60 protein-coding genes and 2 tRNA genes (2 of these 62 cut by a window edge) are annotated in these 53,684 nt (G+C 70.2%); 28 read left to right on the top strand and 34 right to left on the bottom strand.

Annotated features, from left to right (window positions below):
* The 5 genes from N0B31_RS18330 to N0B31_RS18350 form a co-directional block, all read left to right on the top strand.
* Positions 1-679 carry the 3' portion of a DUF8054 domain-containing protein gene (locus tag N0B31_RS18330; protein ID WP_260593057.1) on the top strand. It extends 188 nt beyond the left edge of the window, so 679 of the gene's 867 nt are visible here — the last part of the coding sequence; its start codon lies off the left edge, out of view; its stop codon occupies positions 677-679.
* A gap of 266 nt (positions 680-945) precedes the next feature.
* Positions 946-1,308: a DUF5783 family protein gene (locus N0B31_RS18335; RefSeq protein WP_260593058.1), complete on the top strand. Its 363-nt coding sequence runs from the start codon at positions 946-948 to the stop codon at positions 1,306-1,308.
* 24 nt (positions 1,309-1,332) lie between these two features.
* Positions 1,333-1,701, top strand: coding sequence for a NifU family protein (locus N0B31_RS18340; protein ID WP_260593059.1), 369 nt, complete (start codon positions 1,333-1,335; stop codon positions 1,699-1,701).
* Between the two features lie 166 nt (positions 1,702-1,867).
* Positions 1,868-3,343 (top strand): sulfatase, encoded by a 1,476-nt coding sequence (locus N0B31_RS18345; RefSeq protein ID WP_260593060.1) that lies wholly within the window; start codon positions 1,868-1,870, stop codon positions 3,341-3,343.
* Between the two features lie 3 nt (positions 3,344-3,346).
* The gene (locus N0B31_RS18350; protein WP_260593061.1) at positions 3,347-4,369 is read left to right on the top strand and encodes a lysylphosphatidylglycerol synthase transmembrane domain-containing protein; all 1,023 of its coding nucleotides are present in this window, start codon (positions 3,347-3,349) and stop codon (positions 4,367-4,369) included.
* Positions 4,370-4,383: 14 nt separating this feature from the next.
* Here N0B31_RS18350 and N0B31_RS18355 read toward each other — a convergent pair whose 3' ends face one another.
* The 3 genes from N0B31_RS18355 to sufU form a co-directional block, all read right to left on the bottom strand.
* A complete protein-coding gene (locus N0B31_RS18355) occupies positions 4,384-5,274 on the bottom strand; it encodes a ketopantoate reductase family protein (protein ID WP_260593062.1) in 891 nt (296 codons plus the stop codon).
* Positions 5,275-5,319: 45 nt separating this feature from the next.
* Complete coding sequence (locus tag N0B31_RS18360; RefSeq protein WP_260593063.1) at positions 5,320-5,625, bottom strand: DUF7130 family rubredoxin-like protein; 306 nt, start codon at positions 5,623-5,625, stop codon at positions 5,320-5,322.
* Positions 5,626-5,839: 214 nt separating this feature from the next.
* Positions 5,840-6,253 (bottom strand): Fe-S cluster assembly sulfur transfer protein SufU, encoded by a 414-nt coding sequence (gene sufU, locus N0B31_RS18365; protein ID WP_260593064.1) that lies wholly within the window; start codon positions 6,251-6,253, stop codon positions 5,840-5,842.
* A 111-nt stretch (positions 6,254-6,364) separates the two neighbouring features.
* Here sufU and N0B31_RS18370 point away from each other — a divergent pair, with 111 nt between their 5' ends.
* Entirely contained in the window at positions 6,365-6,787 is a 423-nt protein-coding gene (locus tag N0B31_RS18370) for a hypothetical protein (protein WP_260593065.1), read from the top strand.
* A 5-nt stretch (positions 6,788-6,792) separates the two neighbouring features.
* On the opposite strand, the gene N0B31_RS18375 is transcribed toward N0B31_RS18370, so the two are convergent.
* The 4 genes from N0B31_RS18375 to N0B31_RS18390 all read right to left on the bottom strand — a co-directional run bounded on the left by N0B31_RS18375 (position 6,793) and on the right by N0B31_RS18390 (position 9,455).
* Entirely contained in the window at positions 6,793-7,182 is a 390-nt protein-coding gene (locus N0B31_RS18375; protein WP_260593066.1) for a zinc ribbon domain-containing protein, read from the bottom strand.
* 43 nt (positions 7,183-7,225) lie between these two features.
* Positions 7,226-7,654 (bottom strand): hypothetical protein, encoded by a 429-nt coding sequence (locus N0B31_RS18380; protein ID WP_260593067.1) that lies wholly within the window; start codon positions 7,652-7,654, stop codon positions 7,226-7,228.
* A 246-nt stretch (positions 7,655-7,900) separates the two neighbouring features.
* Positions 7,901-9,142, bottom strand: coding sequence for an aminotransferase class V-fold PLP-dependent enzyme (locus tag N0B31_RS18385; protein ID WP_260593068.1), 1,242 nt, complete (start codon positions 9,140-9,142; stop codon positions 7,901-7,903).
* An 82-nt stretch (positions 9,143-9,224) separates the two neighbouring features.
* A complete protein-coding gene (locus N0B31_RS18390) occupies positions 9,225-9,455 on the bottom strand; it encodes a DUF8001 family protein (protein WP_260593069.1) in 231 nt (76 codons plus the stop codon).
* 138 nt (positions 9,456-9,593) lie between these two features.
* On the opposite strand from N0B31_RS18390, the gene N0B31_RS18395 reads away from it, so the two are divergent.
* On the top strand, positions 9,594-9,782 hold the full coding sequence (locus N0B31_RS18395) for a DUF7331 family protein (RefSeq protein ID WP_260593070.1): 189 nt from the start codon (positions 9,594-9,596) through the stop codon (positions 9,780-9,782).
* A gap of 28 nt (positions 9,783-9,810) precedes the next feature.
* On the opposite strand, the gene N0B31_RS18400 is transcribed toward N0B31_RS18395, so the two are convergent.
* Complete coding sequence (locus N0B31_RS18400; protein ID WP_260593071.1) at positions 9,811-10,170, bottom strand: winged helix-turn-helix transcriptional regulator; 360 nt, start codon at positions 10,168-10,170, stop codon at positions 9,811-9,813.
* Between the two features lie 102 nt (positions 10,171-10,272).
* The gene (locus tag N0B31_RS18405; RefSeq protein WP_260593072.1) at positions 10,273-10,656 is read right to left on the bottom strand and encodes a helix-turn-helix domain-containing protein; all 384 of its coding nucleotides are present in this window, start codon (positions 10,654-10,656) and stop codon (positions 10,273-10,275) included.
* 141 nt (positions 10,657-10,797) lie between these two features.
* On the opposite strand from N0B31_RS18405, the gene N0B31_RS18410 reads away from it, so the two are divergent.
* Together N0B31_RS18410 and N0B31_RS18415 are read left to right on the top strand one after the other, a co-directional pair.
* Positions 10,798-11,796 carry an NADP-dependent oxidoreductase gene (locus N0B31_RS18410; RefSeq protein WP_260593073.1) on the top strand — a complete coding sequence of 333 codons (999 nt, stop codon included), beginning with the start codon at positions 10,798-10,800 and terminating at the stop codon, positions 11,794-11,796.
* A gap of 45 nt (positions 11,797-11,841) precedes the next feature.
* On the top strand, positions 11,842-13,683 hold the full coding sequence (locus N0B31_RS18415) for an endonuclease/exonuclease/phosphatase family protein (RefSeq protein ID WP_260593074.1): 1,842 nt from the start codon (positions 11,842-11,844) through the stop codon (positions 13,681-13,683).
* Positions 13,684-13,687: 4 nt separating this feature from the next.
* Here the strand turns inward: N0B31_RS18415 and N0B31_RS18420 are convergent, their stop codons facing one another.
* The 11 genes from N0B31_RS18420 to N0B31_RS18470 form a co-directional block, all read right to left on the bottom strand.
* Positions 13,688-14,206 carry a hypothetical protein gene (locus N0B31_RS18420; protein ID WP_260593075.1) on the bottom strand — a complete coding sequence of 173 codons (519 nt, stop codon included), beginning with the start codon at positions 14,204-14,206 and terminating at the stop codon, positions 13,688-13,690.
* A 41-nt stretch (positions 14,207-14,247) separates the two neighbouring features.
* A complete protein-coding gene (argF, locus tag N0B31_RS18425) occupies positions 14,248-15,195 on the bottom strand; it encodes an ornithine carbamoyltransferase (protein WP_260593076.1) in 948 nt (315 codons plus the stop codon).
* Entirely contained in the window at positions 15,192-16,256 is a 1,065-nt protein-coding gene (locus tag N0B31_RS18430) for a [LysW]-lysine hydrolase (protein ID WP_260593077.1), read from the bottom strand. Before N0B31_RS18430 ends, argF begins: the two co-directional genes overlap by 4 nt.
* Complete coding sequence (locus N0B31_RS18435) at positions 16,253-17,389, bottom strand: aspartate aminotransferase family protein (protein ID WP_260593078.1); 1,137 nt, start codon at positions 17,387-17,389, stop codon at positions 16,253-16,255. The genes N0B31_RS18430 and N0B31_RS18435 overlap by 4 nt, the downstream gene beginning before the upstream one ends.
* Positions 17,382-18,209: an acetylglutamate/acetylaminoadipate kinase gene (locus tag N0B31_RS18440; RefSeq protein WP_260593079.1), complete on the bottom strand. Its 828-nt coding sequence runs from the start codon at positions 18,207-18,209 to the stop codon at positions 17,382-17,384. The genes N0B31_RS18435 and N0B31_RS18440 overlap by 8 nt, the downstream gene beginning before the upstream one ends.
* Before the next feature lie 80 nt (positions 18,210-18,289).
* Positions 18,290-19,327, bottom strand: a complete 1,038-nt coding sequence (gene argC, locus N0B31_RS18445; protein ID WP_260593080.1) for an N-acetyl-gamma-glutamyl-phosphate reductase — start codon at positions 19,325-19,327, stop codon at positions 18,290-18,292.
* Entirely contained in the window at positions 19,324-20,202 is an 879-nt protein-coding gene (gene lysX, locus N0B31_RS18450; protein ID WP_260593081.1) for a lysine biosynthesis protein LysX, read from the bottom strand. The genes argC and lysX overlap by 4 nt, the downstream gene beginning before the upstream one ends.
* A gap of 35 nt (positions 20,203-20,237) precedes the next feature.
* Positions 20,238-20,402: a lysine biosynthesis protein LysW gene (gene lysW / locus N0B31_RS18455; protein ID WP_260593082.1), complete on the bottom strand. Its 165-nt coding sequence runs from the start codon at positions 20,400-20,402 to the stop codon at positions 20,238-20,240.
* Between the two features lie 209 nt (positions 20,403-20,611).
* A complete protein-coding gene (gene argH, locus N0B31_RS18460) occupies positions 20,612-22,066 on the bottom strand; it encodes an argininosuccinate lyase (RefSeq protein WP_260593083.1) in 1,455 nt (484 codons plus the stop codon).
* A 4-nt stretch (positions 22,067-22,070) separates the two neighbouring features.
* Complete coding sequence (locus tag N0B31_RS18465; RefSeq protein ID WP_260593084.1) at positions 22,071-23,324, bottom strand: argininosuccinate synthase; 1,254 nt, start codon at positions 23,322-23,324, stop codon at positions 22,071-22,073.
* Positions 23,325-23,611: 287 nt separating this feature from the next.
* On the bottom strand, positions 23,612-24,304 hold the full coding sequence (locus N0B31_RS18470; protein ID WP_260593085.1) for a DUF7345 domain-containing protein: 693 nt from the start codon (positions 24,302-24,304) through the stop codon (positions 23,612-23,614).
* Positions 24,305-24,400: 96 nt separating this feature from the next.
* Here N0B31_RS18470 and N0B31_RS18475 point away from each other — a divergent pair, with 96 nt between their 5' ends.
* From N0B31_RS18475 to N0B31_RS18485, 3 genes are read left to right on the top strand one after another with little or no spacing between them, the layout of a single operon-like run.
* On the top strand, positions 24,401-24,595 hold the full coding sequence (locus tag N0B31_RS18475) for a DUF7554 family protein (protein WP_260593086.1): 195 nt from the start codon (positions 24,401-24,403) through the stop codon (positions 24,593-24,595).
* A 55-nt stretch (positions 24,596-24,650) separates the two neighbouring features.
* Entirely contained in the window at positions 24,651-25,136 is a 486-nt protein-coding gene (locus tag N0B31_RS18480) for a 2'-5' RNA ligase family protein (RefSeq protein WP_368389200.1), read from the top strand.
* Between the two features lie 42 nt (positions 25,137-25,178).
* On the top strand, positions 25,179-26,567 hold the full coding sequence (locus N0B31_RS18485; protein ID WP_260593087.1) for a phosphohexomutase domain-containing protein: 1,389 nt from the start codon (positions 25,179-25,181) through the stop codon (positions 26,565-26,567).
* A 1-nt stretch (position 26,568) separates the two neighbouring features.
* Here N0B31_RS18485 and N0B31_RS18490 read toward each other — a convergent pair whose 3' ends face one another.
* Genes N0B31_RS18490 through N0B31_RS18505 form a run of 4 tightly spaced genes read right to left on the bottom strand, consistent with a single transcriptional unit; the run spans position 26,569 to position 28,848 of the window.
* Positions 26,569-26,919 carry a GNAT family N-acetyltransferase gene (locus tag N0B31_RS18490; RefSeq protein WP_260593088.1) on the bottom strand — a complete coding sequence of 117 codons (351 nt, stop codon included), beginning with the start codon at positions 26,917-26,919 and terminating at the stop codon, positions 26,569-26,571.
* Positions 26,920-26,962: 43 nt separating this feature from the next.
* Entirely contained in the window at positions 26,963-27,433 is a 471-nt protein-coding gene (locus N0B31_RS18495; RefSeq protein WP_260593089.1) for an SRPBCC family protein, read from the bottom strand.
* Between the two features lie 57 nt (positions 27,434-27,490).
* On the bottom strand, positions 27,491-27,691 hold the full coding sequence (gene samp2, locus N0B31_RS18500; protein ID WP_260593090.1) for a ubiquitin-like small modifier protein SAMP2: 201 nt from the start codon (positions 27,689-27,691) through the stop codon (positions 27,491-27,493).
* Between the two features lie 53 nt (positions 27,692-27,744).
* A complete protein-coding gene (locus N0B31_RS18505; RefSeq protein WP_260593091.1) occupies positions 27,745-28,848 on the bottom strand; it encodes a bactofilin family protein in 1,104 nt (367 codons plus the stop codon).
* Between the two features lie 155 nt (positions 28,849-29,003).
* Here N0B31_RS18505 and N0B31_RS18510 point away from each other — a divergent pair, with 155 nt between their 5' ends.
* From N0B31_RS18510 to N0B31_RS18520, 3 genes are all read left to right on the top strand, one after another.
* Positions 29,004-29,984, top strand: coding sequence for a replication factor C small subunit (locus N0B31_RS18510; protein WP_260593092.1), 981 nt, complete (start codon positions 29,004-29,006; stop codon positions 29,982-29,984).
* A 666-nt stretch (positions 29,985-30,650) separates the two neighbouring features.
* The gene (alaS, locus tag N0B31_RS18515) at positions 30,651-33,440 is read left to right on the top strand and encodes an alanine--tRNA ligase (RefSeq protein ID WP_260593093.1); all 2,790 of its coding nucleotides are present in this window, start codon (positions 30,651-30,653) and stop codon (positions 33,438-33,440) included.
* Between the two features lie 122 nt (positions 33,441-33,562).
* The gene (locus tag N0B31_RS18520; RefSeq protein ID WP_260593094.1) at positions 33,563-34,225 is read left to right on the top strand and encodes a helix-turn-helix domain-containing protein; all 663 of its coding nucleotides are present in this window, start codon (positions 33,563-33,565) and stop codon (positions 34,223-34,225) included.
* Positions 34,226-34,474: 249 nt separating this feature from the next.
* On the opposite strand, the gene N0B31_RS18525 is transcribed toward N0B31_RS18520, so the two are convergent.
* Positions 34,475-35,581, bottom strand: coding sequence for an aminotransferase class V-fold PLP-dependent enzyme (locus N0B31_RS18525; RefSeq protein ID WP_260593095.1), 1,107 nt, complete (start codon positions 35,579-35,581; stop codon positions 34,475-34,477).
* A gap of 80 nt (positions 35,582-35,661) precedes the next feature.
* Between N0B31_RS18525 and N0B31_RS18530 the strand changes: the two genes are divergently transcribed.
* The 4 genes from N0B31_RS18530 to N0B31_RS18545 all read left to right on the top strand — a co-directional run bounded on the left by N0B31_RS18530 (position 35,662) and on the right by N0B31_RS18545 (position 40,394).
* Entirely contained in the window at positions 35,662-36,414 is a 753-nt protein-coding gene (locus N0B31_RS18530; RefSeq protein WP_260593096.1) for an alpha/beta fold hydrolase, read from the top strand.
* Positions 36,415-36,492: 78 nt separating this feature from the next.
* Positions 36,493-37,800, top strand: coding sequence for an O-acetylhomoserine aminocarboxypropyltransferase/cysteine synthase family protein (locus N0B31_RS18535; RefSeq protein ID WP_260593097.1), 1,308 nt, complete (start codon positions 36,493-36,495; stop codon positions 37,798-37,800).
* Between the two features lie 2 nt (positions 37,801-37,802).
* Positions 37,803-39,014: a homoserine O-acetyltransferase MetX gene (metX, locus tag N0B31_RS18540; protein WP_260593098.1), complete on the top strand. Its 1,212-nt coding sequence runs from the start codon at positions 37,803-37,805 to the stop codon at positions 39,012-39,014.
* Between the two features lie 72 nt (positions 39,015-39,086).
* Complete coding sequence (locus tag N0B31_RS18545; RefSeq protein WP_260593099.1) at positions 39,087-40,394, top strand: O-acetylhomoserine aminocarboxypropyltransferase/cysteine synthase family protein; 1,308 nt, start codon at positions 39,087-39,089, stop codon at positions 40,392-40,394.
* A 13-nt stretch (positions 40,395-40,407) separates the two neighbouring features.
* On the opposite strand, the gene N0B31_RS18550 is transcribed toward N0B31_RS18545, so the two are convergent.
* The 3 genes from N0B31_RS18550 to N0B31_RS18560 all read right to left on the bottom strand — a co-directional run bounded on the left by N0B31_RS18550 (position 40,408) and on the right by N0B31_RS18560 (position 44,603).
* Positions 40,408-40,656: a hypothetical protein gene (locus tag N0B31_RS18550; RefSeq protein ID WP_260593100.1), complete on the bottom strand. Its 249-nt coding sequence runs from the start codon at positions 40,654-40,656 to the stop codon at positions 40,408-40,410.
* 81 nt (positions 40,657-40,737) lie between these two features.
* The gene (serB, locus tag N0B31_RS18555) at positions 40,738-41,370 is read right to left on the bottom strand and encodes a phosphoserine phosphatase SerB (protein ID WP_260593101.1); all 633 of its coding nucleotides are present in this window, start codon (positions 41,368-41,370) and stop codon (positions 40,738-40,740) included.
* Between the two features lie 524 nt (positions 41,371-41,894).
* Positions 41,895-44,603: an efflux RND transporter permease subunit gene (locus N0B31_RS18560; protein ID WP_260593102.1), complete on the bottom strand. Its 2,709-nt coding sequence runs from the start codon at positions 44,601-44,603 to the stop codon at positions 41,895-41,897.
* Between the two features lie 131 nt (positions 44,604-44,734).
* Between N0B31_RS18560 and N0B31_RS18565 the strand changes: the two genes are divergently transcribed.
* The 3 genes from N0B31_RS18565 to N0B31_RS18575 all read left to right on the top strand — a co-directional run bounded on the left by N0B31_RS18565 (position 44,735) and on the right by N0B31_RS18575 (position 45,431).
* Positions 44,735-45,115 carry a Rid family detoxifying hydrolase gene (locus tag N0B31_RS18565; protein ID WP_260593103.1) on the top strand — a complete coding sequence of 127 codons (381 nt, stop codon included), beginning with the start codon at positions 44,735-44,737 and terminating at the stop codon, positions 45,113-45,115.
* 1 nt (position 45,116) lies between these two features.
* Positions 45,117-45,323, top strand: coding sequence for a DUF7981 family protein (locus N0B31_RS18570; RefSeq protein WP_260593104.1), 207 nt, complete (start codon positions 45,117-45,119; stop codon positions 45,321-45,323).
* Positions 45,324-45,350: 27 nt separating this feature from the next.
* Positions 45,351-45,431: transfer RNA gene (locus N0B31_RS18575), tRNA-Ser, on the top strand.
* Between the two features lie 172 nt (positions 45,432-45,603).
* Here the strand turns inward: N0B31_RS18575 and N0B31_RS18580 are convergent.
* Positions 45,604-46,188 (bottom strand): DUF2391 family protein, encoded by a 585-nt coding sequence (locus N0B31_RS18580; protein ID WP_260593105.1) that lies wholly within the window; start codon positions 46,186-46,188, stop codon positions 45,604-45,606.
* A gap of 142 nt (positions 46,189-46,330) precedes the next feature.
* On the opposite strand from N0B31_RS18580, the gene N0B31_RS18585 reads away from it, so the two are divergent.
* Both N0B31_RS18585 and thsB read left to right on the top strand, forming a co-directional pair.
* Entirely contained in the window at positions 46,331-46,846 is a 516-nt protein-coding gene (locus N0B31_RS18585) for a hypothetical protein (protein WP_260593106.1), read from the top strand.
* 190 nt (positions 46,847-47,036) lie between these two features.
* The gene (thsB, locus tag N0B31_RS18590) at positions 47,037-48,719 is read left to right on the top strand and encodes a thermosome subunit beta (protein WP_368389201.1); all 1,683 of its coding nucleotides are present in this window, start codon (positions 47,037-47,039) and stop codon (positions 48,717-48,719) included.
* 244 nt (positions 48,720-48,963) lie between these two features.
* On the opposite strand, the gene N0B31_RS18595 is transcribed toward thsB, so the two are convergent.
* Entirely contained in the window at positions 48,964-49,854 is an 891-nt protein-coding gene (locus tag N0B31_RS18595; protein WP_260593107.1) for a hypothetical protein, read from the bottom strand.
* A 72-nt stretch (positions 49,855-49,926) separates the two neighbouring features.
* Entirely contained in the window at positions 49,927-50,817 is an 891-nt protein-coding gene (locus N0B31_RS18600) for a hypothetical protein (RefSeq protein ID WP_260593108.1), read from the bottom strand.
* Between the two features lie 143 nt (positions 50,818-50,960).
* Between N0B31_RS18600 and N0B31_RS18605 the strand changes: the two genes are divergently transcribed.
* A complete protein-coding gene (locus N0B31_RS18605; protein ID WP_260593109.1) occupies positions 50,961-51,965 on the top strand; it encodes an ornithine cyclodeaminase family protein in 1,005 nt (334 codons plus the stop codon).
* Positions 51,966-51,980: 15 nt separating this feature from the next.
* Here N0B31_RS18605 and N0B31_RS18610 read toward each other — a convergent pair whose 3' ends face one another.
* Positions 51,981-52,238 (bottom strand): DUF7535 family protein, encoded by a 258-nt coding sequence (locus tag N0B31_RS18610; RefSeq protein WP_260593110.1) that lies wholly within the window; start codon positions 52,236-52,238, stop codon positions 51,981-51,983.
* Positions 52,239-52,323: 85 nt separating this feature from the next.
* Between N0B31_RS18610 and N0B31_RS18615 the strand changes: the two genes are divergently transcribed.
* The 3 genes from N0B31_RS18615 (at position 52,324) to N0B31_RS18625 (ending at position 53,265) form a co-directional block, all read left to right on the top strand.
* Positions 52,324-52,701 carry a YccF domain-containing protein gene (locus tag N0B31_RS18615; protein ID WP_260593111.1) on the top strand — a complete coding sequence of 126 codons (378 nt, stop codon included), beginning with the start codon at positions 52,324-52,326 and terminating at the stop codon, positions 52,699-52,701.
* A gap of 41 nt (positions 52,702-52,742) precedes the next feature.
* Positions 52,743-52,817: transfer RNA gene (locus tag N0B31_RS18620), tRNA-Arg, on the top strand.
* A 181-nt stretch (positions 52,818-52,998) separates the two neighbouring features.
* The gene (locus N0B31_RS18625) at positions 52,999-53,265 is read left to right on the top strand and encodes a hypothetical protein (RefSeq protein WP_260593112.1); all 267 of its coding nucleotides are present in this window, start codon (positions 52,999-53,001) and stop codon (positions 53,263-53,265) included.
* 2 nt (positions 53,266-53,267) lie between these two features.
* Here the strand turns inward: N0B31_RS18625 and N0B31_RS18630 are convergent, their stop codons facing one another.
* Complete coding sequence (locus tag N0B31_RS18630; RefSeq protein WP_260593113.1) at positions 53,268-53,408, bottom strand: hypothetical protein; 141 nt, start codon at positions 53,406-53,408, stop codon at positions 53,268-53,270.
* On the bottom strand, positions 53,405-53,684 hold the 3' portion of the coding sequence (locus tag N0B31_RS18635; RefSeq protein WP_260593114.1) for a site-specific integrase. 314 nt of this gene lie beyond the right edge of the window; 280 of the gene's 594 nt are visible here — the last part of the coding sequence; its start codon lies off the right edge, out of view; the stop codon is at positions 53,405-53,407. The genes N0B31_RS18630 and N0B31_RS18635 overlap by 4 nt, the downstream gene beginning before the upstream one ends.

The raw sequence follows: 53,684 nt of genomic DNA on the forward strand, positions 1-53,684 counted from the left end.
GGCGCTCGCCATCTGGCTCCGTGGCTACCTCGTCCCCGGCACGCCCGAACTGACGAAACGCTACTTCCCCGACTGGCTGCTGGCGCGGTTCGACAAGGCGCCCGAGCCGGGGGCGAGCGGTCTCGTCGACGACGACACCGGGGCCTACGACGGCCCGGTCGACCCCGAGACGCTCCTGGTCGACGGGGGTGTGGTCGAACCCTGCGCGGACGTCGACGACCTCTGTCTCGCCGAGGGGTTCCGCGAGGCGTGGCGCGGCCGGATGTCGGCGCTCCGGGAGGGCGAGGCCGAGCGCGAGGAACTCGCCGGGCAACTGGACGTCGCCCCCGAGAGCGTGACCTTCGAGGAGCACGCCGGGGGCGCGTTCTCGGCGTTCGTCGACGGGACCCGCGTCGGCCAGTGGGAGTCGCGTGCGGCGCTCCTCGCCGACCTGGCAGCCGGTCGGGAACTCCCCGTGTGGCTCGACGACTGGACACGGTTCCCCACGCAGACCCGCTCGCAACTGCTCGGCGGCCTGCGCATCTTCCTCGACACCTGTCCGGACTGTGGCGGGCCGGTGGTCGCCGGACAGGAGACGGTCGCGTCCTGTTGTCGGTCCTACGAGGTGGTCGCGGCCTCGTGTGACGAGTGCGGGTCGCGGCTGCTGGAGGTCCCCTACAACGAGGGGATGGCGGCCTAGACGATTCGAGTCGACCGGCGGTCGTGCGTCGGTCGCTGCCCGAGGGAGCAGGGTGACTCGCGCGGTACGGAGTGGACCGCACAGCCGTCGTGCCCGTGCGCCCACGAGGGCGCACACGCCGTGCCTCCCCTCCCCCGACTCGGGCACGCGGCGTTGCTCGCGCCGCGGCCCTCGCCGGCCGTGTCCCTCGTCCGGTGGTGCGACCCACGCGGCCTGTCCGGGTAGACCCACCGCACTTTTGCCCGTCAGTCACCCACCACCGTCCAATGAGCGAGTTCGACCCGGAGCGGTTCGAGGAGGAGAAGTACCGCGACCACCTCACCCAGCTCCAGCAGGCGTACAAGGCTGCGTTCGGTCGGATGCGCGAGGACCTCGGCTACGACTCCACGCTCGTCCACGCCGTCGACCAGTTCGTGCTCAACGAGTCGGAGCCATTCTGGGACGACGAACGCGAGACGTTCCGCGTGGACGTCCCGGCGGAGCCGACGCCGGCCCAGCGCGTGGAGAGCGCCGGCGTGGTCGTCGACGAGTCGAAACTGGACGCGATGCTGGCGGACTACCGTGAGACGCTGGCCGAGGAACTGGAGGTCCAGTTCGGCCTGCGCGAGCCCCCCGAGGAGAACGCATAAGCCGTTCCATCCCCAAGCGCCACCATGAGCACCCAAGCGGAGAGCGAGGAGGACCTGCGCGAGCGCGTCAGCAACTTCCTGCGCCGGAACTTCCCGCAGATCCAGATGCACGGCGGCAGCGCCGCCATCCGCGACCTCGACATGGAGACGGGCGAGGTCACCGTCATGCTCGGCGGTGCCTGCTCGGGCTGTGGTATCTCCCCGATGACCATCCAGGCCATCAAGTCCCGGATGGTGCAGGAGATCCCGGAGATCAACACGGTCCACGCCGACACCGGCATGGGCGGCGGCGGTGGCGGCTCCGGCGACGGGATGGGCGGCGGCCCGATGTCCCCGTCGTTCCCCGGCGAGTCCAGCAGCGACGACGACGAAGGCCCGCAGGCGCCGTTCTAGAGCCGCGCCATCCTCCCTCGATTCTCCCCCCGAGAGTCGTGCGTCCGCCCTCGTCCGCCGCTGTCGTCCCGCTCGACACCGTCACCACCGTGACCTATCACGGAATCGCTACCCCACTGCCGACGGTATCACGGGATTTATTCTCCGGCACCGCGACCCACCGCACATGACCGACCCCGGCCGGAACGTCCTGTTCGTCGTCATGGACACGGTCCGGAAGGACCACCTGACGCCGTACGGCTACGACCGGCCGACGACGCCGGGCCTCGACGAGTTCGCCGCGGAGGCTCGCGTCTACGACAACGCGGTCGCACAGGCGCCCTGGACCCTCCCCTCGCACGCCTCGATGTTCACCGGGCTCTACCCGAGCGACCACAAGGCGACGCAGGAGGACCCGTACCTCCCCGAGGAGATCGGGACGCTCGCCCAGTCCGTCTCGGACGCGGGCTACGCCACGGCGTGTTACTCCTCGAACGCGTGGATCACGCCCTACACCCGCCTCACGGCCGGGTTCGACTCGCAGGACAACTTCTTCGAGGTGATGCCCGGCGACTTCCTCTCGGGGACGCTGGCGGACCTCTGGCAGAAGGTCAACGACTCGCCACGGTTGCGGAAGGTGGCGAACCGCCTCGTCGAACTCGGCAACGACGTCCACGAGTACCTCGCCGACGGCGAGGGGGCCGACTCGAAGACGCCGAAGGTCGTCGACCAGACCATCGAGTTCATGGACGCCAACGAGGAGTTCTTCGCGTTCGTCAACCTCATGGACGCGCACCTCCCGGTCTTCCCGCCCGAGGAGTACCGCGAGGAGTTCGCGCCTGGGGTGGACCCAACCGAGGTGTGCCAGAACTCGAAGGAGTACAACTCCGGCGCGCGCGACATCAGCGACGAGGAGTTCGAGGACATCCGCGGGCTCTACGACGCCGAGATACGGCACATCGACGCCCAACTGACGCGCCTGTTCGAGTGGATGCAGGAGAACGGCAAGTGGGAGGACACCACCGTCGTCGTCTGTGCGGACCACGGCGAACTCCACGGGGAACACGGCCTCTACGGCCACGAGTTCTGCATCTACGACCCGCTCGTGAACGTCCCGCTCATCGTGAAGGACCCAGACCTCGAATCGGGCCGCGAGGAGCGGACCGTCGAACTGCTGGACCTGTACCACACCGTCCTCGACGCGACGGACGCGCAGGCGCTCGGCGAGCCGTTCGACGAGACGCGCTCGCTCCTCTCGGCCGACTACCGGGAGTTCGCCGACGGCGAGTACGGCTTCGTGGAGTACCACCGGCCCGTGGTCGAGTTGAAGCAACTGGAGACGAAGGCGCGGGAGGCCGGGATCACGCTCGCGGAGGACTCGCGGTACTACTCCCGGATGCGCGCGGCCCGCCGCACGGACGGGAAGTACATCCGCAACGAGCGCATCGCCGACGAGGCCTACCGGGTCGACTCGGACCCCGGCGAGACCGACCCCGTCTCGCCCGACGAGGACGAGGTCGTCGCCGAGGTGGAGGCGACGCTCGCGGCGTTCGAGGACCGCTACGGCGGGGACTGGGACTCGATGGACGTCGACGGGGACGGGTTGGACGCGATGAGCGACGACGCGAAGGCGCGTCTGCAGGACCTCGGGTACGTGGAGTAGTCGATGGCCGGGGACGGGTTCGGGGGATTCGCCACGCGCGAGACGCTCGCGAAGACCGGTGTCGGGTTCCTCGTCGCGGCGGTGTTGCTCTACCTCGTGGCGACGGGGCTGGGTATCGACCAGCTGGCCGAGACGCTCGCGGACGCGAAACTCCGCTGGGTGGCCGTCGCCTGCGTCTCCACGCTCGTCTGTCTCGGGTGCTGGGCGAAGGCGTGGCAGGTCGTGCTCCGCGAGGTGGACATCGAGGTGCCGTTCGGCCAGCTCGTCGTCACCTACTTCGCCGCCACGTTCGCCAACTACGTCACCCCGCTCGGGCAGGCCGGCGGCGAGCCGTTCATCGCCTACGTGCTCTCCCGCGACACGGGCGCGTCCTACGAGGACTCGCTGGCGAGCGTCGTGACGGCGGACCTGCTGAACCTCCTGCCGTTCTTCACGTTCGCGGCCGGTGGGCTCTCGTTCCTCCTGCTGCGAGCGGAGCTGCCGGAGGCGACCCGGCCGCTCGCGTTCGGCCTGCTCGCGCTCGCCGTCGGCGTCCCCGCCATCGCCGTCTCAGGGTGGTGGTTCCGCGAGAAGGTCCGGGGTGGGGTCGTGCGGCTGGTCGCACCCGTCGCGCGCCGCACCTCGCGCCTCAGCGTCGAGGGGGTCCGCGAGCGCATCGACGACCTCTACACCGCGTTCGGCCGCATCGCGCAGGACCCCGCCGCGCTCGTCGAGGCGGTGTTCTTCGCCTACGTCGGCTGGGTGTTCTTCGCGCTGCCGCTGTACTTCGCCGGCCTCGCGCTCGAACTCCCGGTCGACCCGCTGTTGATGCTGTTCATCGTCCCGGCCTCGACGCTCGCGGGCCTGACGCCCTCGCCCGGTGGCCTCGTGGGCGTGGAGGTGGCGCTCGTCGGCCTGCTCGTCGCGCTGACGCCCGTCGGCGCGGCGGCGGCGTTCGCCATCGCGCTCGTCTACCGGGTCGCATCCTACTGGTTCGCGCTGGCCGTCGGCGGCGGCGCGGCCCTGCTGGTGGTCGGGCGCTCCTGACCGTCGGCGCAGGTTCAGCGCAGGCCGCGCTCCCGTTCCCACGCCCGCAGCAACGACGCGAGCGTCGCGTTCACGGGCGTCTCGACGCCCCGCTCGGGCGCCAGGTCGGCGACGTAGCCCGTGATGGCGTCCACCTCCGTCCGCCGCTCGGCCGCCACGTCCTGCAGCATCGAGGAGTGGTTCGCGGCCGTCGCCTCGGCCACCCGTACGACGGCGTCGACGGCCGCCTCGTCGGGGAGGTCGACCCCCTCGGCACGGGCGAGTGCAGCCACCTCGCGACCGGCGGCGCGGGCCACCTCGTTGCCCGGCCCCTCGACGAGTGCCCCGTTCTCGACCCGGGCGAGCGCCGTCGGCGCGTTGATGCCCGCGTTCACCGCCAGTTTCTCCCAGAGCCGCCGGGGCATGTCGTCGGCGACCGTGGTCACCATCGCGTCCGCGAACGCCCGCCCCACCCGGTCTGCGGCCTCGCTCTCGCCCCCGTCGCGCGGGCCGAGGACCACCTCGCCGACGCCGGTGCAGTGGACGACGCCCGGTTCCGGGCGCAGGGCGCCGTAGGTGCAGGTGCCGGCGAGGACGGTGTCGAGGTGCTCGGCCAGCGTGGCCTCGTTGCCCATCCCGTTGCCGAGCGAGAGGGTCACGTCTGGCACCCCCTCGAGGGCGCGGGCGGCCGTCTCGGTGTCGAACGCCTTCACCGTCACCACCGCGATGTCGGCGTGTTCGGGGGCCGTCGTCCGGGCGGTGGGGTGGACGGTGAAGTCGAACTCGCCACCCACGTGGAGGCCCGCCCCCCGGATCGCCGCGACGTGTGGGTCGCGCCCGACGAGCGTCACGTCGTGGCCGGCGCGGGCGAGTAACCCACCGACGAGGCTCCCGAGGCTCCCGGCGCCGAAGACGAGGACGTCCATACCTGCGGGTGGCCGCCCGCCACGAAAACAGTCACGTCTCTCGACTCAGTCCTGTTGCCAGTAGTAGAGTTCCTCCTTCGCCGCCCCGCAGGACGGGCAGGTCTCTGGGAGGTCGGTCCCCTCCAGTTTGCCGAGTTCGCCACACTCCCAGCAGCGCCAGTGGAGCTCTTTCACCCCCGCCTTGCTGCTGGCCTCGTGTTCCATCGACATGGCCAGGACGCCGTCCGAGGTGCTCACGTAGAAGCCGTGTTCGTCGAGTCCACGGACGCTGCCGAGTTCGTTCCCCTCGTCGTCGTACACCGCTTCGCCGAAGGTGACGCGTCGCTCCGCCTCTTCGTGACTCTGGCTCATCGCACCGTGCGGTACGGTACCGAGTGGCTTAAAATGGTCGCTCAGTCGAAACGTTACTCACGGGAACCGGACGGTCGAGGGGTCGTCGACCCGCCGGGTGACCCCGGTCGGCTCACTCGATCGTCGTCTCGTCCAGCTCCTGCTGCCCCCACCTTTTTCTCGCGGCTCGTTCCTCGCCGCTCGCAAAAGCTGGAGCAAAAGTCCGCGACAGCACTCACTCGGTCGTCGTCTCGTCCAGCTCCTTCTCGCCGCGGTGGATGGCGGCGCCGTCCTGTGCCACCTTCTCGGCGAGGACGGCACACTTCAGGCGCATCGGCGTCACCTCCACCCCGAGGAGGTCGACCACGTCGTCACGGTCGAGTTCGTCCAGTTCGTCCAGCGTCATCCCGTGGAGCGACTCGGTCAGGAGGCTCGCGGAGGCCTGCGAGATGGCACAGCCGTCGCCGACGAACGACACCTGCTCGATACGCTCGTCGTCGTCCAGCCGCACGAACATCTTGATCGTGTCGCCACACATCGGGTTCTCGCCGACGTGTTCGAACGTGGCGTCCTCGAGTTCCCCGTAGTTGCGCGGGTTCTTGTAGTGGTCGAGGATCTGCTGCCGGTACATGTCGGAGCCCGTTCCCATCGTTACGCGAAGTTGGGGCGTCCCCCGGAAAAGCGTAGCGCCCCGTCCCTCGCCGGATCCCCACGGAGACACGTCACAAGGGCAATAACCTCCCCGGCGGTAGGCTCGCTGATGGCAGAGGAGCCGGCCGGCGAGGAGACGGACGTGAGCGTGGCGGCCGTCGGCGGCACTCGGCTCTCGGCACCGGGGACGTTCACGCTCGTCTGGGGGCTCTCGGCGCTGGCGCTGGCGGCCATCGACGCCGCCGACGGAGTCGGTACCGTGGCGGCCTTCGCTACCGTCGCGGGCCTCGTCGCCGTGCTCGCCGTGCTCGCCGACTTCGCGTTCGACCGGCGACCCGGGACCACCGTGTTCCTGTTCGTGGGTGTCCCGGCCCTGCTCGGAGCCGGGCTCGCGGGGTTCGAGGGGAGACTCCTGAGCGCCGTGGGGCTCGCCGTCGTCGGTGTCGCGATGCTCGGCCGGGTGTACGGGCTCCCGGGTGAGGACGACCCGACCGTGGAGACGGGCGACGCGGCCGAGGAGCGCGAGGACTGACCGGTTCAGGCCGCCGCAGGTGGCGACAGTTCGTCGTCGCGGCGCTGGGCCGTCTTGGCCGCGTCGTAGGCCGCGTAGATCCAGATGGCCGGCACGAGCAGGAAGCCGACGAACACGAACAGCGAGAGCAGCGAGAGCACGAACGAGACGGCGAAGAACAGCCCCATCTCCACCTCGCGGGCGTAGACGTGGCCCAGTCCGGGGAAGAGCGCCGAGAGCAACACCGCGACGAGGGGGTTCCGGCCGTCCAGCAGGCTCTCGACGGCCTGCGAGTTCGGCGGCGCGCGCTGTCGGACCCCGCACTCGGGGCATATCTCGGCCGCTCTCAGTATCTCCGCGCCGCACTCGCGGCAGTAGACGGTGTCGGACTCGCGTTCGGTCACACTGGAGGACATGGCGTCTCGAAGGCCGGAGGGGGAGATAAGGTTCGCGTGGGCGTCAGGCGACTCGAACGTTGACGGTGAACGACTCACGCACCCGGTCCGCCTCGTTCGCCACGGACACGTCGTAGCCGAACTCGCCGTCGGGGGCGTCGCTGGCTACCTCCACGACCAGTTCGCCGGTCACGTCGCGTGGCCGGTCCCAGTACCAGATAGGCGGGAAACTGTCGGCCTGTGTCGAGGGCGTGGGCGAGACGTCCGTCTCCACGAGCGAGACGGACTCGTGGTACGCTTCGGGGACCTGCGGGAGAAACCGGAACTCCGTCGCGTCCGTCGCCTCGGCCGTCAGCGTCACCCGCTGGCCGGGTCCGACGGTCGGTTCGTCACCGGAGACGGTGGGCGGGCCGCTCGCGCTGGACCGGCCCAGACACCCGGCTGTCGCGGTGAGGACGCCGATGGCCGCCGAGAGGTAGGTCCGTCGGTGCATACCCACGGCTCTATCTCCCACCGTACAAGACGTTACGGAGGCTCAAACGACGGCCTGACCGAAACCGAGCGGTGCGGTGGCGGTGCTGCCGCGGTGCGGTCGAGCCCACCCACCCGCCGCGAGCGGCGCCTTTTTCATGAACGTTCGGGAGAGCGGAGCTCTCCCGCAGCCCATCAGAAATCGGAGATTTCTGAGGACGTTTTTGCGAGAGAGGGTCGCCGCAGGCGACCCCGAGCGGAAAAAGGTTCAGGCGAAGATACTGCGCGCCTCGTCCACGGCATCCACCAGCGCGTCGACCTCCTCCCTCGTGTTGTAGAGGTAGAACGACGCTCGTGCGGAGGCACCCACGCCGAGCACGTCGTGGAGCGGCTGGGTGCAGTGGTCGCCGGCGCGGATGGCCACCCCGTAGTCGTTGACGATGGACGCGAGGTCGTGGGCGTGGACGCCGTCGAGGTTGAACGCGACGAGGCCGCTCCGGTCGTCGCCCGGCGGGCCGTAGACCTCGACGTCGCCGAGTTCGGTCAGGCGGTCGTAGGCGTACTCGGCGAGCTGCTCCTCGTGGCGCTGGATGCGCTCCATGCCGATGTCGTCGAGGTACTCGCAGGCCTCGGCGAGCGCGATGCCCTCGGAGATGGAGGGGGTGCCGGCCTCGAACTTCCACGGGAGTTCGTTCCACTGGCTGTCCTCGAACGTGACCTTCACGATCATGTCGCCGCCGTAGAGGTAGGGTTCCATCGCCTCGAGGACGTGTTCCTTGCCGTAGAGCGCACCCGACCCGGTCGGGCCGCACATCTTGTGCCCCGAGAAGGCGAGGAAGTCCACGTCGAGGGCCTTCACGTCGACCGGCCGGTTCGGCACGGACTGGGCCGCGTCGGCGAATATCAGGGCGTCGTGGTCGTGGGCGATGTCGGCCAGTTCGCGGACGGGATTGACCGTCCCGAGGGTGTTCGAGGCGTGGACGACGCTCACCATCTCCGTGTCGTCGGTGATCAGCTCCGCGGCGGCGTCCATATCGAGGTAGCCGTCCTCGGTGATGGGGACGTACTTGCACTCGGCGCCGGTCCGCTTGCATATCTGCTGCCACGTCACCAGCGAGGCGTGGTGTTCCATCTCGGTGGTGACCACCTCGTCGCCCGGACCGAGTTCGTTCAGGCCCCACGCGTAGGCGACGAGGTTCATCGCCTCGGTGGTGTTCTTCGTGAAGACGACCTCCTCGCGGCCGTCCGCGCCGATGAACTCCGCGACGGTGTCGTGGGCCTCCTCGTAGGCGATGGAGGCCTCCTGACTCAACTGGTGGATGCCGCGGTGGACGTTCGCGTTGTACCGGTAGTAGTAGTCGCTGATGGACTCGACCACCCGCGTCGGGGTCTGCGAGGTGGCGGCGTTGTCGAGGTAGACGAGCGGGCCGCCGTTGACCTCCCGGTCGAGGATCGGAAAGTCCTCCCGGATGCGGTCGACGTCCAGCGGCTCGACCTGCTGGGTTCCCATTGACTGGATATGAGGCCCGCAGGTAGGTCACTCCTTCGGTCGGCCTAAAACGGGTCTGGTGGGCTGGGTCGTGCGCGGCCGTTCAGGTGGCGCAGTAGCCGTGTTTCCGGATGCACTCGCGCATCCCGTCCTCCGTGTCGTGCTTGTGGAGCGTGGTCGGCGTGTCGCAGTAGAACGTCTCGCCGTCGAAGCGGAGCGTCACCTCGTGGTCGCTACCGAGGAACTGCGTCCGGATGGTGACCCGTTCGCCCTCGCGCAGCTGTTCGAGCAGTTCATCCGTCGCGCAGTCGCCCGCCTCGATGACCGGACTCATCCCCGTATCGGAGGGCGGCTCGCCTCTTGATGGTTCCCCCGTGTCCCGGCGGTTTCGCACCACCGCCGCACGGCCCCCGGCGGTACTTAGGTTACGGAACGTTACGTCGTATCGTGGCGACGCCGCCACCGCAACACCATGCCGACCGACGACCCTCCGACCGAACACGCCGACGACCCTCCGACCGAACACGCCGACGACCCGCCCGCCCCGCCCACGTTCGCGTCCCTCGAGCTCGCGGACGGTGACCTCGTGGTCTACGACGCCGAGAACCACCGGGCGTGGCTCCAGTCGAGCCGCGCCGTCTCGCTCGCCGCCCACGTCTAGCGACCCGGACCCGCACCCCCAGCACGCCTCAGGCGTCCCGCGGCTCCGCGAGGTGCTCCTTGCCCCACGCCTGCATCGCCGAGATGACCGGATCCAGTGACTCCCCTCGCTCGGTCAGCGAGTACTGCACCCGGAACGGCTTCTCGCTCACTACCTCCCGGTTCACGAGACCGTGCTCCTCGAGGTCCTCGAGGCTGTCCGACAGCACCTTCGAGGAGACCCCGTCGACCGCCTCTTTCAGCGCGTTGAACCCCAGTGCACCGTCCCGGAGGAGCCGGTGGACGATGACGGGGTGCCACTTCCGGCCGAGGATGGTCGCCGTCGACGTGAGCGCACACCACTCCTCGCCGGCACACCACACCTCCAGCCGTTCAGGCTGCTGGCTCATGTGTGCCAGGTCGACTCCCCCGAGTATAAGGTTACCTCACGAAACCTCGTGTCTCACAGAAAGGCGAACGCTCCGGCGCCGGGGACTGGAACGACGGGCAGCTCAGGTCTCGCGGCCGAACTCGTCGATGCGGTCGTGGACGTACGCGGCCCACTCGTCGAGGGTCTGGTGCATCAGTTCGCGGGCCTCCTCGACGGGCGTGGCGGTGTACTGGTAGACGTGCCCACCGGAGTCGAGCAGGCGGCGTTCGCGCTCGGCGAGGTGCTTCTCGCGGAGGGTGCTCAGCGAGCGGTTCACGTTCGACCGGTCGCGGTCGACCACGTCGGCGAGTTCGGCGACCGTGCTGCCGGGGTGGTCGACCAGCGCGAGGTAGGTCCGGACCTCGTGGCCCTGGACGTCGAACACGCACGCCATCACCTCCTCGAGCGCGGGTTCGTCGTCGAGCATCAGGTCGCGGAACCGCGCGGGGCTCGGGTCCGTTCGCATGTCCCCCCGTTGGGGGGTTCGGGCGATAAAGCCCGACGTTACCGGGAGGTAAGCCGGTCGTGCGTCCGTGCGACCGACGCGCCCCGGCGCGCGGACCGCCGGCGGGCGAACCCCTTTACCCCCACCGGCCGACCGGCGGGTATGCCGACCCAGACCCGCCGCTGGCACCTGGCCGCTCGCCCCGAGGGCGAACCGACGCGCGACGACTTCGACCTCCGCGAGACGACCGTCGAGGACCCCGGTCCCGGCGAGGTGCTCGTGAAGACGCTGTACCTCTCGGTCGACCCGTACATGCGGGGCCGGATGCGTGACGCCGAGTCCTACGCGGAACCGTGGGACGTGGGCGACCCGATGCGCGCCGGCGTCGTCGCCGAGGTGGTCGAGTCGAACTACGACGGCCTCGAGGCCGGCGACGTGGTCAACGGCGAACTCTACTGGTCGGAGTACGCCGTCGTCCCCGGCCACACGCTCCGACAGGTCGACGCCGACCTCGCGCCCGTCTCCACCGCGCTCGGCGTCCTCGGGATGCCCGGCGCGACGGCCTACTTCGGCCTGACCGACGTAGGCGAACCCACGCCCGGTGACACCGTGGTCGTGAGCGGTGCGGCGGGGGCCGTCGGCAGCGTCGTCGGCCAGATCGCCCGCATCGGCGGGTGCGAGGTCGTCGGCATCGCCGGCAGCGACGAGAAGACTGCGTGGCTCACCGAGGACCTCGGGTTCGACCACGCGATCAACTACCAGACGGAGAACGTCGGCAAGCGCCTGCGCGAGGCCGTCGACGGGGTAGACGTCTACTTCGACAACGTCGGCGGCCCCATCACGGACGCCGTGTTCCGGCAGTTGAACGTCCGCGCCCGCGTCGTCGTCTGCGGGCAGATATCGCAGTACAACGCGACCGAGGTCCCGATGGGGCCACGGAAGCTCGCGGGCCTCATCACCACCCGTGCCCGCGTCGAGGGCGTCCTCGTCCGTGACTACCCGGACTGGACCGAGGCGTTCGAGCGCATCGGCGGCTGGATCGCGGCCGACGAACTCCACTACCGGGAGTCGGTCGTCGAGGGGTTCGAGAACGCGCCCGACGCCTTCCTCGGCCTGTTCGAGGGGGAGAACATCGGCAAGCAGGTCGTGAAGGTCGACTGAAGCCGCGGCGCGAGCCCTTTTGTCTCCGTGGCGTGAGCGTGTGGTATGAGTGGCAACGACACGCACAGGTTCGCCCGCGCCACGCTGGCCGTCGCCCTCCTCCTCGTCACGCTCGAGTACGCCGTCATCCGCGTCTTCGTCCTGAACTTCTCGACGGCGGGGCCGAACGCGACGGCGCTGCTCGCGCTCCTCCTGCTGACCGGGTGGACGCTCCCGGTCGCCGCGCGGCCGGCCGAGGGCGAACCCGGTGGTGGCCTGCTCGTCGGCCTGACCGCCGGCGGTGTCGCGCTCTCGTTGCTCGGTGGGGCGGTCCTCTCCCTGCTCGGGGCGGCTCTGGCGGGGCTAGCGCTGACACCCCTGCTCGCGCTCGACGCGGCCCGGCTCCGCGGTCGGACGGGGGTGGCGTTCGCGCTCGGTCTGCTGGCCGTCCTCGCCCTGCGGGGGGTCGCCGGCGCGACGCCCGCCTACGCGACGACGGTGGGCCGGTTCGGACTGCTCGCACTCCTGCTCGCTCTCGCAGCCGTCACCACCGCGCTCGGGCGCGAGGCGGACCCCGAACCGGTCGAGTCGCGCACCCACCTCGGACCGCTCGTCGGGGCGGTGTTCCTCGCCGTCCTCTGGCTCGGCGCCCCCGTCACGCCGGCCCGCTGGGCCGGTAGACCGTACCTCCCGGCGGTCGCGTTCGCAGCGCTCGGCCTCCTCGCGGGCGCTGCGTGGCTCGAGACTCGCGGCCTCCTCACGCCACGGGCCGCGGGGACGTGGGGACTCGCCCTCCTCGTCTCGCTAGCCACCCTGCTGACCGGGAGCGTCCCCGCCGTGGTCGCGCTCGCCCCCGCGCTGGCGGCGCTCGTCGTCCTCGCCGGCACCGCGGGTCGCGGCACGACGACCCCCGCCCGCGCCGGCCTCGGCGTCCTCGCCGTCCAGTTCGCCGGCCTCCTCGCCGTCGTCGGGTTCGCCTTCGCCGTCAACTTCGCGTTCGTCCCCGGTGGCGCAGCCCTCCGGGGTGGCGAACCCGCGTTCGTCCTCGGTCTCGGGGTGGTCGTCGTCGTCGCGGCCGTCCTCGCGGCGCGTGATTCGGTCCCCGCGGTCGAGCGTGGACCGCCCGACGCCGACCGACGGACGCTCCTCGCCGGGCTCGCCGCCGGCGTCCTCGGGGTGGCCGGCGCGGTCCTCCGTACCCCCCGAGCGACCGCCGACCCGACCGGCCTCCGGGTGGCGGCGTACAACCTCCACCAGTGGGTCGACGCCGATGGACAGTACAACCTCCGTGCGGTCACCCGCCTCCTCCGCGGTCAGGACGCCGGCGTCGTCGGCCTGCAGGAGACTGAGGGGGCCCGCGTCACCGCCGGGCACGTCCACGGGGTCCGGTGGCTGGCCGAGGCGCTGGGCTACCACTGGCACCCCGGCCCGGACACCGCGACGGGCGGCTACGGCGTGGCCCTGCTCTCGGCGTGGCCGCTCTCGGACGTCGACGTGGTCGAGCTCCCCCGGACCGACAGCGCGGTCCGGGTGGCGATGCGAGCGACGGTCGAGCACCCGGACGGGGCGTTCCCGGTCGTCAGCGCCCATCTGGAGACGGCGGGCGATGTCCGTCTCGCGCAGGCCGAGCGTGTGGCAGAACTGGTCGCCGACGAGACTCGAGCGGTCGTCCTCGGCGACTTCAACGCTACGCCCGACGAGGCTCCCGTCGCCACCATGACCGACACGCTCACCGACGCGTGGGCCGCCGCCGGCGACGGGCCGGGGGACACCTACAGCGCGAACGACCCGTACCAGCGCATCGACTACGTCTTCGTGCGGGGGTTCGCGGTCACCGGCGCGAGCGTGTTCGGTGGGCCGGACGCGTCCGACCACCGGGGCGTGCGCGCGACGCTGGAGCGCACCTGACCGGTCACTCCGCCATCGACACCCGCTCCCGGAGGGTCGTGTCCGAATCCACCCGGTAGCGGTAGGTCTGGGTGAACCAGTCGGCGTGCGGGACGGGTGTCGGCGTGTCGGTTCCGTTCCCGGTGTACGACTCGTCCGGCCCGGAGTAGCCCGAACACGTCACGAGCGCCTCGTAGCCGTAGGCCGTCTCGTTCACCGCGTCCACCTCGCACTCGAGGGTGACCTGACTGCGCTCGTTCACCCAGAGTGCGTTGTACGCGTAGCGGTACTCGAAGGCGCGGACGTACTCCCGCACCGACGACTCGTTCAGGGTCGGCGGACGTTCGGGACGTTCCTTCGGGCCGTCGGGGAAGGTGACCGGCTCGCCCGTGAGGTCGGTGACCGGCGTCGCGGTCTGAGTCGGTGACGGGGAGGGCGAGTCGGTCGGTGTCGGCGACCCGCCGCCGAGTGGGCCGCCGAGACACCCGGCGCTCACGGCCACGAGCAGCAGTACCAGCGGGAGGGTGCGGCGGAGGGCGGGCACACGCCGACGGTGCGTGGTGCCGGGTAAGTGTCTTGTGTCGCTCAGACGCCGCGCAGGTACGCGAGCAGCCCCTTCTGGGCGTGCAGGCGGTTCTCGGCCTGGTCCCAGACGATGGAGCCCTCGCTCTCGAGGACGGCGTCGGTGATCTCCTCGCCGCGGTGGGCCGGGAGACAGTGCATCACGTACTGGTCGTCCAGCAGGGCCGTGCTCACCTGGAAGCCGTCGAAGTCCTCCAACTTGGTCGCACGGCGTCCCTCCTGTCCCATCGAGACCCAGACGTCCGTGTAGACCACGTCGGCGCCATCGACGGCCGCCTCGGGGTCGTGGGTCGTCTCCGGTGCGGTGCCGAGTTCGGCGGCCCGTGCCATGTGCTCCTCGCTCACCTCGTACCCCTCGGGGGTGGCCACCGTGAGGTCGATGTCCGTCATCGCCGCGCCGAGGACGAACGACTGGCAGACGTTGTTGCCGTCGCCGACCCACGCCACGTCCACGTCGAAGCCGTCGAAGCGCTCGTGGATGGTCAGCAGGTCCGCGAGCGTCTGGCACGGGTGGGCGTCGTCGGTCAGCCCGTTGACCACGGGCACGTCGGCGTACTCCGCGAGCTCGACGACGTCCGAGTGGTCGAACGTGCGGGCCATGATGGCGTCCACGTACCGCGAGAGGGCGCGGGCGGTGTCCTTCACGGGTTCGCCGTGACCGAGGTGGATGTCGTCCGGGCCGAGGAAGACGGCGTGGCCGCCGAGTTGCGTCATCCCCGTCTCGAAGGAGACGCGGGTGCGCGTCGACGGCTTCTCGAAGATCATCCCGAGCGTCTCGTCCTCCAGCAGGGCGTGGCGCTTGCCCCGGCGCTGGCGCTCCTTCAGGTCAGTGGCCCGCGTCAGCACCTCGTGGAGCTGCTGGCGGGTCAGGTCGTCCACGTCGAGGAAGGCGTCGGGACGTTCGGCGGCGGTGCTGTCGTCGGTGTCGTCGGTGGTGTCGGTGTCGCTCATTGCATCCTCCCGACGGCCGCCTCGAGGACGGCCGTCGCACGGTCGAGTTCGGGCAGCGGCAGGCGTTCGTCCGGCGCGTGGTCGAGGTCCGAGTCACCGGGGCCGTAGGTGACCATCGGGCAGTCCCACGCGCCGGCGTAGATGTTCACGTCGGCGGTGCCGGTCTTGCGCAGCAGGCGCGGTTCGAGGTCGACGCTCCGGACCGCGACCCGGAACGCCCGCGCGAGGTCGGTGCGCGGTGAGGCCATCGTCGGACGCACGCTGTCGTGCCAGTTGACGTGGCCCGTCTGCAGGTAGCCGTCGGCGACCTCCCGGACCTCCTCGCAGGTCATCGACGGCGGTACGCGCAGTTGCACGTCCATCGTCGCCTCCACGGAGAGGCCGTCGTCGCTGGTGCCCCCCTCGATGGAGACGGGTTTGGCGGTCACCTGCTCGAAGACGGGTTCGTACGGGTCGTTCTCGAACTCCGCCTCCACCTTCGACCACCACGCGATGGCGTCCTGGATGGCGTTGTTCTCCGGGCGCGAGGTGTGGCCCGACTGGCTCGTGGCCACGTACGTCCCCGAAAGGATGCCACGGTAGCCCAGCGTGATGCCGTCCACGCCGGAGGGTTCGCCGTTGACGACGGCGTCGGGTGCCTCGCGGTCCTCGACGAGGAAGCGGGCGCCCCGGCTGTCGACCTCCTCGCCGACCACGCCGACGAACGAGACGCCGGTGCGGACGGCCGCGACGGCCATCGCCGCGAGCGGGCCCTTCGCGTCGACGGAGCCGCGGCCCCACAGGGTCGGGACCCCCTCTTCGCTCTCCTCGATGCGCACCGGGATGTCGCCCGGGACGGTGTCGACGTGCGAGGTGAGTAGGACGCTGTCGTCGGCCGGCGCGCGGACGTTCCCGATGTCGTCGAGGAACACCTCGCGGTCGTGGGCCTCGAGGAACTCGACGAGCACCTGGGCGGCGGCGGCCTCCTCGCCCGACGGCGAGGGCGTGGCCACCAGCCGTTCCAGCAGGTCACGCGCCTCGGTGTCGGGTTCGTCGACGGGGGCCGCCGCCGCGTCGCTCACGAGGTGACCACCTCGGTGATGGCGTCGACGGCCTCGTCCGCGTCGCTCTCGGTCAGGGTGAGCGGCGGGAGCAGGCGCACGACCGTGCGGCCCGCGGGGAGCGCCAGGATCTGGTGGTTCAGCGCGAGGTCGCGGAGCATCCGGTTGGCCCCCCGTTTCACCTCGACGCCGACCATCAGCCCGTTGCCGCGCACGTCGCGCACCTCGTCGCCGACGCTGGCCTCGAGTTCGCTGCGGAGGTACTCGCCCACTGCCGCGGCGTTCTCGGCCAGCCCCTCGTCGTGGATGACGTCGAGTGTGGCGTTCGCGGCGGCGCAGATGGCCGGTCCGCCGGAGAACGTCGACCCGTGGGGGCCGGCGTCCTCGGCGACCCACTCCCGGCAGAGCGTGGCGCCGACGGGGAGGCCGTTGGCCAGCCCCTTCGCGGTCGTCAGGATGTCGGGGACCACGTCGTGCGCGTCGCTCGCCCAGAACGACCCGGTGCGGCCGAGGCCGGTCTGGATCTCGTCCATCACCATCGCCGCGCCGTGCTCGGCGGTGGCCTCGCGGACCGCCTGCAGGTACCCGGTGGAGGCAGGGTTGATGCCGCCCTCGCCCTGCAGGGGTTCGAGGATGACCGCCGCCGTCTCGTCGTCGACGGCCTCCCGCATCGCGTCGGCGTCACCGTACGGGACGAACTCCACGCCGTCGATCAGCGGCTCGAACGGCTGCTTGTACTTGTCCTTCCAGGTGCAGGCGAGCGCGCCCATCGTCCGGCCGTGGAAGCCACGCGTGGTGGAGAGTATCTTCGAGCGGCCGGTCGCACTCCGGGCGAACTTCAGGGCCGCCTCGTTCGCCTCCGTGCCGGAGTTACAGAGCCACGTGTAGTCCACGTCGCCCGGCGCGGTGTGCGCGAGCTTCTCGTAGAGCTCGTCGCGCTGGTCGTGCGGGTAGGACGCCTGCACGTAGAACAGCTGTTCGAGCTGTTCCGTCGTGCGCGAGAGCACCTCCGGGTGGCAGTGGCCCGCCGGCGTGCAGGCGTACGACGCGCCGAGGTCGAGGTACTCGGTGCCGTCCTCGGCGTAGAGGCGGACCCCCTCGCCGTGGTCGATGCGGATCGGTTTCTCGGAGAAGACGAAACTGTGGTCACTCATCGGATATCGCCTCGGGGAGGACGTGGGTGCCGCTGCCGTCCAACGCGGCGCTGACGGGCTTCTCGGCGTTCGCGTCGGCGACTATCACCTCGCTCGCACCGCCTTCGAGCGCCTCCGTCGCGGCCATCACCTTGCGGGTCATGAACCCCTCGGCGGCCGCCTCGAGTTCGGCGTAGTCGTCGGTCGTCTCGACACGCTCGATGAGCGTGCTCGCGTCGTCGGGGTCGCGGTAGACGCCCTGCACGTCGGTCAGGGAGACGAGCGTGGCGCCGAGGGCGGCGGCGACGGCCGCGCTCGCCCGGTCCGCGTCGGTGTTGACGGCCACCCCGTCGTCCGCCAGCATCGGCGGGGAGGCGACGGGCGTGTAGCCGTCCGCGAGGAGCGACTCCAGCAGGTCGGCGTTGACCGACTGGATGCGCCCGGAGTGGTCGCCGCGGCGGATCTTCTTCTTGCCGTCTTCGACCACCCGAACGGCGGACTTGCGGGTGCCGGTGAGCAACCCGCCGTCGACGCCCGAGAGGCCGACCGCGTCGGCCCCGGCGTTCCGGAGGCCGGTCACGAGGTCCGTGTTCACGAGGCCCGCCATCGCCATCTTGAACACGTCCATCGTCTCCTCGTCGGTGAACCGACCGACGACACCCGAGGGGGTCTCGACGTACTCCGGTTCCATCCCCATCCGTTCGAGGGTGTCGTCGACCGCGGTGGAGCCACCGTGCACGACGACGACGTCGGTGCCAGCCTCGGCTACCGCGGCGATGTCGGCCAGTGCGCCCTCCGGGTCCACCGCGCGGGCGCCGCCGATCTTGACGACGACCGTCATCTGCGGTGCCTCCGCTTCGAGTGCGCTGTCGTTCGTGTGAAAACTGCGTTCGCTGTCATGGTACTGAAAATCTGCATCTCCTACGGCGCACCGACCGGGTGGAATCCGGTGAACTCGAGGCCGGCCGTCTCCTCCAGCCCGAGCGCGAGGTTCGCGGCGTGGACGGCCTGACCCGCGCTGCCCTTCATCATGTTGTCGATGGCCGAGAACACGACGATGCGGCCGTTGCGCGGGTCGAGTTCGAAGCCGACCTCCGCGAAGTTCGACCCGGCCACCGACTTCGGCTCGGGGTAGCGGTACACGTCGCCGCCCCCGCTGGCCATCCGGACGAACGGTTCGTCGTCGTACTGCTCGCGGTAGGCGCCCCAGAGGTCACCCTTCGTGACGCGCTCGCCGGGGAAGGCGTGGATGGTCGCGCTCGCGCCGCGGATCATGTCCACCGCGTGGACGGTGAACGAGACGCTCGCGCCGAGGTAGGCCTCGATCTCCGCCTCGTGGCGGTGGCCCGTCGGCGCGTAGGGGCGGACGATACCGGAGCGCTCGGCGTGGTGCGAGGCCTTCGAGCCGGTCGCCCCACCCTCCGAGGAGCCGACCTTCACGTCGACGACGAGGCGCTCGTCGCCGGAGAGGACGCCGTGCTCGTAGAGCGGGAGCAGGCCACAGATTGTCGCGGTGGCGTTACAGCCACCCGCGGCGATGAGGTCCGCACCCGCGAGGTTCTCGCGGTTGAGTTCGGGGAGCGCGTACTCCGCCTCCGCGAGCAGTTCGGGGCGCTCGTGGCCGTCGTACCAGTCGTCGTAGTAGTCCTCGCTCGGCAGGCGGAAGTCCGCCGAGAGGTCGACGACGGTGTCGGCCGCGTCGCGGAACTCGTCTATCTGCCCCATCGAGACGCCGTGTGGCGTCGCGGTGAACAGCACGTCCACCGACTCGAGGTCCTCGGGGTCCGAGAACCGCAGGTCGAGGTGCCGGAGGTTCGGGTGGACGTTGCCCACCGTCTTGTTCGTGTACGACCGGGAGGTGGCCTGCACCGGCTCGAACTCGGGGTGGCCGTCGAGCAGGCGGAGCAGTTCGCCGCCCGTGAAGCCCGACCCGCCGACGACGCCCGCGGTGCGCGTCACGCGCTGGCCTCCGGGGTCTCGCCTTCGTACTCGGCGGCCTTCGCCTCCAGCCAGTCGACGACGGCGCCGGGGACGTCCACGTCGGCCACCTCGTTCAGCGCCTTGAACTCGACGGTGTGGTTGACCTCGTGGACGGTGTAGGAGTCACCCGTCTCCATCAGGTCGACGCCGAGCAGGCCGTCGCCGACGGCGGCGCTGGCCTTCCGAACCAGGTCGCGCATCTCGTCGTCCACCTCGATGACCTCCGTCGTGGCGCCCTTCGCGGCGTTGGTGAGCCAGTGGTCCGAGGAGCGGGCCATCGCGGCCACGGGTTCGCCGTCCGTCGCCAGCACGCGGATGTCGCGGCCCGGCTTCTCGACGAACTCCTGGATGTAGAACACCTTGTGCTCGTAGTGGCCGAGCGTCTCCTTGTGTTCGAGGATGGCCTCGGCGGCGTCGCGGGAGTCGATCTTCGCCATCAGGCGGCCCCACGAGCCGACGACCGGCTTGAGCACGCAGGGGTAGCCGAACTCCTCGATGGTCTCGAGGGCGGCCTCCTTGGTGAACGCCACCTCCGTGTTCGGGGTCGGCACCCCGGCGTCCGCGAGGACGAGGCTGTTGCGGGCCTTGTCCGCGCAGATGGCCGCGGTGTCCGGTTCGTTCACCACCGGCAGGTCGTACGCGTCGACGAACCGGGTGATGTAGCGCGAGCGCGAGGTGGCGAGACAGCGGTCGAGCACGAGGTCGACGCCCTCGAAGGAGTCGGGAGCCTCGTGGAGGCCGAACCGTTCCTTGCGGACGTCGATCTTCGTGACCTCGTGGTCCCGGTCGCGCAGCTCGCGCAGCAACAACTTCTCGTCGCGCCGGATGCGCGAGTAGAGCATTCCTACGTTCATCGTGTCCCTCCGATCCCCGCGCCGGCCGTCCTCATCTACTCGCCCCAGTCCTCTTCCAGCTCGGGCGCGGTGTCGAGTTCGAGGGGGTCGGTCCCCAGAACCTCGAGCTCCGCGCCACACGTACCGCAGTCGACTATCTCGCCCGTTTCCACGTCGTCGTGCAGGGTCAGTTCGGCCCCGCACTCGATACACTCTGCCATCGTACCACCCACTCGCACCTTCGGGGACTTAAACGCTTCGAACTTGTCGGATAAATTTAGTTACGCAGACTGCCGTCTCGGGGTCGTTGTCGCAATCTCTGCCGCGAATCCGAAGTCAGTATCGGATTTCTGGTAGTTCGTCCCCGGAGGGGGACGGGAGCCCCGGTGGCCCCCGGGTGTCGGGGGCCAGTTCGGGGGACGGTCGCCGCTCAGACACCGGCGCTCACCTCCGCGAGTCGGTCGGCCGCACCGTCGAGCGAGTCGCGGCGCTCGGCGTGGGCCCCCTCGTCGTCGTCGAGGCCGGTCAGGACCCGCTCCAGTGCGGCCGCCACCGCGTCGGGCGCGGGGCCGCCGAGCGAGTCGCGCGACGCGACGCTCTCGGCGGGGTCGAGGGCAGCCTCGACGGCCTCGCGCTCGACGTACTCGGCGAGCGGTGCGTCGAGCACGTCCTCGGCCGCCGCGTCCAGTGTCTCGTAGTCCGCGCCCTCCTCGGCAGCCACCGCGACTAGCTCGTGCGCCGTGCGGAACGGCACGCCGTGCATCGCCAGCAGGTCCGCGACGCCCGTCGCCGTCGAGAACCCCTGGCCGGCCGCGTCCGCGAGGGTCGCTTCCTGCCACTCCGCGGTGGCCACCGCGCCGGCGGCGACCTCGGTCGCCTCGGTCACGGCGTCGACGGCGGCGAAGGCGTGGTCGTGCGCCCGCTGCAGGTCGCGGTTGTACGCACGCGGCAGGCCCTTGAGCGTCGTGAGCAGGCCGTTCAGCCCGGCGCTCGCGTCGCCCGCACACGCTCGGACCAGTTCCATCGTGTCCGGATTCACCTTCTGGGGCATGATGGACGACGTCGAGGAGTAGTCGTCCGAGAGCTGGACGTACCCCTTGTTCGAGAAGACGACGAGGTCCTCCGCCAGTCCGGAGAGGTGCGTCGCCAGCGAGGCCAGCGCGCTCGTCGCTTCGACGAGGAAATCGCGGGCCGACGAGGCGTCCATCGAGTTCTCGACGACGCCGTCGAACCCGAGCAACTCGGCCACGCGCTCGCGGTCGACGTCGAACGGCGTGCCGGCGAACGCCGCCGCACCGAGCGGCGAGCGGTTCGTCCGGTCGAACGCGTCCAGCAGGCGCGCGGTGTCACGCGCCAGCGCGGACTCGTAGGACAGCAGGTAGTGCGCGACGGTGGTCGGCTGGGCCGGCTGGAGGTGCGTGAACCCCGGCATCACGGTCCGGGTGTGCTCGCTGGCCACCTCGGCGAGCACCTCGCGGGCCTCCAGCGTCGCCGCGATCGCCCCGAGCAGGTCCTCGCGCAGCCGGTAGCGCAGGCAGGTCGCCACCTCGTCGTTGCGCGAGCGAGCGGTGTGCATCTTCCCGCCGACCGGCCCGACACGGTCGATGACGGCCGTCTCGATGGCCGCGTGGACGTCCTCGCCGTCGGGGAGGTCGGCGTGACCCGCCTCCTCCACCGAGTCCAGCGCCGCGAGTATCTCGCGGGCCTCCATCTCGGGCACGATACCCTGCTCGGCGAGCATCACGACGTGGGCGCGGTCCACCGCGAGGTCCGCGTCGAAGATGCGCGCGTCGCTGTCGAGCGAGGAGAGGAACCCACGGGCGGGGCCGCCGCTGAAGCGCTCGCGGCGGACGACGTCGTCGGCGGTGTCCTGCTCCTCGCTCATCGCTCTACTCTGCGTCCTCGGCGTTTCCGCCATCCGTGACGGCCTCCGCGTTCGCCTTCGCCTGAGCGGCCGCGGCCACCTTGTTGGCGAGGCGCTCCTGGAAGCCGTGGTACTTCGCGACGCCCGTCGCGTCGTTCTGCTCGATACCGCCCATCACGTCCTCGGTGTTGAACGAGGCGGCCTCGGCCGAGTAGACGGCGTACGGCGACTCGCGGCCGACGACGCGGGCCTGTCCCCCTTCGAGGCGGATGGTGACCGTGCCGGTGACCTTCGTCTGGGTCTCGTCGATGAACCCCTCCAGCGCGCGGACGAGCGGGGCGTTCACGAGTCCCTCGTAGGCCTTCTCGGCCCACTCCTGGTCGACGTAGTTCTTGAACATCCGCTCCTCCTTCGTCAGGACGAGCGACTCGAGGCCCTCGTGGGCCGAGAGCAGGACCGTCGCGGCCGGGTGCTCGTAGTTCTCGCGCACCTTCAGCCCGAGCATGCGGTCCTCCATCACGTCGGTGCGTCCGACGCCGTAGGCGCCGGCCGTCTCGTTCAGCGTCTCGGTCATCTCGACCGGGTCCATCGCCTCCCCGTCGAGCGAGACGGCGTAGCCGTCCTCGAACCCGATCTCGAGTTCCAGCGTCTCGCTGCCGGGTGCACTCGTCCACGCGTAGATCTCCTCGCCGGGGACGTAGCTGGGCTCCTCGAGCTCCTTGCCCTCGACCGAGCGGCTCCAGAGGTTCGTGTCGATGGACCAGTCGCCCTCGTTGCCCCCCTCGACGGGCAGGTCACGCTCGGCGGCGTACTCCTTCTCCCACGCGCGGGTGAGGCCGAGTTCGCGGATGGGGGCGATGACCTCGAGGTCCGAGTCGCGCCAGACGGCTTCGAACCGGAGCTGGTCGTTCCCCTTCCCGGTACAGCCGTGTGCGATTCCCGTACAGCCCTCCTCCTCGGCGACCTCGAGGATGGCGCTGGCGATGACCGGGCGGGCCATCGCGGTGCCGAGCGGGTAGCCCTGGTACGTGGCGTTCGCGCGGACGCCGTCGAAACAGAGCGCGGCGAACTCCTCCTTCGCGTCGACGACGTGGATATCGAGTCCGAGCGCCTCGGCCGTCTCCTCGGCCTCGGCGAACTCGGGCTCGGGCTGGCCGACGTCGACCGTGACGCCGATGACCTCGTCGTAGCCGTACTCCTCTTTCAGTAGTGGGACGCAGACCGTCGTGTCGAGGCCGCCGCTGAACGCGAGTGCGACCTTCTGGTGTGCTGCTGTCATGTGTGTTGGGTGTGGCGTGTCGCCAACCGGGCGACGTCGTGAGCGTGCGAGCGGACCGTTCGGGGTGGAGTGTTGTGACTGGGCCTACCGGCCCGGTCGCGGTCGTCGCGGAAGGAAGAGTGCGCGGGCGGTGGAGGTCCCGCGGGTCCCGTCGCTGGTCACCGGCCGGCCAGCGAGGGTCGTGTACTCCATGTACGATTGCCTACCCACAGTATCGTATTAAACCCTTTCGCGTTGGCAACACTCGTTGGTGGGGCGTTCACACGCCACTCGATACGGCTCTAGCGCTACCCGTCCCCACGTCGCAGTACCGTGGCCGCCACCAGCCCGGCCGGGACGAGCGCGAACAGCGCCGCCCCCGAGAACGCACCCCAGCCCGCCGGTGTCGGCGTCGGCGTCGGTGGCTGCTCGAACCGCGCGGCGAACCCCGAGAGGTCGCTGCCGTGCCCCCAGAGCGCACTGTTGCGCCGCGCGATGTCCGGAGACGGCCGGAGCGCCCCGCGGACGTACCCCTCCGGCCCGTGGACCACGAGCGTCTCGTTCGCCGCCAGCGCGAACGAGGGGGAGGCGAACGGCTGGGTGAGGACGACGGCCCGCGGTTCGACCCGCGCCAGCCCCGAGACGGGTGCGGTGAGCGTGACGGTGCCGGTACCGTTGGCCGCCGCGAACTCGACGCCAGCGCCGCCCACGGCCGGGTCGCGCTCCGTCGACTCGCGGACCGTCGCCGCCCCGTCCTCGAGCCGGGTGGTGAACGCCTCGACGCGCGCCGCCCGTGCGCTGTCGTTGGTCCGGAGCGACTCGAACCGCTGGCGCTCCGCGGGGACCGAGAGCTCGTACGTGCGCTCGACGGTCAGCGTGGCGTCGCCGTCGCTCTCCAGGGATACCTCGAACGTGTGCCCCGTGTCGTGGACCGCCCCGGCGGGGGCGACGGCGGCCGCGAGCAGACAGGTGAGGGCCAACCACGCCGAGAGCGCTCTCATCGTTTCCCGCTCCGCCCCGCGGAAGATAAGTGCGTCGGGGTTCCGACCACCGAGCGGCCACAGGGGCTTAGTGCTCGCGCCGTGCATCGGCGGACGATGTTACCCAGCACTCCCGGTCGAGGCGACCTGGACGTCGAGGACCTCCTGAAGATCATCCTCGTCCTCGTCGTCATCTACATCGCCATCAACATCGCGTTCGACGTCATCGGCTTCGTGTTCGGGCCGCTCTCGAACATCGTCGGCCTGATAATCGTCGTCCTCATCGTCGCCTACTTCCTCGACTACATCTGACTGGGGCGGCCCGAGAGCGAAACCCACTCGTCGGTCCGATGCCTCTCCCTCGTCAGTGTCCGTGTACAGCCTGAACGTCCCCGTGCCGCCTGCCGTGGGCCGCCTCGCCAGCGGCCTCGCCAGCGAGACGCTCACGGCCGACTGTCGCACCCGCCACAGCCTCGTCGCCAAGCGACTCGGCGAGGAGTGGCGCGTCTCGAAGCAGGTCCGCGAGGCGCTCTCGGGGACGGCCCCGTTCCGCGTGAAGGTGGAGGGCGTCGACGCCTTCCGTCAGCCCACGGCCGGGAAGGGACCGGTCGCCTACCTCGACGTGGAGTCGCAGGGGCTCTGGGACCTCCACTACAGACTCTGCGAGGTGCTCGACCCCATCCCCGAACTGGAGGGCGACGACTACACCCCACACGTCACCATCGCGCGCGGGGGCGACGCCCACCAGCTCATCGGGCGCGACGCGGGGCCCATCGAGTGGACCGTCGAACGGCTGGAGTTCTACGACTCGCACAACCGCGTCACCGTCGAGAGCGTCTCGCTGCCTGCGTAGGGGTCGACCGGTTTTTTCTCCCCTCCCCGCCCACCGTCGGCCATGACCGACGACGCCTCGCTCGACGCCATCGCCTTCGGCACCGACGGCTGGCGCGCCACGCTCGACACCTTCACCGCCCCGCGGGTACGCGCCGTGGGGCAGGCCGTGGCCGACCACCTCGCGGCGGCCGACCTCGGTTCGACCACCGTCGCCGTCGGCTACGACGCCCGCGACTCCTCGCCGGGCTTCGCCACCGACCTCGCCGACGTGCTCACGGCCAACGGCTTCGACGTCCTCGTCCCCGAGCGTGACCTCCCGACGCCGGTCCTCGCGTGGACCGTGAAGGAGCGCGGCCTCGCGGGCGGCCTGATGCTCACTGCGAGCCACAACCCGCCCGAGTACAATGGCGTGAAGTTCCTCCCCGGCGACGGCGCCCCCGCCACGCCCGAGGTGACGGACGACATCGTGGCGAACCTCCGCCACCCCGTCGAGTCCGACGAGACGGGCGAGCGCCGCGAGGTGGACATGGTCGGCCCGTACCTCGACCACGCGCTCGACTTCTGTGGCGACCCGGACTGCTCCGGGCTGCGGGTGGCCTACGACGCGATGCACGGCTCCGGCCGCGACGTGACCGACCGCCTGCTCGAACGCGCCGGGGCCACCGTCGAACGCCTGCGCTGTGACACCGACCCCGAGTTCGGCGGGGTGCCCCCGGAGCCGAAGGCCGACCGCCTCGCTGACCTCGTCGCCCGCGTGGTCGAGGGGGACGCCGACCTCGGCGTCGCCAACGACGGCGACGCCGACAGGGTGGCCGTCGTCACGCCGGAGGGGTACGTCGACGCGAACTTCCTGTACGTCGCGCTCTACGACCACCTGCTCGAAGCCGGGTCCGGGTCGGCGGTCCGGACTGTCTCAACGACGTTCCTCGTCGACCGGGTGGCCGAGGCCCACGGCGAGGCCGTCCACGAGACGGCGGTCGGGTTCAAGTACGTCGCCGACGCGATGCGCGAGCACAGCGCCCTGTTCGGCGGGGAGGAGAGCGGTGGCTTCGGCGTCACCGACCACCTGCTGAACAAGGACGGGGTGCTGGTGGCCCTGCTCGCGGCCCAGGCACACGCCGAACGACCGATACAGGACCGGCTCGCGGACATCCGCGCCGAACACGGCGACGTGGTGCAGGACCGGGTGAGCGTGGACTGCCCGGACGACCGGAAGGCGCCGGTCCTGCGGGCGCTGGGTGACGAACTCCCCGACGAGGTGGCGGGCGTCGCCGTCGAGCGGGTGAACGAGGTGGACGGGTTCAAGGCGCTGCTCGCGGACGAGTCGTGGCTCCTCATGCGTCCCTCCGGCACCGAGCCGAAGTTGCGGGTCTACGCGGAGGCCGAGAGCGAGGCACGGGTCGCGGAGTTGCTCGCGGCCGGCCGGGAACTGGTGGCGCCGCTCGTCTGACTCAGCCCTCGAGAACGCCCCGGTAGCGCCCCGGCTCGTCGGTCTCCCGTACGTCGAACCCGAGCGACTCGTAGAACGGCCGCACGCCCGCGTCGAACGCGGCCACCAGTCGCTCGCGCCGCTCGCCCGCCGCCGCCACGAGCGCCGACCCGACCCCCTTCCCCTGGCGTCGTCGCCTGACCGCCACGGCGTCGATGCGGTCGCCCACGAGGAGGAGTGCGCCCACCACGCTCCCCCGGTCGACGGCCACCAGCAGGGTGCCCTCGTCGACCCGGTCGGTCTCCAGCATCGCCGCGTCCAGCACGTTCAGCGCGGCGTCGCGCTCGTCGGGTCGGGCCTCGCGGACCTGCACAGTCGGGCGAGGGACGACGGCGCCAAGAGCGTTCGGGGCAGGGTCACGCGGTCGCCGTGGCCCGCTCGTGCATCTCTGCCTCGAGGTTCTCGAGCGTCGTCTCGCCGACGCGCTCGAACCGGCCGCGGCCCAGCCGGACGAGCAGTCGCCCCAGCGGGCCGTACCTCGGTTCGTAGTCGAACTGCATCGAGACACGGCTTCGGTCACCGCCGTCCTCCGGGGTCACCTCGAAGGTGCCGCCGAACGACCGGAACAGTCGGCGGTGGACGGGGCTGTTCGGGGCGTCGACGGCGAACGCGTATGCACGGCCGGGGTCGTACCGCGTGCAGGTCTCGTCCCACCACCGGCCGTCGGTGTCGGCACACCGTCGCGGCGCGCCCACGGCCAGTCCCTCGGGGAGGTCGACCTCGCTCAGGTTCGGCGCGGCGTCCCGGAACGCCGCCTGGTCGCGCAGGACATCCCACGCCACGTCGTGCGGGACGGCCACCGTCCGTTCGAAGGTGAGTGTCGCCATAGCTCCCGGACCACGCCCGGCGGCATCAACGGCCGTCGGTCGGGCGTCCCTCGTGCACTAGCCACCCTGCACCAGGCGCAGGAGCCGCACCCGGTCGGCCGCGACGGGAGCGTCCTCGGGGACCGGCGCGTCGTCGACGAGGACGGCGGCCTCGTGCTCGCTGAAGCCGACCGCCCGGATGACGTCACCGTAGACCGCGTCGTCGGGCAGGTCGAGAACGTGGGTCTCCCCGGCGACCACGTCACAGGTCACGCGCATACTGGAGGGACGGCGAACGGGGGAAAGAGGCTACCGGCTCCGGCCGGCTCGGCTCAGGCGGCCGGTGCGCCCTCGTCGGGCGACTCGGTGCCCTCGTCGGCCGCCGGCTCCTCGGGCTGGCCGCGGTAGGTCCGGTACAGCGTCGCCGCGAGCGCCCCCAGCCCGAGGAGGAAGACGACGAGTTCGAACACGCCGCCGATCCACGGGACGCGGACGAGTATCGCGACGACCAGGAGGCCGACGGCGAGCGACGCCCAGCGGTTCTCCACGTCCGCGAGGCGGGTGAGCCACTCGCCGACCGCGATGCGCCCGACGACGGCGCCGACCCACGCCAGCAGGCCGAAGACGGCGAAGCCGACGAGGCTCAGCGGGATGCCGACGATGGTGAGCAACAGGAGCACCAGCACCACGGGGATCCCGACGAGTGCCAGCACCCCGATGCCGCCCGCGGCGAGCGGTTCGGTCCGGGCGTAGCGGGTGACCCGGCCGGTGAACGACGGGAACGCGAGGAGCAGGAACGCCCCGAGCAGGAAGTTCACCACGAGCGCGTAGACCCCCAGCACGAACTCGGGGATCACGGAGGGGACGGGGGCGTCGAAGCCGGGGCCGACGCCGCTCCCGATGGAGCGGTCACGGACGACGGTGCCGTCGACGGCCCCGTCGTTGGTGAACGTCCCGGCGTCGTACCGGAGGTTCCCGGCGACGCGGGCCGTCTCGGTCAGGACGAGCGTCTCGGTCCCGACCGTCACGTCTCCGTCGACGGCACCGGCGAGGGTGACGGACCCGGCGCCGGCGGAGACGTCGCCACCGATACGGCCGGACTCGCCCAGCGTGATGCTCCCGGCCGCGCCGGAGAGGTCGCCCTCGACGACGCCGGCGACCGTGACGGAGCCACCGACGGCGCTCACGCTCCCGGTGACCCGACCACTCTCCGCGACGGTCACGTCGCCGGCGAACGCGTTCAGGTCACCCTGGACGGTCCCCCGCACGAGGACGTCGCCGGCGAAGGCGTCGAGGCCGCCGGTGACGGTCTCGCCCGGGCCGACGACGATGGTACCGCCGGTCCGCGTCTCGGCGGCGACGGCGCCGGGGAGGACACTCAGGACGAGGAACAGTGCCACCAGGACCGCACTCAGCCGTCTGGTGTTTCGGCTCATGGTCGAGGGTACCCCAGCGGGCGTCCTAAACGGTCGTTCAGCGCTCGACAATTCACGCGAGTGTGACACACACCCGCGAGACAGTCGGTGTCGGCAGGGGAGAACGGCGACGGCCTCTCGGGGGGTTTATCAACGGACGGGGCATCCCTCAGAACATGAGCGAGGCCGCCGAGAGCGAGGGGAGCCGGGGCCGTGAGGTGTGGATCGAGAAGTACCGCCCGCAGACGCTCGAGGACGTGGTCGGCCACGAGAACATCACCGAGCGCCTGGAACACTACATCGCCAAGGACGACCTGCCGCACCTGCTGTTCGCGGGGCCGGCAGGCGTGGGCAAGACCACCTCCGCGGTGGCCATCGCCAAGTCCATCTACGGCGAGGAGTGGCGCGAGAACTTCCTCGAGTTGAACGCCTCGGACCAGCGCGGTATCGACGTGGTCCGCGACCGCATCAAGAACTTCGCGCGCTCCTCGTTCGGCGGCTACGACTACCGCGTCATCTTCCTCGACGAGGCCGACGCACTCACGAACGACGCGCAGTCCGCGCTCCGCCGGACGATGGAGCAGTTCTCGAACAACACGCGGTTCATCCTCTCGTGTAACTACTCCTCGCGCATCATCGACCCCATCCAGTCGCGGTGTGCGGTGTTCCGCTTCTCCCCGCTGGGCGACGACGCCATCGCCCAGCAGGTCCGCATCATCGCGGACGCCGAGGGTATCGAGGTTACCGACGACGGCGTGGACGCGCTCGTCTACGCCGCCGGCGGCGACATGCGCAAGGCCATCAACGGCCTGCAGGCGGCGGCCGTCCTCGACGAGACGGTGGACGAGGACGCGGTGTTCGCCATCACCTCCACGGCCCGGCCGGAGGATATCAAGGAGATGGTCCAGATGGCGCTCGACGGGGAGTTCACGGCCTCGAGGGCGCGACTGGAGTCGCTGCTCGTCGACAGCGGTATCGCCGGCGGGGACATCATCGACCAGCTCCACCGGTCGGTCTGGGAGTTCGACCTGACCGAGCGACAGGCGGTGCGCCTGATGGAACGGGTCGGCGAGGCCGACTACCGCATCACGGCGGGGGCGAACGAGCAGGTGCAACTGGAGGCGCTGCTGGCGTCGCTGGCGCTGAACGAGGAGTAGTCCCCGCGAGCGAGCGGTTCACCGCCGCTGGACTCACTCGGTTCGTCCAGCGAGGTGCGCTCGTCGAATCCAGCGTGTTGCTGGAGCGGTGTGCCGAAGCCGCACCCGTCGGGAACAGGGTCTAGCTGAGCAGCAGCGCCACCGCCACGAAAAGCAGACCGACACTCGCCGGGAGCCACATCGGGACGGTCATCGGGTCGTAGGTACCGCCGAGCGCGGCGGCGGTGACGAGGACGAGGCCGGCGCCGACGACACCGCCGAGCGTGGCGACGAGCAGCCGTCGGGCCAGCCTGACGGTGCCGACGCGCCGGGGGGTGCGCGACGACGAACGTGGGGACGGCGACGACGCCCGCGACGCACGCGAAGAACGTCGCGGTGGAGCCGAACCAGACCGGGGGGTCGACGGCCGACCAGCGGAACGCGAGGGCCAGCGTCACCACCGTCGCGACGGCGGCGAGGCCAGCCAGCAGGAACGCCCGGCGGTGGCTCTCGCGCCCCCGACGGCCCCCCCCCCGACACCGACCCGTGACGGCATTGTCGAACAATGTCCTGTCACTGTGATAATCGTTTTCCCGCCGGTGCCGACGCTCCGCCTCGCTGCCGGCCGTGAGTCGGCGAGTCGAACCTTCGGAACCCTTTTTGACTGCGGTGGGCGAGTAACCGGTAATGAGCGACCTCACGTCGGAGTACCAACTCGAATACTTCCGGGAGGAGGGGTTCCACCGCAAGGAGTGCCCGGAGTGTGGGGACCACTTCTGGACACGTGACGAGGAGCGTGTCCTCTGCGGCGAACCGCCCTGCACGACCTACGACTTCATCGGCGACCCGGCGTTCGACGAGGAGTACAGCCTCACCGAGATGCGCGAGGCGTTCCTCTCGTACTTCGAGGCGAACGACCACGAGCGTATCGAGCCGTACCCGGTGGCGGCGAACCGCTGGCGCGACGACGTCCTGCTGACGCAGGCCTCTATCTACGACTTTCAGCCGCTCGTCACGTCCGGCCAGACGCCGCCGCCGGCCAACCCGCTCACCATCTCCCAGCCCTGCATCCGGATGCAGGACATCGACAACGTGGGCAAGACGGGCCGGCACACGATGGCGTTCGAGATGATGGCCCACCACGCGTTCAACACGCGCGAGGACGCCGAGGGGTACGCCTACCACGGCGAGGTCTACTGGAAGGACGAGACGGTCGAACTCTGTGAGGGCTTCTTCGAGGAACTCGGCGCGGACGTCGAGGACGTCACCTACATCGAGGACCCGTGGGTCGGTGGCGGCAACGCGGGCCCCGCCATCGAGGTCATCTACCGGGGGCTGGAACTGGCGACGCTCGTCTTCATGTCGATGGAGCAGGACCCCGACGGCGAGTACGAACTCAAGGACGGCAACCGCTACTCGCCGATGGACACGTACATCGTCGACACCGGCTACGGGCTAGAGCGGTGGACGTGGATGAGTCAGGGGACCCCCACCGTCTACGAGGCGGTCTACCCCGAGACCATCGAGTTCCTGAAGGAGAACGCCGGCATCGACCACACCGACGCGGAGGCCGACATCGTGCGCCGGGCCGCGACGCTCGCGGGCAACATGGACATCGACGAGGCCGAGGACCTGGAGACGGCGAGAGGGGACATCGCCGCCGAGTTGGGCGTCGACGTCGAGGAACTCCGCGCGCTGACCGAGCCGCTCGAGTCCATCTACGCCATCGCGGACCACTGCCGGACGCTCGCGTACATGCTCGGTGACGGCATCGTCCCGTCGAACGTCGGCACGGGCTACCTGACCCGGATGGTCCTCCGGCGCACCAAGCGACTCGCCGACACCGTCGGCGTCGACGCGCCGCTCGATGAACTGGTCGACATGCAGGCCGAGCGGCTGGGCTACCAGAACCGCGACACCGTGCGCGACATCGTCCGCACGGAGGTGGAGAAGTACCGCGAGACGCTCGACCGCGGCGGTCGGCGTGTTCGCCAGCTGGCCGAGGAGTACGCCGAGCGTGGCGAGCCCATCCCGCTCTCGGAGGTCGTCGAGCTGTACGACAGCCACGGCATCCAGCCGGACATGGTCGCGGAGATCGCCGCCGAGGTCGGTGCCGAGGTCGACGTGCCCGACGACTTCTACGGCCAGGTCGCGGCGCGCCACTCCGGCCCGGAGCACGAGGAGACGGCGGACCCGTTCGCCGACGTCCGCGAGCGGGTGGGCGAACTCCCCGAGACGGAGAAACTGTTCTACGAGGACCAGTCCCGAACCGAGTTCGAGGCCGTCGTGCTGGACGTGCTGGAGCGGGAAATCGACGGCGAGACGGCGTACGACGTGGTGCTCGACCAGACGATGTTCTACCCGGAGGGCGGTGGCCAGCCCGCCGACACGGGGACGCTCGCCACCGAGGACACCACCGTCGAGGTCACCGACGTGCAGGAGGTGGACGGCCGCGTGCTCCACCGCACCGACGAGTCGCCCGGCAAGGGCGAGTTCGTCACCGGGCAGATAGACGCGACGCGGCGCTCGCGGCTGATGGCCCACCACACCGCCACCCACATCGTGGGGCACGCCGCTCGGAAGGTGCTCGGTGACCACATCCGGCAGGCCGGCGCGCAGAAGGGCGAGGACCGCGCGCGCCTCGACGTGACCCACTACGAACGCGTCTCGCGCGAGGACGTGAAGGCCATCGAGCGGGTCGCCAACGACGTGGTCCGGGAGAACCTCGCGGTGAAACAGGAGTGGCTGGACCGCAACGACGCGCAGGCGAAGTACGGCTTCGACCTGTTCCAGGGCGGCATCCCGCCGGGGACGCAGGTCCGGGTCATCACCGTCGGCGAGGACGTGCAGGCGTGTGCGGGGACGCACGTCGGCCGGACGGGCGAGATCGGGACCATCAAGCTCCGCTCCACGGAGCGCGTGCAGGACGGCGTCGAGCGACTCGTCTTCTCCGCGGGCGACGCGGCCATCGAGGCGACCCAGCGGACCGAGGACGCGCTCTACGACGCGGCCGAGGTACTGGACGTCTCCCCCCCCGAGATGCCCGCCACGGCCGAGCGGTTCTTCGAGGAGTGGAAGGCGCGAGGCAAGCGCATCGAGGAGCTGAAAGAGCAACTCGCCGAGGCCCGCGCGCAGGGCGGCGAGAGCGGCGAGGAGGTGGTGGTCGGCGACGCCACCGCCGTCGTCCAGCGGCTCGACGCGGACATGGACGAACTCCGTGCCACGGCCAACGCCCTCTCCGAGGAGGGGAAGGTCGCGGTGCTCGGCTCCGGGCTGGACGGCGCGACGTTCGTCGTGAGCGTCCCCGACGGCGTCCCCATCAACGCGGGCGAGGTGGTCGGCCAGCTCGCCGCGAAGGTGGGTGGCGGTGGCGGCGGCCCGCCGGACTTCGCGCAGGGTGGCGGCCCGGACGTGGCGGCGCTCGACGACGCGCTGGCCGAGGCGCCGGACGTGCTGAAGCAGGTGCTCGAGGCGTAGTCCGGTCCGTCCGCGGACGACGTTCCATCGGCCCGGAAGCTCACTCGCGAGGGAGTCTACGGCTCGTCACCACGTTCGAAACCGCGCACACATTTGTACGAGTGATACCTACTCGGGGTGCAGTGACGGCCATCGCTGAACTGTCGTTCCCCACCGAGGCCTACCCGCTGGGCGAGGCGGTCCGGGTCCCGGAGGGAACGCGTGTGGAACTGGAACGACTGGTCCCCACGGGCGAGGGTGTACTCCCGTACCTGTGGGTGTGGAGCGAGACCCCCGACCGGTTCGTCGCCCACCTCCGGGCACAACCGGCGGTGGACGACGTTGCGGTGGTCTATCGCGACGCGGGCGACGTGCTCATCCGCGCCGGCTGGCAGCTGGCGCCGGGGACGCTGTTGCACTTCCTCGCTGGCGAGGACGTGGCGCTGGTCTCGGCGACGGGGACGGCCGACGGGTGGGTGGTCGAACTCCGGAGCGAACGTGACGTGTTGCGCCGCATCGAGAGGTTCTGCCGCGAGCGGGCCATCGAGATGACGCTCCGCCGGGTGTACGAGGCGACGGCACTCGAGGCGCTCGAGCGGGAACCGAGCGGCACGCCGGAGGGGCTGACGCGGCTCCAGCACGAGACGCTGGTGCGGGCGCTGGAGGCGGGCTACTTCGAGGAGCCACGCGAGGTGACCCTGGAGGAGCTGGCCGCGGACCTCGGCGTCTCGTCGCGGGCCGTCTCGCGGCGCCTCCGGCGCGGGGTCGCGAACGTCCTCCGGGGGTCGCTCATCGGGGAGCGGTAGCGGGGCGTCGTCGCGCTCGGTCGCCGGACGTTCGCTATCGAACGGGGGAACATAAGCCCGGAACCGGCGTCGGGTAGAGCGGTGGCCGGCGTCCACCACGGCCCGACCGACGGTGGGTCTCGGACGCGGTCTCGAGTAGCACCACACTCTCCCTGGCTGTCGACACGGCGTCGACCCGCCACGGTCGCTGCCGCTTGTCACTCGGCGTCGGATATCACGTGCGTCGTGGACCGGCCACGAAACGGCGGCTCAGTCGTCCAGTCCCGCCAGCAGCGCGTCCACGTCGTCCTCGGTGTTGAAGACGTGGAGCGACGCCCGGACCGTGTCCGGGCGCGGGAGCGCGCGGACGACGACCCCTCGCTCGGCGAGTCGCTCGACCGTCGCCTCCGCGTCGTCCACCTCGAACGCGACGAGTCCGGACTCGAACTCGCGCGGCGAGACGAGTCGGTCGGCGGGCAGACCGTCTTTCAGCTGTTCGGTCAGGCCCCGGATGTGCTCGCGCACCGCGTCGAGGCCGAGTTCGTCGTGGACGTCGAGCGCCTCGCGGAGCGCGGCGTAGGGGGCCAGTGACTGGGTGCCGACCTCCAGCCGTCTCGCCCCCGCGTGGAAGTCGAGCGGGACCGCCTGCTTGTCCTCGACCGAGCGGTAGCCGACGTGTCGCGGCCGGACCCGGTCGACGACGGACTCGTCGACGAAGCAGAAGCCGGCGCCCCACACCCCGAGCAGCCACTTGTGGCCGGCCGCGGTGACGAAGTCGGCGCCCCACGCCTTCGGGTGGACCCGGGCCTGCCCGGGTGACTGGACGGCGTCGACGAGCGCGAGGGCACCGTGTTCGTGCGCCACGTCGCAGGCCCGCCTGACGTCCAGTTGTGTGCCGTGGATCCACGAGATGCTGTTGAGACAGAGCAGGTCCGCTCCCTCGAGGGCCGTCTCGAGGGCGTCGTAGTCGAGGTGGCCCCCCGGCGCGGGCACCTCGCGCACCTCGACACCGCGCTCCGCCAGTCGGGCCCACGGGAGGATGCCGGCGGGGTGTTCGAGGTCCGTGCGGACGACCACGTCGCCCTCGTTCCAGTCCAGCGCGTTGGCGATGCGGGAGATGCCGTCGGCGGTCGACCCGCAGAGCGCCACCTCGGACGGCGAGACGGCCATGTACTCGGCGAGTCGCTCGCGGGTGCGGTCGTAGGCGTCCCACGCCGAGGCGTAGGGGCCAGGGTCGACGGTCCACTCGCGCTCGTGGCGGGCCTGTTCCTCCCGGGCGGCCTGGAGCACGCGTTCGGGGGCGGGGCCGGACGCCCCGGTGTTCAGGTAGACGGTGTCCCCGAGCGTCACGTCGGCACGGAGGTCCGCGATGTCCATGGCCGGGCTACGACGGGGCGCTACAAGACTCTCGGGGACACGTCGGGAGGGTTTTGCCGGGAGGCCACGTCGCTCCCGGCATGCACGTATCCGTCGACGGGGCACGAGTCCACTACGGGAGCGTCGGGGCCGGTGACCCGGTGGTCCTGCTGGGCGAGGCCGGGTTCGGCCCGTGGCAGTGGGGCTGGCAACACGACGCGTTCGCGGGGCCGTACCGCGTCCTCACCCCGTCGCCGCGGGGCCACGGCGACTCGACCGGCAGCCCCGACTCGGTGGCGACGCTGGCGGGCGACCTCGACGCCGTCCTCGCCCACGCGGACGTCGACCGCGCCCACCTCGTCGGCTTCGGCCTCGGGGGGGTGACCGCGCTCCACTACGCCCGCGAGTTCGGCCGCGCCCGCACCCTGACGCTCGTCGGGACGGCCCCTCGCGGCGAGGCGGTCGACGCCGACGCGTTCCGGGCGCTGTTCGCGGACCCGGCGGACCTCTCGGGGCTGTTCACCGACGCCTTCCGGGTGGCCCGCCCGGACCTCTGCGAGCAGGTCGCGGGGTGGCGCCGGGAGGAGGACGCCGAGCCGTCGGTCCGAGCGGCAGCGCTCGACGCCTGCCGCGCGTTCGACGCGGGGCCGCTCTACGAACTCACGACGCCGACGCTGGTCCTGCACGCCGTCGACGACCCGGTGGTCCCGATGGCGGTCAGCGCGGAACTCGGTGACGGCCTGCCGAACGGCCGGTTCGAGGCGGTGGCGGGCCGTCGGCTGGCACACGCCGAGTTCTCGGCGGCGGTGAACGACGAGGTGCTGGGGTTCCTCGAGGCGCACCCGCTGGACTGAGCGGTGTGTCACTCCATCGCTCTCAATTCTTGCCGTAACTCGTGGTTATAGAATACTTCGAGTATATGCACGGGACACATGAACGAGCGGAACGACACCGACGGGTACGGGTTCGGGACACGCTGTGTCCACACGGGACAGTCCCGTGACCCGACCACCGGGGCCGCCGGCGTACCGATACACCAGACCTCCTCGTACGAGTTCGAGGACGCCGACACGGCCGCGGACCTCTACTCCCTCGACCAGCTCGACCACGTCTACTCGCGCATCTCGAACCCGACCGTGAACGTCCTCGAGGAGCGCCTCGCCGCGCTCCACGGCGCGGCGGGCGCCGTCGCCACCGCCAGCGGGATGGCCGCGCTCGACGCCTGCACCACCCTGCTCGCGGAGGCGGGCGACAACGTCGTCACGGCCGCCTCCATCTACGGCGGCACCACCTCCTACCTCAACAACACCGCCTCGCGCCGGGGGGTCGAGGCACGGTTCGTCGACACGCTGGACCCCGACGCCTACGCCGCGTCCATCGACGAGGACACCGCCTACGTCCACTACGAGACGGTCGGGAACCCCTCGCTCGTGACGCCGCCGATGGAGGCCATCGCGGAGGTGGCCCACGAGCGCGGCGTCCCCGTCGTCGTCGACAACACGTTCGCCACGCCCGCGCTCTGCCGGCCCTTCGAACACGGCGCGGACGTCGTCTGGGAGTCCACGACCAAGTGGATCCAGGGCTCGGGCACGACCGTCGGCGGGATCCTGCTGGAGTCGGGCGACTTCCCGTGGGCCGACCACCCGGAGAAGTACCCCGAGGTGGGCGGCGAGAACCCGGCGTTCCACGGGAAGAACTTCGCCGAGGCGTTCGGCGAGCGGGCGTTCACCGTCGCCGCCCGCAATCGAGCCGTGCGGTCGCTCGGCGACCAACAGAGTCCGTTCGACGCGTGGGCGACCCTGCAGGGCCTCGAGACGCTCCAGTTGCGGATGGCGCGTCACTCCGCCAACGCCCGGCGGGTGGCGAGCTATCTCGACGACCACCCGCAGGTGGCGTGGGTGGCCTCCCCCGGCCTCGAGTCCCACGAGACCCACGACCACGCGAGCCGGTATCTCGACGACTTCGGCGGCATGGTCGCGTTCGGGCTGGAGGGTGGCTTCGAGGCGGGCAAGCGCCTCTGCGACGAGGTCGAGTTGATAAAGTTCCTCGCCAACATCGGGGACGCGCGCTCGCTGGTCATCCACCCGGCATCCACGACGCACGCCCAGTTGAGCGAGGCGGAGCAGCGCGCCGCGGGGGTCAGCCCCGACCTGCTCCGGTTCAGCGTCGGCATCGAGGACCCCGAGGACATCGAGGCGGACCTCGAACAGGCTATCACTGCGGCCCACGGAGACCGATAGCGATGCCGGAACACACCCGCGACACCGCGTCGCTCGGCGACTTCGAGTTCCAGTGTGGGGAGTCGGTGCCGGACCTCGAACTCGCCTACGAGACGTACGGCGAGTTCGACGGTGACAATGCGGTCCTCGTCTGTCACGCCCTGACCGGGAGCGCACACGTCGCCGGCGCACGCCGTCGGGGCGGCACCAGCGGGCAGGCCGCGGCGTGGTGGGACGACATCGTCGGGCCGGGCAAGGCCATCGACACGAACGAGTACTACGTGGTCTGCGCGAACGTCCCCGGCTCCTGCTACGGTTCCTCCGGCCCCACGAGCGAGCACCCCGAGACGGGCGAGCCGTGGGGTGTCGAGTTCCCCGCGGTCACCGTCGGTGACTGGACCGAGGCCCAGCGGCTGTTGCTGGACGAACTCGGGGTCCCGCACCTCCACGCCGTCGTCGGCGGGAGCGTGGGCGGCATGAACGCCATCGAGTGGGCCAAGCGACACCCCGACCACGTCGACCGGGTGGCGGCCATCGCCGCCGCCGAGCGCCTCGACCCGCAGGGCCTCGCGCTGGACGCCATCGCCCGGCGCTGCATCACCACCGACCCGAACTGGCAGGGCGGGGAGTACTACGGCGGGCCGGAGCCGACGAACGGGCTGGCGCTGGCGCGACAGATCGGCCACGTCATGTACCTCTCGAAGTCGTCGATGGAGGACAAGTTCGGCCGCCGCTCGGCCGGGATGGACGCGGTGCGCGACGCGTTCCCGTCCGACCCCGCGGCCGGCTTCTTCCCCTACCGCGACGTGGAGTCGTACCTCGACTACCAGGGCGAGAAGTTCGGCGAGCGGTTCGACGCCAACGCGTACCTCTACCTCACGCGCGCGATGGACAACTACGACCTCGCGTCGGGCTACGAGTCCGGCGCGGACGCGCTCGCCGCCTTCTCGGGCGAGTCGCTCGTCGTCTCGTTCACCGGCGACTGGCACTTCACCGTCGAGCAGAACGAGGAACTCGCGGGGTCGTTCCGGCGCGCGGGTGCGGACACCGCGCACCACGTCGTCGAGTCGGGCCACGGCCACGACGCGTTCCTCGTCGAACCGGACCGCCTCGGCCCGCCGCTCGCGGACTTCCTCGACGACGGCGTCGACGGCCGCGCGGTCACCGACACCCGCGAGGAGGACGAGGACGAGAGCGAGTTCGCGCCCGTCCACACGAGCCTGTTCTCGGACTGACGGCGTCACCGACACCCCACAGGGCTTACCGCGGTATGGTAGATTGAAACGTGCGCACCGTGAGGGGCCGGTATGGCAGACGACAACGCTGACGACGGCCAGCGACGGTTCGAGACCAACGCGCTCCACGCCGGGCAGGAACAACCCGATCCGGCGACGGGCGCCCGCGCACCGCCCATCTACCAGACCACCTCGTACGTGTTCGAGGACGCCGACCACGCCGCGCGGCTGTTCGCGCTCGAGGAGGCCGGCAACATCTACTCGCGGCTGATGAACCCGACGAACGCGACGCTCGAGAAGCGCCTCGCCACGCTCGAGGGCGGGGTCGGAGCGCTCGCCACGGCCAGCGGGATGGCCGCGCTCAACCTCGCGACGTTCATGCTCGCCGAGGCGGGCGACAACGTCGTCACCGCCTCCTCGCTCTACGGCGGCACCTACACCTACTTCACCCACACCGCCCCGCGCCGTGGCGTCGAGGCGAGGTTCGTCGACACGCTCGACTACGACGCCTACGAGGAGGCCATCGACGAGGACACGGCCTACGTCCACTGCGAGACCATCGGCAACCCGGCGCTCGTCACGCCGGACCTCGAACGCCTCGCCGACATCGCGCACGACAACGGTGTCCCGCTGTTCGTCGACAACACGTTCGCCACGCCCGCGCTCTGCTCGCCCATCGAGCACGGCGCGGACCTGACGTGGAGTTCGACGACGAAGTGGATCCACGGCCACGGCACCACCGTCGGTGGCATCCTCGTCGACGGCGGGTCGTTCCCGTGGGCCGAGCACGCCGAGAAGTTCCCCGAGATCGGCGCCGAGAACCCGGCCTACCACGGCGTCAACTTCTCCGACCGGTTCGGCGACGCGGCGTTCACCTACGCGGCGCTCGCGCGTGGCCTGCGTGACCTCGGGAACCAGCAGTCCCCCTTCGACGCGTGGCAGACGATGCAGGGCGTCGAGTCGCTCCCGATGCGGATGGAGCGCCACTGCGAGAACGCGATGGCCGTCGCGGAGTTCCTCGAGGACCACCCGGACGTGGCGTGGGTCACCTACCCCGGCCTCGAGAGCCACGAGACGCACGACATGGCCTCGAAGTACCTCGACGGCGGCTACGGCGGTATGATCGCCTTCGGCCTCGCCGGTGGCTACGACGCCGCGAAGACCACCGTCGAGTCGACGGAGGTGGCCAGTCTGCTGGCGAACGTCGGCGACGCCAAGACGCTCGTCATCCACCCGGCCTCGACGACCCACCAGCAGCTCACCGAGGCAGAGCAGGAGGCGGCGGGCGTCACCGCCGACATGGTCCGTCTCTCCGTGGGGACCGAGAACGTCGAAGACATACTCGCGGACCTGGACCAGGCCATCGCGCAGGCGAACTGAGAGCCGCGTCGCCTCAGGAGAACGGCCAGAACAGCGTCGTCAGGCCCACCACGAACGCGGCAGGGTAGGCCGGGCGAGCGAGCGAGAACTGGAGCACCCGGTCCGGGGTGACCTCCGACCCCGGTCCCACGCCGAGTGACGCGACGACGACCCACGCGGCCAGTAGCGCCGCGACGGCGCCACTGGTCCGGAGCGGGTGGCGGGACACCCAGCGGAGGGGGCCGCCGAACACCTTCAGACCGAGCCGTGACAGCAGACTCATCTGTCCGTGAGTGGGTCGTCGGCCGGCAAAAACCCGCGTCAGACGGGCGGACGACGCTCGCCGCCCGTGTCGCGCCCCGGTCTACAGGACGCCCTCGTCCGCGAGCAGGTCCTGTAGCTCCGGCATCGATGAGACGACCACGTCGCAGTGGGGCCGGACGGCCGGTTTCGGCTCGTAGCCGACCGCGAGCCCCGCGACCTCGAGCATCGGCAGGTCGTTCGCCCCGTCCCCGACGGCGACGGTGTCGGCCATCTCGACGCCCAGTTCCTCGGCGAGGTCCTCCAGCGCGTGGTCCTTCGTCCCCTCGATGAGCGGTCCCTCGGCGCGGCCGGTGAGGTGGCCGTTGCGCGAGACGAGGTGGTTGGCGACGATGGTGTCGACCTCGACGTCCTCGGCGGCGAGTGCGGCCTCCACGCCCCGGTCGAACCCGCCGGTGAGGATGGCGACGTGGTGGCCGGCCTCGCGGAGCGCCCGGACGACGTCGGCCGCACCGGGACGGAGCGAGACGGACTCGAAGGCGGCCTGCGCCTCGTCGTCGTCCAGTCGGAACAGCAGGTCCGCCCGCTCGTGCAGGCTCTCGGCGTACGATATCTCGTCGTTCATCGCCCGCTCGGTTATCTCGGCGATCTCGTCGGCGACGCCGTGGCGCTGGCCGAGGAGGACCATCATCTCCGAGTCCGAGAGCGTGCCGTCGAAGTCGAACGCGATGAGCATTACGTGGGCTGTCTCTCCCTGCCGGCTTGAATGGTGGCGATACCGCAACGGGTGGTTCGTGGGGTGTGGTTCGTGCTGCGATGTCTGTGACAACGAGCGGACTAGCGAGTCGCGGTCCACAGTGAACCGCACAGCGACCGCCCAGCAGAGCGACCGGTCGCGCCGACAGGCGCGACACGGCGGCCCCGGCCCACCCCCTGTCTGCGCCCCCGCTCGCTTTCGCTCGCGGCGGCCGCGCAGACCGCTGTGGTCTGCTCAGTCGAGCAGACGCTCCGGCGCGTGCGGTGAGCGGTGCCGGCTGGAGGCCGGCCCGCGAACGACTCCGCGCGGGGTCCTCACGAGGCCGGAGGTCGAGTGAGGGCTCGGCAGCGCAAGCGCTGCCGGTGGATGAGCGAAGCGAATCGGCCGAGGAGGCGTGTGGCTGTTGCCGAGCTGTGCGTTTCACTTCGTCCCGCGCTAGTCTCTCCACTCGGCTGGAACGAGTCCGGTTCCCCGCTCGCCCGACCCGAACTCCTCGTCGTCTCCTAGTCGTCCACGGACATCGGCTCGCGCTCGCGCGCCCGACTCGGACCGACCGCGACCCCACTCGGCCCGTACCGCCGGGTCCACAGCACGAGCAGCGACGGCAACACGACCACGCTCGCGAGGAACGAGTAGGCGATGGTGATGGCCGTGACGACGCCGAACTGCTGGAGGGGTTCGAGGATGGCGAACGCGAGCACGCCGACACCCACCACGTCCGTCACCGCGGAGCCGAGCAACGCCCCACCCGTCCCGAGCGCCGCGGTCTCGACGGCCTCGGCCGTCGACGCGCCCCCCTCGAGTTCCTGCACGTAGCGCTCGGTGACGTGGATGGAGTAGTCTACCCCGAACCCGACGGTGAACGAGGTGATGAGGGCCGTCATCACGTTGAACGGGACGCCGAGGAGGGCCATCGTCCCGAGGATCCACGAGACGGCGAACGTCACGGGGAGGATGGTCACCACCCCGAGCGAGGCGTGGTGGCCGGCTCGTCGGTAGACCGCGACGAGGAGGCCCAGCACCACCGCGAGCGTGATGGCGAGCGCCTGCGTCACCGTGTCGAGCAACTGCGTGGCGACGGCCTGGTTCTGGACGGGCTGACCGGTCGCGATGGCTCGCAGGCCGTCGCCCTGCACCGGGGTTGTGGCGTTGCGGACCTCGCTCGTGATGGTCGGCTCGCTCTCGGTGCCGTTCACGGGCGCCTTCACACGCAGGGCGACGTACTCGCCACCCCGCCGGTCGAGGACGGTCCGCGCGGCCTCGGGTTCGGCCGCGTAGAACGCGTCGTAGAGCGTCTCGAGGTCACGGTCCGGGACGCCGTCGCCGTCCTCGTCGCTGGCCTCGAGGGTGGCCGCGAACGACTCGTTCCGGTCGGCGACGGCGTGCATCATCGTCAGCGGCGAGCGGGTCGCGGGCCGGCCGTCGGGGAGGACCAGCGCCACCCCGGTGTCGTTGACGACGTCGCTGGCACGCTTCACGCGCCGGAGCGTGTCGGGTGCGGTCACCTCCCCGCGGACGAGTAGCTCGGTGTAGGTGCCGTCGTAGACGAACTCGTTGGCCTCGACGTAGTCGAGGTTCGCCTGCGCGGTGTAGTTCGAGGGCTGCATCGGCGTGGGCAGGTCGTCGGTCCACCCCGGCACGTCGCCGTCGTCGACGAGCAGGTCGTCCTGCTCGAACCGGTCCCCGACCTGCGTGGCGCCGTAGACGCCGCCCGCGGTGACGAGGAGGGTCAGCACGACGACGGCCCACGGGGTCGACCGGGCGAACGCGACAGGGACCGCGAGCAGGGTCCGCAACCGGCCCTCGGTGCCGAACGCGCGCCCGGTGCGGTCGTGGCCACGTGCCTCGAGGAACGTGTCGACCTCCACCTTCAGCGCGGGGAGGAACGCGCCGAAGACGACGAACGTGGCGAGGATACCTACCGCGCTCACGACGCCGAACGCCCGGATGGGGCCGACGCCGCTCGCGAGGTTCGAGAGGAACCCGGTCGCGGTGGTGAGCGTGACGAGCGCGAGCGCCGCGCCGACGCTCCCGACGGCGACGCGCATCGACGGGGCGACGCCGTCGCTCGGCTTCCCAGCTCCCGGCTCGCGGGTCGTCGCTGCGCTCCTCCCCGCTCGCTCGGACGGCGGCCCTCCCGGTGGTCGGGCCGCCCGTTCCTCTCGCTGCCGCATGAACACGTGGATGGCGTAGTCGATGGAGAGCCCCATCAGGAGGACGGGGACGGCGACGAACAGCTGGTTGAACGTGACGCCGGCCCAGCCCATGTAGCCGAACGTCCAGAGCAGGCTCGTCCCGACGCCGACAAGGGTGAGCGCGGCGTCGACGGCGTCACGGTAGGCGACCCCGAGCAGGAGGACGACCAGCAGCAGGGCGACGGGCCCGACGATGCGGAGCGAGTCGACCGACGAGCGCCGGAGCTCGTCGTTCACCATCCCGTCGCCGACGACGATGGCCTCGCGGTCCGGGCCGAGGTGGGCGTTCACCACCGCGCCGGCGGCGGTCTGTGCGGCGGTGAGGTTCTCCGGGTCGGTCTCCTCGTGGTGCGAGACGACGAACGCCGTCGCCGTCGCCGTCTTCTGGTTCGCCTCGTAGGTGGTCGGGACGAACGCGAAGCCGCCGCCGTCGGGCCACGTGTGGCTCACGTCCGAGAGGACCGTGCCGACGGCGTAGGAGGTGTAGCGCTGACGTTCGAGGTCGCTCAGCTCCCGGAGGGCGGCCGCCTGCGCGTCGAGCGAGGGACGTGGCTCCACGCGGACGTCGTCCACGTCGGTCTCCCGCTCGCGCTCGATGGCGACGACGGCGACGACGGTGGCGATGGAGAGCGGGCGCTGTTCGGGGTGGAGGGTCCGGGCCACCGTCTCGTTGGCTTCCAGCGCCCGCTGGGCCGCCACGTACTCGAGGTACGCCTCACGCGTGAGGACGTTCCGGTCGCGGCGCGGGGCGGTCTCCGGGAGCGTGGTCCGGACCACGACCAGACTCTGGGTGACGTTCGACTCGCCGCCGGAGAGGTTCGCCTCGACGTAGTCGGTGGCGTCGGCCTCGGCCGTGCCACCGCGGAACTCCTCGAGCGAGGTGGAGAGTTCGACGGCGGGGGCGCCCGCCCCGAGGACGAGCGTCGCCAGCAGGACGGCGACGAGGACCGGTCGCCGCCCCGCGCCGGTCACTGTCGCGGCCAGTCGGTCGAGCAGCCCTGTCCGGTCGTCGGTCACAGTTGTCCGTGGGTGCGGGTCGTGGGGGATAGGCCCGTTGCCGGGGTGGCCCGGCCGGTTTTGAACGGCCGGTCAGCGACTGCCCGCCACGACGGACCGGATTTATCCCCACGGCGACCGATTCGGCGGGCATGAAGGAGATTATCAGCACGAACGCGGCACCCGAGGCGGTCGGTGCGTACAGTCAGGCGACGAGCGACGGGTCGCTCGTGTTCACCGCCGGGCAGATTCCACTCACGCCGGACGGTGAACTGCTGGACGACGCGCCCATCGAGGCCCAGACCGAGCAGGCGCTGGACAACCTGATGGCGGTGCTCTCGCAGGCCGGTGCCGGGATGGAGGACGTGCTGAAGGTGACCGTGTTCCTCGCGGACATCGACGACTTCGACGCGATGAACGAGACGTACGCGGGCTACTTCGAGCGGGAGCCACCCGCCCGCTCGGCGGTGCAGGCCGGTGCGCTCCCGAAGGGGGTCGGCGTCGAGATCGAGGCGGTCGCGAGCGTGGAGTGAGGTGGAGCCGCGAACGAAGGCCAGTCTGCTCTGGGGCGTCGTCGGGGCGCTGACGTTCCTCGTCGGCATCCAGGGGTTTCGACTGGTGACCGGCGAGGGGGCGACGCTCCCGGTCGCGGTGGGCGTGGCCCTGCTCGTGGGGGTCACGGCGGCCGCGACGACGTACGTCCTCGACGGGCGCCTGCCCGGCCCAAAGGAACAGTCTTAAGCGGCGTAGTAGGTTAGTTCGGGACGAGCCGGGATGGCCGAGTGGTAAGGCGCACGCCTGGAAAGCGTGTTCCCTCTGGGATCGGGGGTTCGAATCCCTCTCCCGGCGCTCCTGCGGCGAACGACGTGAGCAGCGGAGCGTCCGCCGTGAGGGTTCGAACCAGGGAGGAGCTCGCTCTGACCGTGGTCACGGCGGTAGCCGTGACCCGACGACGGCTTCGCCGTCGGCGTGGTTCGAATCCTCTCCCGCCCCAACGACGTCGCGCTCACCACTGGAGTGCTCACGTCCCCGGCAGGACGTCCCCGAGAGAGGCACCGACGGCCATCACGATGGCGGTCACGGTGACCTGCCCAGCGGCCGTCAACGGTGTGGCCCACTCGACTCGTCCCCAGATCGTCATCAACACGAGTGCCATCACGCCTGCTATCGTCGGGATGCCCACCAGTCGGACGGGGACCACTCCCCAGAGGAGGTCCGCTTCGACCTTCTCGAACTCGACCGCGTGCAGGATCTCGTAGACCAGGACGAACCCGAACGCGACCGTGAGGGCGAAGAAGAGTGGGTTTCCCGCGATGAACCGGCCGATCTCGAGCGTTCCGTCCTCGACGATCATCGGCATCCCGAAGAGGAAGCTTCCGACGACGGCTTCCCCGACGTCACGGGAGTCGAACGAATCACTGAGTCGCCCGAGGAGAGGCGGCCGACGTGCGAGGCGGAGGACGCGCATCGTCTCACGCACCTGTTCTAGCTCTGCTGCAGAGTCGACGATACCCTCGAGTTCCTCCAGTTCCTCGTACACGTCTTCGACGTCGAACTCCTCGTCGGACGCGCTCGCGGCTGGTGAGTCCCGAGAACTGTGGCTCATGCTACACGGACGACACTGATTCGCTTAAACACAGGTCGAGGTCGGAGTGAGTACGCGTCCCCCCGATAACGCAGCGTGGCGGGTGGTGGCGGGACCGGCCGAACCACCCGGATTGAACTCACCTCCGCGAGAACGCCCCCGCATGCTCAGACGCCTTCGGGAGACCGGTCCGGTCGTCCTCGTCCCGGCCGCGTGGACGTTCGCCGTCCTCGCGCATGTCGGGACGCTCACCACACGGACCGTCCTCATCGCGCACGTCGTGATGACCGCCCTGCTCGTCGCGTTCCTCGTCCTCTCGTGGGCGGAGATGACCGAGGGCGTCCTGCGGGTGTGGCGGACGGTCATCGTCGTCGGCGTGCCCGTGACGCTCGCGGGTGTCGCCGGGTTGCTGATACGGCCGGGCGGCGCGCCCCTCCTCGCCATCGCGCTCGTGGGGTGGATGGTGGTGCCGGCGCTCGCGCTCGCCCGGACGGCGCCGATGCTCCCGAGCGAGGCGTCGGCCCGCATCGCCACCGTCGGCGGGGGGCTCTCGCTGCTGGGGGCTATCCTCTACGGCGCCGGGTGGTTCCTCTCCTCGCCGACGGTGACGCTGGTGGCGCTCGGCCTCGTCGGTGTCGGGCAGACCGCCGGCATCGCGGACGCCGTCTACCGCTACTGAGGTACTTATACCCTGCTCGGAGTGACCCGCTCGGGGAGGCTCCAGACTGGGTGTGTCAATGGGTCACAAACGCCGCGAACGGGTCGCTCGGTGGTGAATCCTGCCGCTTCACCCGCGGCGTCTGACACCTCGCTCGCGTCCGCGAATCCCAGACATTTATATAGAACCGCGGGCAAACTCTCTCCCGAACATGTCTCAGCGACGAATGCAGGGCCAGCCCATGATCATCCTGGGCGAGGACTCCCAGCGGATGAAGGACAAGGACGCCCAGAGCCACAACATCTCGGCCGCTCGCGCCGTGGCCGAGTCCGTACGGACCACGCTCGGGCCGAAGGGGATGGACAAGATGCTCGTCTCCTCGATGGGCGACGTCACCGTCACGAACGACGGCGTCACCATCCTGCAGGAGATGGACATCGACAACCCGACCGCGGAGATGATCGTCGAGGTCGCGGAGACACAGGAGGACGAGGCCGGCGACGGCACCACCACCGCGGTCGCCATCGCGGGTGAACTCCTGAAGAACGCCGAGGACCTCCTCGAGCAGGACATCCACCCGACGGCCATCATCAAGGGGTTCCACATGGCCTCGCAGAAGGCTCGCGAGGAGATCGACGACATCGCCGTCGACGTGGACACCGACGACGAGGAGATCCTGAAGAAGGTCGCCGGCACCTCGATGACCGGCAAGGGCGCGGAGCTCAACAAGGAACTGCTCGCGCAACTCATCGTCGACGCCGTGCAGGCCGTGACGGTCGAGGCGGACGACGGCACGAACGTCGTCGACCTCGACTACCTGAAGATCGAGACCCAGACCGGCCGCTCGGTCGGCGAGAGCGAACTGCTCGAGGGGGCGGTCATCGACAAGGACCCGACCCACCCCGACATGCCGAGCGAGGCCGAGGACGCGAACGTCCTCCTGCTCACCGAACCCATCGAGGTCGAGGAGACGGACGTCGACGCCGAACTCCAGCTCGACAGCCCGGACCAGCTCCAGTCGTTCCTCGACAGCGAGGAGGAGCGCCTGCGCGAGAAGGTCCAGCAGATCAAGGACACCGGCGCGGACGTCGTCTTCTGTCAGAAGGGCATCGACGACCTCGCCCAGCACTTCCTCGCGAAGGAGGGCATCCTCGCGGTCCGCCGTGTGAAGAAGTCCGACATCAAGTTCCTGAAGGAGGTCACGGGCGCGAACGTCGTCTCGGACCTCGACGAGGCCGAAGCGGCCGACCTCGGTGGCGCGAACGTCTCGCGTGACCCCGAGGACGAGATGTTCTACGTCGAGGGCACCGGCGACGAACCCCACGGCGTCACGCTCCTGCTGCGTGGCTCTACGAACCACGTCGTCGACGAACTCGAGCGCGGTGTCGGCGACGCACTGGACGTCGTCTCCCAGACCGTCGCGGACGGCCGCGTGCTGGCGGGCGGCGGCGCCGTCGAGGTCGAACTCGCCCGCCGCGTGCGCGACTACGCCGACTCCGTCTCCGGCCGCGAGCAGATGGCCGTCGAGGCGTTCGCCGACGCGCTCGAACTCGTCCCGCGCATCCTCGCGGAGAACTCCGGGCTGGACGCCATCGACACGCTCGTCGACCTCCGTGCGGCTCACGCCGAGGGCGACGTGCAGGCCGGTCTCGACGTCTACACCGGCGACGTGGTGAACACGTTCGACGCCGGCGTCGTCGAGCCCGCCCACGCCAAGGAGCAGGCGCTCTCTTCGGCCACCGAGGCCGCGAACCTGGTCCTCAAGATCGACGACATCATCGCCGCCGGTGACCTGAGCACCGAGGGCGAAGAAGAGGAGGGCGGCGCCCCCGGCGGCATGGGTGGCATGGGCGGCATGGGCGGTATGGGCGGTGGGATGGGCGGCATGATGTAAACCCACTTTTTGCACTTCACTCGCGGCCTTCGGCCGCTCGTTCAGGCAAAAACTTGGGGAAAAAGGCGCGGCGGGCGGGGGTGCTTGAAAACCGCCTCCGGCGGTTTTCAGCATCACGAGAGGCGCGGAGCGCCTCTCGGTCGACTCCGCCCCCACCCGCCGCGATGCGGTGGGCTAGCCCCACCGCGACCGCACCGCCACCGTGCTGCTTCCGCACCGCACACCGACCGACTGTCTTCTCTCTTCAGGGCGACGGCACCGAGCCACGCGACCCGCCGATGGACTCGTTGATGGCAGTCTCGTACCACTCGGGTCGCTCGACGGTGACGTCCCGGAAGTCGTAGCGCACGTCACGGGTCACCTCGACCGGTTCGCCGTCGAGCGTCGCGTCGAAGGTGAGCCGGTACCCACGTACCGCCCCCTCGTCCGTGACGGCGCCGACGAGCGTGAGGTTCCGTGGGTCCGCGAACCCCGTGGCGGCCGCGAGCGCGTCCGGTTCGGTCACGTCGGTCGCCTCGAACAGGTAGACGGTCTGGCCCGGCCGGTCGCCGGCCTGTCGCGCGGCGATCTTCGCGTCGACGCTGGCGAACACGACGTACAGGTCGAGCCACGGCTTCGGTCTGCGGAGGGAGTTGTAGAACCCGCTGCCCCCCGCGTACTGCTCGGACGGGAGGTAGATGTAGCGGACCGTGGTGTTGCCGTCGAGCTGGGTCGTCCGGGCACGTTCGACCATCTCCGTGCCGTTCGACCAGAACTCCGCGACGGTCGGCCGGTTGCCGACGATGCCTGTCCGTCCGCGGACCGAGAGGTTCGCCGTGAACGCCCCGTCGGGGACGACCGCAGCGCGCTGGCGCACCTCCCCGCGGACGGTGCCGTTGGCGTACGCGACGCGCCACTGGTGGACGAACGAGTGTTCGCGCGTCTCGACGGCGACGGCGTGGGCCCTGGCGAGCAGGAGCGGACTCGTGACGCCCTCCTCGGTCACCCCCGGTGCGAGCGTGCCGCCACCGGTGGGGGTGGCCGCCCCCTCCAGCGGCACCGCGGTCACGGTGGGTGTCTCCGCGCCGGGGTCGGTGGCAGCGAACCCACTGCATCCGGCCAGGAGGAGACACAGGACGACCGCGACCCCACGCATACCACGAGGTTCGGGTGCACGACACAAGACCCCTCGGCTCGGGGCTATCGAGGCGGTGGGCGACGGCGCCGCTCACTCGGAGCGAGTCGTCTCCGTCGTCGCGACCGTCCCGCCGAGGCCCGTCGCCGCCAGCGCCTCCCCGTACCACGGCGGCCGCTCGACGGGGGTGGTCCCCACGGCGACGTGTCGGACCGTGGTCCGGACCGCCACCGGCGTCCCGCGGAACTCGCGGGCCGTGTACGCGAGGTCCCAGCCCACGACGAGGCCGTCGGCCCGGACGTACAGCGAGACGGTCCCCGGCTCGGGGTCGAGCCCGAACGGTGACCCCGCCTCCCGGAGGCTGTCCGTGGTCGCGGTCAGGCGGTAGTCTGCCCCGGTGGGACCGTCCTCCCCGACGCGGGTCACGCGAGCCTCGTCGGCCGCGACGAGGAGGCTCAGGAACGACCGGCGGTAGGCGTCTTCCAGTGCGTGTGGGCCGCCGCGGCGGCGTTCCCCGGCGTAGGTCACGGTCCCTCCGCTGACCTCACGGGCCAGCACGACCGTCTCGCTCCACCGCTCGACGCTCCGGTTCCCGACCCGCGAGGTCCAGTACAGGCGGTCGCGCTCGGCAGCGACCGCCACCCGCTCGTCCAGTCGGACGACGGTCCCGTTCGGGTACTTCACCCGGACGACACGCTCGACGGTGAGGTTCCGGTCGGTGAGCGCGAGGCGGTGGGCCGACCCCAGTCCGATGGCGTCGACGACCCCCTCGGCGGTGACGCCGGGCGCGAGCTCCCCCCCGGCGGTCACGGTCGGCCCCCCCACGGGTGGTATCGTCCGGGTGGCCGTGGGCGTGAGGTCGGGGACGGGCGCGGGCGTGGCCGTCGCCGTCTCGGGGACGCGGTCGTCGGCCCCCGGCGTGGGCGCACCGCTGCACCCGGCGAGCACCAGCAGCGCCGCGATCAGCAGGACACGCCCCGTCACTGTCTCACGTGCGGGACCCGCGCGTGAAACGTTTGCGCTGCCGCGTGTCGACCCTCGTGTCGCCGCGACGACGGCTTTCCCACCCGCTCGCTGCCGCCGCCGAACGGGTACGCTTAATCCACCTCGTGCAAGATTTGCCTCACATGGCCGAGCACGAAACCCTGCTGTTGAACCCGCAGGACGTCACCGACAACGCGAAGATGGGGGAGGTGATCCGGGCCGTCGAGGACGCGTTCGCCGCCTACGAGCGGGGGGACGCCCAGATGCCCGCGAAGTCCTACATCGACCTGCCGCAGTACAACGGCGACTTCCGGTCGATGCCCGCCTACCTCGAGGCCGAGGACTGGGACGCCGCCGGCATCAAGTGGGTGAACGTCCACCCGGACAACCCCGAGGACTACGACCTCCCGACCGTGCTCGGGACGATGGTCTACTCCGACCCGCGCAACGCCGTCCCGCTGGCCATCATGGACGGGACGACGCTCACGCGACTCCGGACGGGGGCCGCGGCTGCAGTCGCCACGAAGCACCTCGCCGTGGAGGACGCCACCTCGCTCGGTATCGTCGGCGCGGGCGTCCAGTCCTACACGCAACTGGAGGGCATATCGCAGGTCCGGCCCATCGAGGAGGTCGTCGTCTCCGACGTGAGCGAACGGGCCGTCGCGAAGTTCATCGACCGCTTCGAGGACGAGTTCGACGTCCGCGCCGGCTCTATCGACGAGGCCGCCTCGTGTGACGTGCTCTCGACGGTGACGCCGGTGGAAGAGCCCATCGTCTCTCGCGAGATGGTGGGCGAGCACACCCACGTCAACGCGATGGGGGCGGACGCCGAGGGGAAACACGAACTCGCCGACGAACTCCTGCTCGCCGCGAAACTCGTCATCGACGACTACACCCAGACCACTCACTCCGGCGAGATCAACGTCCCGTGGGCCGCCGGCGTGCTCGACGACGAGGACATCTACGGCGAACTCGGGCAGATCGTCGTCGGCGAGCGGCCGGGGCGCGAGGCCGCGGACGGTGTCACGGTGTTCGACTCGACCGGCCTCGCCATCCAGGACGTGGCCGCCGCTCACGTCGTCTACGAACACGCCGAGGAGAAGGGGAACGGCTACCCGTTCCAGCTGGTCGACTCGCGACTGCGGTAGGCGGTCACGAGCGTCTCAGGCGGCCGGGCGGCGTCCTCTGCGGGGTTCATCGCTCTCGTCGCTCACGGTGCGGCGGACGACGGCGACGCCCTTGCTCACCAGCCAGATGACCGCGAAGATGGGGAGCAGCGGGATCAGCAACACCAGCATGAGGCCGGCCATCAGCAGGCCGAACCCGTGCATCTCGTTGTCTGGACGCATCCCGGCGGACTCGCTGACGGTCCGGAGCGGTTCGGGGAGTTTCGGGGTGGAGCCGGTACTGTCGATACTCATGCCTCCCTCTACGCGCGCCGAGGACATAGCCATACACCTGTCGCGGGCCAACACCGCTTTGGCCACTCGTGGCCTCCGGTCGGACATGGCACAGCGTCCGTTCCTCGTCCGTGCGCTCTGGTTCGTCCTCGTCGGCTGGTGGCTCACGCCCCTCGTCGTCAACATCGCGTGGGCGCTCAACGTCACCGTCGTCCTCATCCCGCTCGGCATCAAGCTCATCAACCTCGTCCCGACGGCGCTCACGCTGGCCGAGCCCCGGTCGCTCGCGGCACCCGACGAGGGCCGTGGCCAGCGCTCGCTGTTCGTCCGAGCCGTCTACTTCGTGCTCGTCGGCTGGTGGCTCTCGTTCCTCTGGGCGAACGTGGCGGCGTTCTTCGCGCTCACCGTCATCGGCCTGCCGGTGGCGTTCTGGATGTTCAACCGGCTGCCGTTCGTCACGTCGCTGTACCGGTTCCACGGCTGACCCGGACGGTTCTTGTGGGAGGCGCCGGTACGAACGTCTGAGGGCACGTAGCTCAGCTAGGACAGAGCGTCGGACTTCTAATCCGATGGCCGTGGGTTCGAATCCCACCGTGCTCGCTCCCGCGCATACGATGGCGGATTGCACATACGGAGCCGGGTTCAGGGTCGAATAAGCCCTGAATCACACGTGGTGTCCGTCATCTGGTGGGTTGCCAATCGATTAACCGTCCGTAGTCCCGTGATTCTGTTAGATATTGTAGCCGTAGATACTAGTAACCTCGCCTCCTCACCTTACCATATGAGTGATGAAATTGACGCACTGGAGAAAATGGCAGAAGCTTGGGTCTTCATGGCAAAGGCAGAAACCCGACTTGCGGAAGCAGGCAAAGCAACTGACAACGACTACACGCACCAGAATCTCGTCTCGATGCACAAGGATATGAAACAGTCTGGACTCAACCTCCGCAAAGCTCTGGAGAACTCTCACAAAGGGGAGAAGCTGCTTGAGGAAGCCAGTGCGGAAATTGCTGAATGGGACGATATGGAAATGTCTGACGACGAGTAGCGTCACTCGGACGCAAGCACGCTCGTCTCTTGCAGGCTCCCGTCGCATTCGGGGCAGTCGTCTTCTTCTAACTCCTGAAAAATTACTCCAGAGAACGGGCAGGAGTCGCAGCGGATGCCGACCATGGCCTCGCTCTCCTTCATACTAAACCAGCCTCAGTCATCATTGATATTGCAATCTCGTCGGGTACTCTCCCGATATAGTGGCTGGTGAATACCTGCTCACTATCCCATCCTCCCCAACTCATCACAGTCTGCTTCGCACGGTCTCCAGCAAGCTGGTAGTAAGTGAATGTAGCCCACGTTCTTCGCAAGTCGTGCGCAGTCACGTAGTCCCACTCTTCTTTCTCAGCAGCGAAGTGAGCGGCAGCTTCGTCTACCCAGTTCTGGATGGTCTTCGTAGTGTAACTCAGAATCGGC

Origin of the sequence: Salinirubellus salinus, assembly GCF_025231485.1 — an archaeon.
GTDB classification, from domain to species: Archaea; Halobacteriota; Halobacteria; order Halobacteriales; family Haloarculaceae; genus Salinirubellus; species Salinirubellus salinus.

What these genes read in the sequence shown, in the direction of transcription:
- N0B31_RS18335 (WP_260593058.1), top strand. Translation starts at nt 946, where the DNA reads ATGAGCGAGTTCGACCCGGAGCGGTTCGAGGAGGAGAAGTACCGCGAC.
- N0B31_RS18340 (WP_260593059.1), top strand. Translation starts at nt 1,333, where the DNA reads ATGAGCACCCAAGCGGAGAGCGAGGAGGACCTGCGCGAGCGCGTCAGC.
- N0B31_RS18345 (WP_260593060.1), top strand. Translation starts at nt 1,868, where the DNA reads ATGACCGACCCCGGCCGGAACGTCCTGTTCGTCGTCATGGACACGGTC.
- N0B31_RS18350 (WP_260593061.1), top strand. Translation starts at nt 3,347, where the DNA reads ATGGCCGGGGACGGGTTCGGGGGATTCGCCACGCGCGAGACGCTCGCG.
- N0B31_RS18355 (WP_260593062.1), bottom strand. Translation starts at nt 5,274, where the DNA reads ATGGACGTCCTCGTCTTCGGCGCCGGGAGCCTCGGGAGCCTCGTCGGT.
- N0B31_RS18360 (WP_260593063.1), bottom strand. Translation starts at nt 5,625, where the DNA reads ATGAGCCAGAGTCACGAAGAGGCGGAGCGACGCGTCACCTTCGGCGAA.
- sufU (WP_260593064.1), bottom strand. Translation starts at nt 6,253, where the DNA reads ATGGGAACGGGCTCCGACATGTACCGGCAGCAGATCCTCGACCACTAC.
- N0B31_RS18370 (WP_260593065.1), top strand. Translation starts at nt 6,365, where the DNA reads ATGGCAGAGGAGCCGGCCGGCGAGGAGACGGACGTGAGCGTGGCGGCC.
- N0B31_RS18375 (WP_260593066.1), bottom strand. Translation starts at nt 7,182, where the DNA reads ATGTCCTCCAGTGTGACCGAACGCGAGTCCGACACCGTCTACTGCCGC.
- N0B31_RS18380 (WP_260593067.1), bottom strand. Translation starts at nt 7,654, where the DNA reads ATGCACCGACGGACCTACCTCTCGGCGGCCATCGGCGTCCTCACCGCG.
- N0B31_RS18385 (WP_260593068.1), bottom strand. Translation starts at nt 9,142, where the DNA reads ATGGGAACCCAGCAGGTCGAGCCGCTGGACGTCGACCGCATCCGGGAG.
- N0B31_RS18390 (WP_260593069.1), bottom strand. Translation starts at nt 9,455, where the DNA reads ATGAGTCCGGTCATCGAGGCGGGCGACTGCGCGACGGATGAACTGCTC.
- N0B31_RS18395 (WP_260593070.1), top strand. Translation starts at nt 9,594, where the DNA reads ATGCCGACCGACGACCCTCCGACCGAACACGCCGACGACCCTCCGACC.
- N0B31_RS18400 (WP_260593071.1), bottom strand. Translation starts at nt 10,170, where the DNA reads ATGAGCCAGCAGCCTGAACGGCTGGAGGTGTGGTGTGCCGGCGAGGAG.
- N0B31_RS18405 (WP_260593072.1), bottom strand. Translation starts at nt 10,656, where the DNA reads ATGCGAACGGACCCGAGCCCCGCGCGGTTCCGCGACCTGATGCTCGAC.
- N0B31_RS18410 (WP_260593073.1), top strand. Translation starts at nt 10,798, where the DNA reads ATGCCGACCCAGACCCGCCGCTGGCACCTGGCCGCTCGCCCCGAGGGC.
- N0B31_RS18415 (WP_260593074.1), top strand. Translation starts at nt 11,842, where the DNA reads ATGAGTGGCAACGACACGCACAGGTTCGCCCGCGCCACGCTGGCCGTC.
- argF (WP_260593076.1), bottom strand. Translation starts at nt 15,195, where the DNA reads ATGAGCGACACCGACACCACCGACGACACCGACGACAGCACCGCCGCC.
- N0B31_RS18435 (WP_260593078.1), bottom strand. Translation starts at nt 17,389, where the DNA reads ATGAGTGACCACAGTTTCGTCTTCTCCGAGAAACCGATCCGCATCGAC.
- N0B31_RS18440 (WP_260593079.1), bottom strand. Translation starts at nt 18,209, where the DNA reads ATGACGGTCGTCGTCAAGATCGGCGGCGCCCGCGCGGTGGACCCGGAG.
- lysX (WP_260593081.1), bottom strand. Translation starts at nt 20,202, where the DNA reads ATGAACGTAGGAATGCTCTACTCGCGCATCCGGCGCGACGAGAAGTTG.
- lysW (WP_260593082.1), bottom strand. Translation starts at nt 20,402, where the DNA reads ATGGCAGAGTGTATCGAGTGCGGGGCCGAACTGACCCTGCACGACGAC.
- argH (WP_260593083.1), bottom strand. Translation starts at nt 22,066, where the DNA reads ATGAGCGAGGAGCAGGACACCGCCGACGACGTCGTCCGCCGCGAGCGC.
- N0B31_RS18465 (WP_260593084.1), bottom strand. Translation starts at nt 23,324, where the DNA reads ATGACAGCAGCACACCAGAAGGTCGCACTCGCGTTCAGCGGCGGCCTC.
- N0B31_RS18470 (WP_260593085.1), bottom strand. Translation starts at nt 24,304, where the DNA reads ATGAGAGCGCTCTCGGCGTGGTTGGCCCTCACCTGTCTGCTCGCGGCC.
- N0B31_RS18475 (WP_260593086.1), top strand. Translation starts at nt 24,401, where the DNA reads ATGTTACCCAGCACTCCCGGTCGAGGCGACCTGGACGTCGAGGACCTC.
- N0B31_RS18485 (WP_260593087.1), top strand. Translation starts at nt 25,179, where the DNA reads ATGACCGACGACGCCTCGCTCGACGCCATCGCCTTCGGCACCGACGGC.
- N0B31_RS18495 (WP_260593089.1), bottom strand. Translation starts at nt 27,433, where the DNA reads ATGGCGACACTCACCTTCGAACGGACGGTGGCCGTCCCGCACGACGTG.
- samp2 (WP_260593090.1), bottom strand. Translation starts at nt 27,691, where the DNA reads ATGCGCGTGACCTGTGACGTGGTCGCCGGGGAGACCCACGTTCTCGAC.
- N0B31_RS18505 (WP_260593091.1), bottom strand. Translation starts at nt 28,848, where the DNA reads ATGAGCCGAAACACCAGACGGCTGAGTGCGGTCCTGGTGGCACTGTTC.
- N0B31_RS18510 (WP_260593092.1), top strand. Translation starts at nt 29,004, where the DNA reads ATGAGCGAGGCCGCCGAGAGCGAGGGGAGCCGGGGCCGTGAGGTGTGG.
- alaS (WP_260593093.1), top strand. Translation starts at nt 30,651, where the DNA reads ATGAGCGACCTCACGTCGGAGTACCAACTCGAATACTTCCGGGAGGAG.
- N0B31_RS18525 (WP_260593095.1), bottom strand. Translation starts at nt 35,581, where the DNA reads ATGGACATCGCGGACCTCCGTGCCGACGTGACGCTCGGGGACACCGTC.
- N0B31_RS18530 (WP_260593096.1), top strand. Translation starts at nt 35,662, where the DNA reads ATGCACGTATCCGTCGACGGGGCACGAGTCCACTACGGGAGCGTCGGG.
- N0B31_RS18535 (WP_260593097.1), top strand. Translation starts at nt 36,493, where the DNA reads ATGAACGAGCGGAACGACACCGACGGGTACGGGTTCGGGACACGCTGT.
- metX (WP_260593098.1), top strand. Translation starts at nt 37,803, where the DNA reads ATGCCGGAACACACCCGCGACACCGCGTCGCTCGGCGACTTCGAGTTC.
- N0B31_RS18545 (WP_260593099.1), top strand. Translation starts at nt 39,087, where the DNA reads ATGGCAGACGACAACGCTGACGACGGCCAGCGACGGTTCGAGACCAAC.
- N0B31_RS18550 (WP_260593100.1), bottom strand. Translation starts at nt 40,656, where the DNA reads ATGAGTCTGCTGTCACGGCTCGGTCTGAAGGTGTTCGGCGGCCCCCTC.
- serB (WP_260593101.1), bottom strand. Translation starts at nt 41,370, where the DNA reads ATGCTCATCGCGTTCGACTTCGACGGCACGCTCTCGGACTCGGAGATG.
- N0B31_RS18565 (WP_260593103.1), top strand. Translation starts at nt 44,735, where the DNA reads ATGAAGGAGATTATCAGCACGAACGCGGCACCCGAGGCGGTCGGTGCG.
- N0B31_RS18580 (WP_260593105.1), bottom strand. Translation starts at nt 46,188, where the DNA reads ATGAGCCACAGTTCTCGGGACTCACCAGCCGCGAGCGCGTCCGACGAG.
- N0B31_RS18585 (WP_260593106.1), top strand. Translation starts at nt 46,331, where the DNA reads ATGCTCAGACGCCTTCGGGAGACCGGTCCGGTCGTCCTCGTCCCGGCC.
- thsB (WP_368389201.1), top strand. Translation starts at nt 47,037, where the DNA reads ATGTCTCAGCGACGAATGCAGGGCCAGCCCATGATCATCCTGGGCGAG.
- N0B31_RS18595 (WP_260593107.1), bottom strand. Translation starts at nt 49,854, where the DNA reads ATGCGTGGGGTCGCGGTCGTCCTGTGTCTCCTCCTGGCCGGATGCAGT.
- N0B31_RS18605 (WP_260593109.1), top strand. Translation starts at nt 50,961, where the DNA reads ATGGCCGAGCACGAAACCCTGCTGTTGAACCCGCAGGACGTCACCGAC.
- N0B31_RS18610 (WP_260593110.1), bottom strand. Translation starts at nt 52,238, where the DNA reads ATGAGTATCGACAGTACCGGCTCCACCCCGAAACTCCCCGAACCGCTC.
- N0B31_RS18615 (WP_260593111.1), top strand. Translation starts at nt 52,324, where the DNA reads ATGGCACAGCGTCCGTTCCTCGTCCGTGCGCTCTGGTTCGTCCTCGTC.
- N0B31_RS18625 (WP_260593112.1), top strand. Translation starts at nt 52,999, where the DNA reads ATGAGTGATGAAATTGACGCACTGGAGAAAATGGCAGAAGCTTGGGTC.
- N0B31_RS18630 (WP_260593113.1), bottom strand. Translation starts at nt 53,408, where the DNA reads ATGAAGGAGAGCGAGGCCATGGTCGGCATCCGCTGCGACTCCTGCCCG.